Annotated in this window: 56 protein-coding genes, 1 tRNA gene and 1 riboswitch (1 of these 58 cut by a window edge); of the genes, 34 read left to right on the top strand and 23 right to left on the bottom strand. The window is 71.6% G+C overall.

The features are described 5' to 3' along the window. The 9 genes from Dsi01nite_RS14880 to Dsi01nite_RS14840 all read left to right on the top strand — a co-directional run. Positions 1-355, top strand: the 3' portion of a protein-coding gene (locus Dsi01nite_RS14880; protein WP_203846719.1) for a FecCD family ABC transporter permease. It extends 728 nt beyond the left edge of the window; the window shows 355 of its 1083 coding nt (coding positions 729-1083); its start codon lies off the left edge, out of view; it ends in the stop codon at positions 353-355. Continuing rightward, a complete protein-coding gene (locus Dsi01nite_RS14875) occupies positions 352-1149 on the top strand; it encodes an ABC transporter ATP-binding protein (protein WP_203846718.1) in 798 nt (265 codons plus the stop codon). The genes Dsi01nite_RS14880 and Dsi01nite_RS14875 overlap by 4 nt, the downstream gene beginning before the upstream one ends. Continuing rightward, a complete protein-coding gene (locus Dsi01nite_RS14870) occupies positions 1146-1997 on the top strand; it encodes a DJ-1/PfpI family protein (RefSeq protein WP_203846717.1) in 852 nt (283 codons plus the stop codon). Before Dsi01nite_RS14875 ends, Dsi01nite_RS14870 begins: the two co-directional genes overlap by 4 nt. Before the next feature lie 112 nt (positions 1998-2109). Next, positions 2110-2712 (top strand): superoxide dismutase, encoded by a 603-nt coding sequence (locus tag Dsi01nite_RS14865; protein ID WP_203846716.1) that lies wholly within the window; start codon positions 2110-2112, stop codon positions 2710-2712. A gap of 302 nt (positions 2713-3014) precedes the next feature. Then, positions 3015-4595, top strand: a complete 1581-nt coding sequence (locus tag Dsi01nite_RS14860) for an ABC transporter substrate-binding protein (RefSeq protein WP_203846715.1) — start codon at positions 3015-3017, stop codon at positions 4593-4595. Beyond that, positions 4592-5563 (top strand): ABC transporter permease, encoded by a 972-nt coding sequence (locus Dsi01nite_RS14855; RefSeq protein ID WP_239135899.1) that lies wholly within the window; start codon positions 4592-4594, stop codon positions 5561-5563. The genes Dsi01nite_RS14860 and Dsi01nite_RS14855 overlap by 4 nt, the downstream gene beginning before the upstream one ends. Beyond that, a complete protein-coding gene (locus Dsi01nite_RS14850) occupies positions 5556-6434 on the top strand; it encodes an ABC transporter permease (RefSeq protein WP_203846714.1) in 879 nt (292 codons plus the stop codon). The genes Dsi01nite_RS14855 and Dsi01nite_RS14850 overlap by 8 nt, the downstream gene beginning before the upstream one ends. Continuing rightward, positions 6431-7333: an ABC transporter ATP-binding protein gene (locus Dsi01nite_RS14845; protein WP_203846713.1), complete on the top strand. Its 903-nt coding sequence runs from the start codon at positions 6431-6433 to the stop codon at positions 7331-7333. The genes Dsi01nite_RS14850 and Dsi01nite_RS14845 overlap by 4 nt, the downstream gene beginning before the upstream one ends. Next, on the top strand, positions 7330-8022 hold the full coding sequence (locus tag Dsi01nite_RS14840) for an ABC transporter ATP-binding protein (protein ID WP_239135898.1): 693 nt from the start codon (positions 7330-7332) through the stop codon (positions 8020-8022). Before Dsi01nite_RS14845 ends, Dsi01nite_RS14840 begins: the two co-directional genes overlap by 4 nt. Before the next feature lie 37 nt (positions 8023-8059). Here Dsi01nite_RS14840 and Dsi01nite_RS14835 read toward each other — a convergent pair whose 3' ends face one another. Further along, positions 8060-9280, bottom strand: coding sequence for an MFS transporter (locus Dsi01nite_RS14835; protein WP_203846712.1), 1221 nt, complete (start codon positions 9278-9280; stop codon positions 8060-8062). Between the two features lie 73 nt (positions 9281-9353). After that, positions 9354-9509, top strand: a riboswitch (cobalamin riboswitch). Positions 9510-9613: 104 nt separating this feature from the next. On the opposite strand from Dsi01nite_RS14835, the gene Dsi01nite_RS14830 reads away from it, so the two are divergent. The 7 genes from Dsi01nite_RS14830 (at position 9614) to Dsi01nite_RS14800 (ending at position 16845) form a co-directional block, all read left to right on the top strand. Then, positions 9614-10660, top strand: coding sequence for a prenyltransferase/squalene oxidase repeat-containing protein (locus Dsi01nite_RS14830; protein ID WP_203846711.1), 1047 nt, complete (start codon positions 9614-9616; stop codon positions 10658-10660). A gap of 20 nt (positions 10661-10680) precedes the next feature. Then, positions 10681-11151 (top strand): SCO2322-related protein, encoded by a 471-nt coding sequence (locus tag Dsi01nite_RS14825; protein ID WP_203846710.1) that lies wholly within the window; start codon positions 10681-10683, stop codon positions 11149-11151. Positions 11152-11212: 61 nt separating this feature from the next. Continuing rightward, on the top strand, positions 11213-12547 hold the full coding sequence (locus Dsi01nite_RS14820; protein WP_203846709.1) for a cell wall anchor protein: 1335 nt from the start codon (positions 11213-11215) through the stop codon (positions 12545-12547). Further along, positions 12544-13359 (top strand): SCO2322-related protein, encoded by an 816-nt coding sequence (locus Dsi01nite_RS14815; protein ID WP_373318776.1) that lies wholly within the window; start codon positions 12544-12546, stop codon positions 13357-13359. The genes Dsi01nite_RS14820 and Dsi01nite_RS14815 overlap by 4 nt, the downstream gene beginning before the upstream one ends. Next, positions 13356-14438: a CbiQ family ECF transporter T component gene (locus Dsi01nite_RS14810; protein WP_203846708.1), complete on the top strand. Its 1083-nt coding sequence runs from the start codon at positions 13356-13358 to the stop codon at positions 14436-14438. Before Dsi01nite_RS14815 ends, Dsi01nite_RS14810 begins: the two co-directional genes overlap by 4 nt. Beyond that, entirely contained in the window at positions 14435-16027 is a 1593-nt protein-coding gene (locus Dsi01nite_RS14805; protein ID WP_203846707.1) for an ABC transporter ATP-binding protein, read from the top strand. The genes Dsi01nite_RS14810 and Dsi01nite_RS14805 overlap by 4 nt, the downstream gene beginning before the upstream one ends. Further along, on the top strand, positions 16024-16845 hold the full coding sequence (locus tag Dsi01nite_RS14800; protein ID WP_203846706.1) for an ECF transporter S component: 822 nt from the start codon (positions 16024-16026) through the stop codon (positions 16843-16845). Before Dsi01nite_RS14805 ends, Dsi01nite_RS14800 begins: the two co-directional genes overlap by 4 nt. A 168-nt stretch (positions 16846-17013) precedes the next feature. Here Dsi01nite_RS14800 and Dsi01nite_RS14795 read toward each other — a convergent pair whose 3' ends face one another. From Dsi01nite_RS14795 to Dsi01nite_RS14775, 5 genes are all read right to left on the bottom strand, one after another. Further along, positions 17014-18042 (bottom strand): tyrosine-type recombinase/integrase, encoded by a 1029-nt coding sequence (locus Dsi01nite_RS14795; protein ID WP_203846705.1) that lies wholly within the window; start codon positions 18040-18042, stop codon positions 17014-17016. Then, positions 18032-18496, bottom strand: coding sequence for an AbrB/MazE/SpoVT family DNA-binding domain-containing protein (locus tag Dsi01nite_RS14790; RefSeq protein WP_203846704.1), 465 nt, complete (start codon positions 18494-18496; stop codon positions 18032-18034). Before Dsi01nite_RS14790 ends, Dsi01nite_RS14795 begins: the two co-directional genes overlap by 11 nt. Positions 18497-18622: 126 nt before the next feature. Then, positions 18623-18705: transfer RNA gene (locus Dsi01nite_RS14785), tRNA-Leu, on the bottom strand. 183 nt (positions 18706-18888) lie between these two features. Then, positions 18889-19035, bottom strand: a complete 147-nt coding sequence (locus Dsi01nite_RS14780; protein WP_203846703.1) for a GPGG-motif small membrane protein — start codon at positions 19033-19035, stop codon at positions 18889-18891. A 39-nt stretch (positions 19036-19074) separates the two neighbouring features. Beyond that, positions 19075-19716 carry a hemerythrin domain-containing protein gene (locus tag Dsi01nite_RS14775; RefSeq protein ID WP_239135897.1) on the bottom strand — a complete coding sequence of 214 codons (642 nt, stop codon included), beginning with the start codon at positions 19714-19716 and terminating at the stop codon, positions 19075-19077. Positions 19717-19842: 126 nt separating this feature from the next. Here Dsi01nite_RS14775 and Dsi01nite_RS14770 point away from each other — a divergent pair, with 126 nt between their 5' ends. From Dsi01nite_RS14770 to Dsi01nite_RS14760, 3 genes are all read left to right on the top strand, one after another. Beyond that, on the top strand, positions 19843-20667 hold the full coding sequence (locus tag Dsi01nite_RS14770) for an SGNH/GDSL hydrolase family protein (protein ID WP_203846702.1): 825 nt from the start codon (positions 19843-19845) through the stop codon (positions 20665-20667). A gap of 83 nt (positions 20668-20750) precedes the next feature. Continuing rightward, the gene (locus Dsi01nite_RS14765) at positions 20751-22052 is read left to right on the top strand and encodes a M20/M25/M40 family metallo-hydrolase (protein ID WP_203846701.1); all 1302 of its coding nucleotides are present in this window, start codon (positions 20751-20753) and stop codon (positions 22050-22052) included. A 64-nt stretch (positions 22053-22116) separates the two neighbouring features. Continuing rightward, positions 22117-22842, top strand: a complete 726-nt coding sequence (locus Dsi01nite_RS14760; protein ID WP_239135896.1) for a hypothetical protein — start codon at positions 22117-22119, stop codon at positions 22840-22842. A 909-nt stretch (positions 22843-23751) separates the two neighbouring features. Here Dsi01nite_RS14760 and Dsi01nite_RS14755 read toward each other — a convergent pair. The 3 genes from Dsi01nite_RS14755 to Dsi01nite_RS14745 are packed head-to-tail and all read right to left on the bottom strand — an operon-like array spanning position 23752 to position 26029. Next, positions 23752-23943: a DUF5703 family protein gene (locus tag Dsi01nite_RS14755; RefSeq protein WP_203846700.1), complete on the bottom strand. Its 192-nt coding sequence runs from the start codon at positions 23941-23943 to the stop codon at positions 23752-23754. Positions 23944-23955: 12 nt separating this feature from the next. Further along, positions 23956-25047, bottom strand: coding sequence for a YncE family protein (locus tag Dsi01nite_RS14750; RefSeq protein ID WP_203846699.1), 1092 nt, complete (start codon positions 25045-25047; stop codon positions 23956-23958). Positions 25048-25057: 10 nt separating this feature from the next. Then, positions 25058-26029 carry an aldo/keto reductase gene (locus Dsi01nite_RS14745; protein WP_203846698.1) on the bottom strand — a complete coding sequence of 324 codons (972 nt, stop codon included), beginning with the start codon at positions 26027-26029 and terminating at the stop codon, positions 25058-25060. Between the two features lie 107 nt (positions 26030-26136). Between Dsi01nite_RS14745 and Dsi01nite_RS14740 the strand changes: the two genes are divergently transcribed. The 8 genes from Dsi01nite_RS14740 (at position 26137) to Dsi01nite_RS14705 (ending at position 32227) form a co-directional block, all read left to right on the top strand. Further along, entirely contained in the window at positions 26137-27186 is a 1050-nt protein-coding gene (locus Dsi01nite_RS14740; RefSeq protein ID WP_203846697.1) for an LLM class F420-dependent oxidoreductase, read from the top strand. Beyond that, positions 27183-27881 carry an MSMEG_4193 family putative phosphomutase gene (locus tag Dsi01nite_RS14735; RefSeq protein WP_203846696.1) on the top strand — a complete coding sequence of 233 codons (699 nt, stop codon included), beginning with the start codon at positions 27183-27185 and terminating at the stop codon, positions 27879-27881. The genes Dsi01nite_RS14740 and Dsi01nite_RS14735 overlap by 4 nt, the downstream gene beginning before the upstream one ends. A gap of 52 nt (positions 27882-27933) precedes the next feature. Then, the gene (locus Dsi01nite_RS14730) at positions 27934-28497 is read left to right on the top strand and encodes a DUF3090 domain-containing protein (protein WP_203846695.1); all 564 of its coding nucleotides are present in this window, start codon (positions 27934-27936) and stop codon (positions 28495-28497) included. Positions 28498-28502: 5 nt separating this feature from the next. Continuing rightward, positions 28503-29306, top strand: coding sequence for an SCO1664 family protein (locus Dsi01nite_RS14725; RefSeq protein WP_275423368.1), 804 nt, complete (start codon positions 28503-28505; stop codon positions 29304-29306). 74 nt (positions 29307-29380) lie between these two features. Then, positions 29381-30631 carry a cysteine--1-D-myo-inosityl 2-amino-2-deoxy-alpha-D-glucopyranoside ligase gene (gene mshC, locus Dsi01nite_RS14720; protein ID WP_203846694.1) on the top strand — a complete coding sequence of 417 codons (1251 nt, stop codon included), beginning with the start codon at positions 29381-29383 and terminating at the stop codon, positions 30629-30631. 164 nt (positions 30632-30795) lie between these two features. After that, positions 30796-31131, top strand: coding sequence for an ArsR/SmtB family transcription factor (locus Dsi01nite_RS14715; RefSeq protein ID WP_203846693.1), 336 nt, complete (start codon positions 30796-30798; stop codon positions 31129-31131). Next, complete coding sequence (locus tag Dsi01nite_RS14710; RefSeq protein WP_203846692.1) at positions 31128-31598, top strand: SRPBCC domain-containing protein; 471 nt, start codon at positions 31128-31130, stop codon at positions 31596-31598. Before Dsi01nite_RS14715 ends, Dsi01nite_RS14710 begins: the two co-directional genes overlap by 4 nt. Next, positions 31595-32227 (top strand): dihydrofolate reductase family protein, encoded by a 633-nt coding sequence (locus Dsi01nite_RS14705; RefSeq protein ID WP_203846691.1) that lies wholly within the window; start codon positions 31595-31597, stop codon positions 32225-32227. The genes Dsi01nite_RS14710 and Dsi01nite_RS14705 overlap by 4 nt, the downstream gene beginning before the upstream one ends. Here the strand turns inward: Dsi01nite_RS14705 and Dsi01nite_RS14700 are convergent. Then, a complete protein-coding gene (locus Dsi01nite_RS14700; protein ID WP_203846690.1) occupies positions 32201-33058 on the bottom strand; it encodes a LysR family transcriptional regulator in 858 nt (285 codons plus the stop codon). The genes Dsi01nite_RS14705 and Dsi01nite_RS14700 overlap by 27 nt on opposite strands. Positions 33059-33129: 71 nt before the next feature. Here Dsi01nite_RS14700 and Dsi01nite_RS14695 point away from each other — a divergent pair, with 71 nt between their 5' ends. The 3 genes from Dsi01nite_RS14695 to mctP all read left to right on the top strand — a co-directional run bounded on the left by Dsi01nite_RS14695 (position 33130) and on the right by mctP (position 36137). Then, the gene (locus tag Dsi01nite_RS14695) at positions 33130-34041 is read left to right on the top strand and encodes a threonine ammonia-lyase (protein ID WP_203846689.1); all 912 of its coding nucleotides are present in this window, start codon (positions 33130-33132) and stop codon (positions 34039-34041) included. A gap of 209 nt (positions 34042-34250) precedes the next feature. Continuing rightward, positions 34251-34472, top strand: coding sequence for a DUF3311 domain-containing protein (locus Dsi01nite_RS14690; protein WP_033357190.1), 222 nt, complete (start codon positions 34251-34253; stop codon positions 34470-34472). A 6-nt stretch (positions 34473-34478) separates the two neighbouring features. Next, entirely contained in the window at positions 34479-36137 is a 1659-nt protein-coding gene (gene mctP, locus Dsi01nite_RS14685; protein WP_203846688.1) for a monocarboxylate uptake permease MctP, read from the top strand. 131 nt (positions 36138-36268) lie between these two features. Here the strand turns inward: mctP and Dsi01nite_RS14680 are convergent, their stop codons facing one another. The 3 genes from Dsi01nite_RS14680 to Dsi01nite_RS14670 all read right to left on the bottom strand — a co-directional run bounded on the left by Dsi01nite_RS14680 (position 36269) and on the right by Dsi01nite_RS14670 (position 39571). Next, a complete protein-coding gene (locus Dsi01nite_RS14680) occupies positions 36269-37363 on the bottom strand; it encodes a hypothetical protein (RefSeq protein ID WP_203846687.1) in 1095 nt (364 codons plus the stop codon). Next, the gene (locus Dsi01nite_RS14675; RefSeq protein ID WP_203846686.1) at positions 37299-38009 is read right to left on the bottom strand and encodes a sigma-70 family RNA polymerase sigma factor; all 711 of its coding nucleotides are present in this window, start codon (positions 38007-38009) and stop codon (positions 37299-37301) included. Before Dsi01nite_RS14675 ends, Dsi01nite_RS14680 begins: the two co-directional genes overlap by 65 nt. 767 nt (positions 38010-38776) lie before the next feature. Then, the gene (locus Dsi01nite_RS14670) at positions 38777-39571 is read right to left on the bottom strand and encodes a GntR family transcriptional regulator (RefSeq protein ID WP_203846685.1); all 795 of its coding nucleotides are present in this window, start codon (positions 39569-39571) and stop codon (positions 38777-38779) included. A 118-nt stretch (positions 39572-39689) separates the two neighbouring features. On the opposite strand from Dsi01nite_RS14670, the gene Dsi01nite_RS14665 reads away from it, so the two are divergent. Beyond that, complete coding sequence (locus Dsi01nite_RS14665; protein WP_203846684.1) at positions 39690-40904, top strand: pyridoxal phosphate-dependent aminotransferase; 1215 nt, start codon at positions 39690-39692, stop codon at positions 40902-40904. Between the two features lie 8 nt (positions 40905-40912). Here Dsi01nite_RS14665 and Dsi01nite_RS58305 read toward each other — a convergent pair whose 3' ends face one another. From Dsi01nite_RS58305 to Dsi01nite_RS14645, 4 genes are all read right to left on the bottom strand, one after another. Then, positions 40913-41365 (bottom strand): hypothetical protein, encoded by a 453-nt coding sequence (locus Dsi01nite_RS58305; RefSeq protein WP_275423367.1) that lies wholly within the window; start codon positions 41363-41365, stop codon positions 40913-40915. 16 nt (positions 41366-41381) lie between these two features. Beyond that, on the bottom strand, positions 41382-41693 hold the full coding sequence (locus Dsi01nite_RS58300; RefSeq protein ID WP_275423369.1) for an IS110 family transposase: 312 nt from the start codon (positions 41691-41693) through the stop codon (positions 41382-41384). Positions 41694-42012: 319 nt separating this feature from the next. Beyond that, positions 42013-42897: a PAC2 family protein gene (locus Dsi01nite_RS14650; RefSeq protein ID WP_203846681.1), complete on the bottom strand. Its 885-nt coding sequence runs from the start codon at positions 42895-42897 to the stop codon at positions 42013-42015. Between the two features lie 68 nt (positions 42898-42965). After that, positions 42966-43286, bottom strand: a complete 321-nt coding sequence (locus Dsi01nite_RS14645; RefSeq protein ID WP_203846680.1) for a hypothetical protein — start codon at positions 43284-43286, stop codon at positions 42966-42968. Between the two features lie 56 nt (positions 43287-43342). Here Dsi01nite_RS14645 and Dsi01nite_RS14640 point away from each other — a divergent pair, with 56 nt between their 5' ends. Together Dsi01nite_RS14640 and Dsi01nite_RS14635 are read left to right on the top strand one after the other, a co-directional pair. Further along, positions 43343-44302 carry a ketopantoate reductase family protein gene (locus Dsi01nite_RS14640; RefSeq protein WP_239135895.1) on the top strand — a complete coding sequence of 320 codons (960 nt, stop codon included), beginning with the start codon at positions 43343-43345 and terminating at the stop codon, positions 44300-44302. Positions 44303-44405: 103 nt separating this feature from the next. After that, complete coding sequence (locus Dsi01nite_RS14635) at positions 44406-45041, top strand: HAD family hydrolase (protein ID WP_203846782.1); 636 nt, start codon at positions 44406-44408, stop codon at positions 45039-45041. Positions 45042-45084: 43 nt separating this feature from the next. On the opposite strand, the gene Dsi01nite_RS14630 is transcribed toward Dsi01nite_RS14635, so the two are convergent. The 6 genes from Dsi01nite_RS14630 to Dsi01nite_RS14605 form a co-directional block, all read right to left on the bottom strand. Further along, positions 45085-47643: an ABC transporter permease gene (locus Dsi01nite_RS14630; RefSeq protein WP_203846679.1), complete on the bottom strand. Its 2559-nt coding sequence runs from the start codon at positions 47641-47643 to the stop codon at positions 45085-45087. Positions 47644-47645: 2 nt separating this feature from the next. Next, a complete protein-coding gene (locus Dsi01nite_RS14625) occupies positions 47646-48401 on the bottom strand; it encodes an ABC transporter ATP-binding protein (protein WP_203846678.1) in 756 nt (251 codons plus the stop codon). 223 nt (positions 48402-48624) lie between these two features. Beyond that, the gene (locus Dsi01nite_RS14620) at positions 48625-51174 is read right to left on the bottom strand and encodes an ABC transporter permease (RefSeq protein WP_203846677.1); all 2550 of its coding nucleotides are present in this window, start codon (positions 51172-51174) and stop codon (positions 48625-48627) included. Positions 51175-51177: 3 nt separating this feature from the next. Then, a complete protein-coding gene (locus tag Dsi01nite_RS14615; protein ID WP_203846676.1) occupies positions 51178-51963 on the bottom strand; it encodes an ABC transporter ATP-binding protein in 786 nt (261 codons plus the stop codon). A 104-nt stretch (positions 51964-52067) separates the two neighbouring features. Next, on the bottom strand, positions 52068-52739 hold the full coding sequence (locus tag Dsi01nite_RS14610) for a response regulator (protein ID WP_275423366.1): 672 nt from the start codon (positions 52737-52739) through the stop codon (positions 52068-52070). Next, positions 52736-53959 (bottom strand): sensor histidine kinase, encoded by a 1224-nt coding sequence (locus tag Dsi01nite_RS14605; protein ID WP_239135894.1) that lies wholly within the window; start codon positions 53957-53959, stop codon positions 52736-52738. Before Dsi01nite_RS14605 ends, Dsi01nite_RS14610 begins: the two co-directional genes overlap by 4 nt. A 776-nt stretch (positions 53960-54735) precedes the next feature. Between Dsi01nite_RS14605 and Dsi01nite_RS14600 the strand changes: the two genes are divergently transcribed. Further along, positions 54736-54930, top strand: a complete 195-nt coding sequence (locus Dsi01nite_RS14600; RefSeq protein WP_203846674.1) for a hypothetical protein — start codon at positions 54736-54738, stop codon at positions 54928-54930. The last annotated feature ends 325 nt before the right edge of the window (positions 54931-55255 follow it).

The following is a 55255-nucleotide window of genomic DNA, read 5'->3' as shown; positions in this document are numbered from 1 at the left end:
CGCGCTGACGATGGGGGAGACGTCCGCCGCGGGGCTGGGGATCGACGTCAACCGGCTGCGGCTCGGGCTGCTCGCCGCCGCGTCGCTGCTGACCGCCACGATCGTCAGCGTCGCCGGGGGGATCGGCTTCGTCGGTCTGCTGGTCCCGCACGCGGTACGGCTGCTCGTCGGCCCTGACCACCGGCGGGTCGTGCCGGTGTCGCTGCTCGTCGGCGCGATCTTCCTGATCCTGGTCGACCTGCTGTCCCGCACGCTGGACCGGCCCAACGAGATGCCGATCGGTATCTTCACCGCCGCGTTGGGTGCGCCGTTCTTCCTGTGGCTGTTGCGCAGCCGGTCCGGGGCGGTGCGATGAAGGTCAGTGCGGCTGGCGTCTCGGTGAGCATCGACGGCACGCCGATCCTGGACGGTGTCACGCTGACCGCCGCCGCTGGTTCGGTGACCGGCCTGATCGGCCCGAACGGGTCCGGCAAGAGCACCCTGCTGCGCTGCCTGTACCGGATCATCCGCCCGCAGCAGGGTGCCGTGCTCATCGGCGAGCACGACGTCTGGCAGGTCCCGGCGCGCCGGGCCGGACTGTTGCGGGCGGTGGTGGCGCAGGATCAGGAGCTGGACAACGACTACACCGTCCGGGACATCGTCGCCATGGGCCGGATCCCGCACCAGCGGCTCCTCGAACGGGAAAGCGCCACCGACCGGGCCGTCGTGGACGAAGCGCTGGCCCGGGTCGGCATCGAATGGGCGCAGACCCGGCGGTTCGCCACGCTGTCGGGCGGTGAACGGCAACGCGTCCTGCTCGCCCGTGCGCTCGCGCAGGGCGCCCCGGTCCTGCTGCTCGACGAGCCGACCAACCACCTCGACATCGGCGCGCAACTGGAGCTGCTCGACCTGATCCGCGACCTCGGGCTCACCACCATCGCCGCCCTGCACGACCTCGACCACGCGATCGCCTACTGCGACGCGGTCGTGCTGCTGCAGCACGGCCGGGTCGTCGCGGCCGGGGAACCCGCCGCGGTCCTCACCCCGCAGCACCTCGCCGATGTCTTCGGTGTGCGTGCGGCCGTGACCACCCATCCGCTGACCGGCCGGCCGCACCTGGTGTTCGCCGCGGCCGCAGCGGTCCTGCTTGCTGAGGAGCACGCATCATGACCACCGACACGACGCTCGACCAGCCGGTCCCCGATGCCCGTCTCACCGCACCGCTCGACCCTCCCACGACCGGTGACATCACCGTCGCGTTCCTCATCTCCGCCGACGCGGAACTCGTCGACTTCGCCGGACCGTGGGGCGTGTTCGAGTACGTCCACCTCGACGACGGCCGCAACCCGTTCACGCTGCACACGGTGGCGGCCACGACCGAACCCGTCCGGATCTCCGGCGGCATGGTCATCGTCCCCGGGCACGACCTCCACAGCGCGCCCGCACCGGACATCGTGGTCGTCCCCGCCATGGACACCAGGAAGCTCGCCCCGGAGGTCCTCGACTGGCTGCGGCGGGTGCATCACGGCACCGCGGTGACCATGTCCGTGTGCAACGGCTCCTTCGTCCTCGGACAGGCCGGCCTCCTCGACGGCAGGACCGCGACCGCCCACCACGGCGGCTACCGGGCACTTCGCGCGACCTTCCCCGAGGTCACCGTCGTCCGCGGGGTCCGCTACGTCGAAGACGGCAGGATCGCCACCGCCGGCGGTCTCACCTCCGGCACCGACCTCGCCCTGCGGATCGTCGAGCGGTACTTCGGACGGACGGTCGCGCGGCGGACCGCCACTCAGCTCGAATACCAGGGCACCGGCTGGATGCACCCCGACAGCAACAGCGAGTTCGCCGCGGAGGCGGCGAACGCATCGGATCAGCCGGCATGCCCGGTCTGCGGGATGCCGGTCCCGCCCGACGACCCGCTCACCCTCGAACACGACGGCAGCACCTGGCACTTCTGCTGCACGTGGTGCCAGGAACAGTTCGCGGCCGCACCGCAACGGTTCGTCGACGCCGGGTGAGCCGAGCGGCGATCGCTGTCACGTCGGTCACTCCCAGACCCGCCCCGCAGCCATGCTTATTGCAACATACTGGCAGGAGCCACTCCATGGCATATTGCTGAGAGGTTCGCGCATGGCTGTCTACACGCTGCCCGACATGCCCTACGACTACGGCGCCCTGGAGCCCGCGATGTCAGGGCAGATCCTGGAGCTGCACCACAGCAAGCACCACGCCGCGTACGTGAAGGGCTCCAACGACGCCCTCGACCAGCTCGCCGAGCTGCGCGAGAAGGGTGACTTCGGCGCCCTGGTCGGCCTCGAAAAGACCCTGGCGTTCAACCTGTCCGGGCACGTCCTGCACTCGATCTTCTGGAACAACCTGTCGCCCGAGGGCGGCGACCGGCCCGACGGTGAGCTCGCCACGGCGATCGACGAGCACTTCGGGTCCTTCGAAGGGTTCGCCGGTCAGCTGTCCACCGCGACCAAGGGCGTTCAAGGCTCCGGCTGGGGCGTCCTCGCGTGGGAGCCGCTCGGCCGGCGGCTGCTGGTCGAGCAGGTCTACGACCACCACGGCAACGTCGGGCAGGGCACCACACCGCTGCTCGTCTTCGACGCCTGGGAGCACGCCTACTACCTGCAGTACAAGAACGTCCGGCCGGACTACGTCGACCGGCTGTGGGACCTGGTGAACTGGTCGGACGTCACCGCCCGCTTCACCGCCGCCACGGCCGGCTGACCGGACCGACCCGGAGTGCCGCCGCGAAGCCTGCGGCGGCACAATCGGCTGTGGTGGCGGCGCCCAGACCAGGTTGAGGACCATCGCGCTGGGCGCCGCCTCGCCTGATCGCACCCTGACGACCGCGGCGTGGACGAAGAGTCCGCCCGGCATCGGCGACCACTCCACGGACCGCACCAGGCCAAACCCTTCTGCTGTCAGTCTCCGGTATTTGCCATAAGCTTGCAACAGCTATTGCACCTAACTTGCAACAACAGATAACTTGCATCAGATTCGGTCGCCCGACATCTGGAGCAGCCTCGATGCGTGTCACCTTCCACCGGCTCACCGCCGCGGCGGCGCTCGTACTGGCCGTCACGGCCTGCTCCGCGACACCACAAGCGCAGGACAGCAACGGCGGCACGATCGTCGTCGCGACCGCCGGGGAGCCGGACACCCTGAACCCGGTGCTGAACTACGGGGTCGACGGTGCCTCGCTGATCTTCGATGGGCTCGTCGCCCGCGACGGCCGCAACGAACTCACGCCCGCCCTCGCCGCGGCGCTGCCGGACGTGTCCGCCGACGGGCGCACCGTCACCGTGAAGCTCCGCGACGGGGTCGTCTTCCACGACGGCACGCCGTTCACGTCCGCCGACGTCGTCTTCACCTACCGGGCGGTCCTGGACCCGAAGGTCGACTCGACGCTGCGCTCCGACCTGGACATGCTCGACGCGGTCGAGGCGCCCGACGCGTCGACGGTGGTGTTCCGGCTCAGGTACGCCTACGCGCCGTTCCTGCAGCGCCTCACCCTCGGCATCGTGCCGGCAACGGCATTGCAGGGTCAGGACATCAACAAGTCCGGGTTCAACCGCAAGCCCATCGGCACCGGCCCGTACCAGGTGGAGTCCTGGACGGCGGGGGACCGGCTCGTGCTGACCGCGAACGACCGGTACTTCGCCGGGAAACCCGCGAACCGCCGCGTCGTGGTCGCGTTCGTCGCCGACGACAACATCCGCGCTCAGCGGACCCGCGCCGGCGAGTTCGACGCCGCCGAGCTGGCGCCAAAGCTCGCCGCAGGGCTCGGCACCGTCACCGGGTTCACGGTGCACAAGGTCCCGACCGCCGACTATCGCGGCGTGATGCTCCCCTTCGGTAATCCGGTCACCGGTGACCTCGCGGTGCGCAAGGCGCTCAACACCGGCGTCGACCGCAAGGCGATGGTCGACGGTGTCCTCGGCGGCGCCGGCGAGCCCGCGTACAGCCCGATCCCGCCGACATCGGCCTTCGCCGACGCGACAGTGACCGGCAAACCGGGTGCCGACACAGCGACCGCAACAGGGCTGCTCGACGCCGTCGGCTGGGTGCCGGGCGCCGACGGGATCCGGGTCAAGGGCGGGCAGAAGGCGGCGTTCACGATCATGTACCCAGCCAGCGACAGCCTCCGCAAGGAGCTCGCCCTCGCCGTCACCGCGGACGCGAAGAAGCTCGGCATCCAGGTCACCCCGGAGGGACTCACCTGGGACGCGATCACCCCGCGGATGAAGACCGACGCGCTCGTCATGGGCTGGGGCAGCCCGTACGACCCGGACTTCGTCTCCTACAAGCTGTTCGGCTCGAAGTTCGCCGGCGAAGGCTACTTCAACCTCGGCCTGTACAAGTCCGCGGAGACCGACAAGGCGCTGCAGGACGGCCGCGACCAGGCCGACCCGGCGAAACGCAAGGACGCGTACAGCCGGTTCCAGCGGCAGCTCGCCGCCGACGTGCCGTGGGTGTTCCTCACGTACCTGCAGCACACCTACGTCGTGCGGAGCACCGTCAAGGGCGTGCAGCCGCGGGTGGAGGCGCACGAGCACGACGTCGCCAACAGCCTCTGGTGGAACCTGCACACCTGGACCAAGGGGTGAGTGCCCGCCGGACCGTCGGGCGGCGGCTGCTGGTCGCCGTCCCGGTCCTCGCCGCGACCAGCATGGGCATGTTCGCGCTGGGCGCGGCGTCGCCGTACGACCCGGCCGAGCAGTACGCCGGCGCGGCCGCGTTCACCGCCACCGATGAGAACCTTGCCCAGCTGCGGGCGAACTGGGGCGTCGACGACCCGCTGCCGGTGCAGTACTGGCGGTGGATCACCAACCTCGTCCAGGGCGACCTCGGCTGGTCGATCACCCGCCACGAGCCCGTCACCTCCGTCATCGCTGCCCGCGCCGGATGGACCCTGCTGCTCGTCGGTGCAGCATTGGCCTTGGTACTGGTGGCGAGCCTGCTCCTGGGGACGGTCGCGGCGTACCGGCGCGGCGGCTGGCTCGACCGCGGCCTGCGCGCGGCCGCGTACGCGGTGGAGGCGATGCCGGTGTTCTGGCTCGCCCTCGCCGCGATCACCGTCTTCGCCCTCGTGCTGGGCTGGTTCCCGGCCGGCGGGCTCACCGACATCGCCGCGGACGGGGTTCACGCCGGCGACGTCGCGCACCACCTGATCCTGCCGATCACCGTCCTGGCGGTCTCGCAGGCGCCGTGGTTCCTGCTGTTCGTCCGCGACTCGGTCGCCGACAGCCTCCGCGACGACCACGTCCTCGCCGCTCGCGGCCGTGGCCTACCCGGCAGGACCGTCCTGTTCGGACACGCGCTGCGCACCGCGCTGCTGCCGTTCCTCACACTCATCGGCACCCACCTGCCCGAACTCGTCGGCGGCGCCGTGCTCGTGGAGACCGTGTTCTCGCTGCCCGGGCTCGGCGCGGTCACCGTCCAGGCCGCGCTCGGCAGCGACTTCCCGCTGCTGGCCGCGATCACCCTCGTCACCACCGCCGTGGTCCTGACCGCGAACCTGCTCACCGACCTCGCCTACACCGCCGCCGACCCCCGGGTGCGCCTCGATGGCTGAGCTGACCATGCCCAGGAAGCGCCGGCTGCGGCCGCTGTCCTGGCTGCGGCCCGGCACCCGAGGTGCCGCGCTCGCCGCGGTCGTGCTCGCCACCGCGATCCTGGCATGCCTGCTGGTGCCGCTGCTGTGGCCGCTCGACCAGAGCGCCGTCGCCCTCGACCGGATCAACCAGCCACCCACCTGGACACATCCGGCCGGCACCGACGACCTCGGCCGCGACGTCGCCCACCGCACCCTCTACGGCCTGCGGGTGTCGCTGCTCATCGGCGCCGTCGCCGCGCTCGTCGCCACCCTCATCGGCGGGGCCGTCGGCGCCGTCGCCGGTACCGTCGGCGGCTGGACCGACCGGATCCTCATGCGGATCGTCGACACCGTCGCCGCGCTGCCGCACCTGCTGCTCGGCATCTTCATCGTCGCCATGCTCCGGCCCAGCCTCGGCGCCGTCATCCTGTCCATCGGCCTGACCCACTGGCTGTCCACCGCCCGGATCGTCCGCGCCGAACTGCTCTCCCTGCGCACCCGCCCGTTCATCGACGCCGCCATCTCCGGCGGCGCCAGCCGCGTACGGGTGCTGACCCGGCACCTGCTGCCGCACGTCCTGCCCCGGATGGCGCTGGCCACAACGCTCATGGTCCCGCACGCCGTCTGGCACGAGACCGCCCTGTCGTTCCTCGGCCTCGGCCTCCCGCCGCACCTCGCCTCCCTCGGCAACATGATCAACGACGGGCAGCGGTCGCTGCTCACCGGCGCCTGGTGGGCCAGCCTCACCCCCGGCCTCGCCATCGTCGTGGTCACCCTCGCCATCGCCGCCGTCGCCGCCCACTGGCGCGACCGCCTCGACCCCCGCGTCCGAGCGGAGCTGCAACTGTGACCGCTGCCCTCACCATCGACGGCCTCAACGTGCGGTTCCGGCTCCGCGACGCCACCGTCCACGCCGTCACCGACCTGTCACTCACCCTGCACCGCGGCGAACTCCTCGCCGTCGTCGGCGAATCCGGCTGCGGCAAATCCGTCCTCGCCCACGCCGTCCTCGATCTCCTTCCCGCGAACGCTGCAACGACCGGGACCGTCCAGTTCGGAGCAGGCAGTCGGCCGGTGCGCGAGTTACGCGGGCGCCACATCGGGCTCATCCCACAAAGCCCGGCCACCGCGCTCACCCCCGTCCGCACCGGCCGCTCCCTGCTCGCCGAAACGCTGCGCGTCCACGGCCGCGCCACCACCGACGCCGACACCGTCGCCGCCGAGGCCGGACTCGACCCGGCCGACCTGGACCGCTACCCGTTCCAGCTGTCCGGCGGCATGGCCCAACGCCTCGCCACCGCACTCGCCATCGCCCCCGACCCGGCCGTCCTGCTCGCCGACGAACCCACCGCCGGACTCGACCGGCCCCTCGTCGACCACACCCTCGACCTGCTCCGCCGCCGCTGCGCCGCCGGCACCGCCGTCATGCTCATCACCCACGACCTCACCGCCGCCCAACGCGTCGCCGACACCGTCGCCGTCATGTACGCCAGCCGCATCGTCGAACACCGCCCCGCCGACGAGTTCTTCACCGCACCACACCACCCGTACGCCGCCGCGCTCCTCGACTCCCTGCCCGACCGAGCCTTCCAACCCATCCCGGGACACCCGCCGATGCTCACCGACCTGCCCGCCGGCTGCGCGTTCGCGCCTCGCTGCCCGCACGCCTCCCCTGACTGCGCCGCGCAACCGGCCATCAGCGACGGCGCGGCCTGCCACCACCCGCTCAGCGTCGTAGGTGCACCGTGAACGGCCTCGCCGCGCACGAGGTCACCGTCGCGTACGGGCGGCAAACGGTCCTCGACCGTGCCAGCATCCACATCGGACCGGGCGAAACCGTCGGGCTGCGCGGACCCTCCGGCTGCGGCAAGTCAACCCTCGTGCGGGTCCTCGCTCTGCTGCACCGCCCCGACGACGGCCACGTCAGCATCGACGGCAACCCCGTCACCGGCGCCCGCTACCGCGTTGCGGCTGCCGTCCGGACCCGCATCGGCGTGCTCTTCCAAAGCCCGCGCAGCGCCGCCGACCCCCGCCTCAGCCTCGCCGACATCATCGCCGAACCCCTCCGAGCCACGAAGGCGGAACGGATCCAGGACCGGGTCGTCGAACTCGCCTACACCGCCGGCCTCACCACCGACCTGCTGCGCCGGCAACCGCACGCGGTCAGCGACGGGCAACTCCAGCGCGCGTGCCTCGCCCGCGCCCTCGCACACCGGCCCGACTACCTGCTCTGCGACGAAGCCACCACCATGCTCGACGCCTCCACCCAGGCCCACGTCGCCGCCGTCATCACCGACCACCAGCACCGCCACGGCACCGGCGTCCTGCTCATCACCCACGACCCAGCACTCATGCACCGCTGGGCCCACCGCGTCATCGACTGGCCTCCCGACCAGGCGGCCCCTGCCACGGCGGTCGAACACGCGGACCATCACTGAGCGCTCACCGTACGGGGCGTTGTGCCTGTCCGCTTTGTCAGACGGCCATGACGGGTTCGGTCGCGGTGGCCGCCTTGCGGTGGGCGAGCCGGACGGCAGCGGGCATGACCAGGCCGGTGACCAGGAACAGCGCCCCGACGACGTACCAGCCGGGCCGGCCCCACGTGATGCACAGCCAGATCAGCAGTCCCGGCCCGACCGCCTCGGCGATCCCGGCGCCGAGGCCGAAGACGCCCAGGTACTGGCCGGTGGCCCAGTCCGGTGCGAGCGCGAACGACAGCTCGAACCCGCCGGCGGCGTGCCACAGCTCGCCGACGGTGTGCACCACCGCGGCCGCGACGAGCATGACCGCCGCGGCCCATCCAGGCAGTTTGGCGGTCAGTGAGATGAGCGCGCACGCGGCGAGGAACGCGACCCCGGCCCGCCGGTACGCGGCCGCTCCGGCCGTCGGTGAGTCGATGCCGCGACTCGCACGTACCTGGAACGCGACGACGATCAGGGTGCAGGTGAGCATGGTGGCGGCGATGGTCCAGTGCGGTGCCCGGGTTGCGCCGAGCACCCAGAGCGGCATCGCCACCGTGAGCACCTTGAACTGGATCGCCATGATCCCGTCGAGGCCGGTGAGCAGCAGGTACGGCCCGTCCCGTAGCGCCAGCCAGCGCGGTCCCGCCGCGGCGGGCAGTGGTTGCACGCGCGGTACGAACGCCAGGAACACCGCGGACCCGGCTGTGGCGACCGCCATCCCGGCTGCCATCAGGTCGTAGGCGGTGTGGGTGCCGGTCTGCACCGCCCACCCGGCCAGCAGCGCACCGAACGAGACGCCGACGTTGGTGACCGCCCGCAGGTAGGCACGGAACTGCTGGGGCCGGTCTCCGCCGAATCGGCGGATCATCGGGCTGCGCGCCGCGACCCCGGCTGCCTTCGCCGCCGTGGCCGCACTCACGACCACGACGAATGCCCAGAACCCGTCCACGACCAGGAACCCGGCCGTTGCCGCGGCCTGCGCGCCGAGGGTGGCGGCGTAGACCTTCCGCGCGTCGCGCCGGTCGGCGAGGTGGCCGACCGCGACACCGAGCGCGAGCGCCAGGACCCCCGCGACGCCGAGCCCGACGCCGACCTGCGCCGCCGGCAGCGCCACCGCCTCGGTGAAATACAGCACGCCGGCGGTGAGGTACATGCCGCTGCCGACGGTGAACACGAAGTTGGACAGCGCCAGCAAACGCTGTGGTCCCGGCGCCGGGAGCAGGGACAACGCCATGAGCACCGACCCTAGACCTTATTGCATATTACTTGCAATAAGGGTTGGCGGCGGGATGGTCGGGATTGACGGCGCGGTGGTTCGCCCGACAGACTGGACGTCACAACTGCATAGCCGTGTGTTGATGGGGGAAGTCCGGTCGAATTCCGGCGCTGGCCCGCAACGGTAGGCGACGAGCGCGTTTGTGCTTGTCGCGAGCCCGAATACCTGTCTGACGCGCGTTGGTTTCTGCACCTCCCTACCCGTCGTGGCCCACGGGTCGGAGCCACCGGGCGTCTCGGTTGTCTCGTCCCCGGTTTCTCTCGACTGTCAGGGCCGGAAAGGCACCGCCTGATGGCAGTCCACCGGCACCGCGCCCGCACCCTCCTCGCTGGGGTGCTCACCGCGCTCGCCCTGTCCACCACCCTGATCGCCGCCGCGCCTGCCGCCGCGAGCGCACCGACCGTCAACCGGCCCGACGCCGCCGCCGGGTGGCTGGCCCGGCAGCTCGTGGACGGTGAACGCTTCGAGGTCGTCTTCGACGGCGTCGCCTACCCTGACCAGGGCCTCACCATCGACGCGATCCTCGCGTTCGCCGCGGCGAAAGCCTCCGGGACGAACGCGGGCAAGGCGACCGCATGGCTGGCCCGCCCGGAGATCCTCACCGGCTACATCGGCGACGGCACCGAGGCGTACGCCGGCGCCACCGCCAAACTCGCCCTCGCCGTCCAGGTCCGCGGCGGCAGCCCGGCCGCGTTCGGCGGCGTCGACCTGATCACCCGGCTGCGCGGGCTGCAGGCGCCGTCGGGGCGGTTCAATGACCGGTCCGCGTTCGGTGACTACAGCAACCAGTTCACCCAGGCGTTCGCGCTGCTCGCGCTGAGCCGCACCCCGGCCGGCGCACCGGCGACCGGCGCGACCTACCTGGCCGGCACCCGCTGCGCGGACGGCGGCTACCCGCTCTACTACGACCAGCCGGCCTGCGTCAGCGACGTCGACGCGACCGCCCTGGCCGTGCAGGCGCTCCTCGCCGTGCACCGGCCCGCCGACGCCGCACCGGCGATCGCGTGGCTGGTGTCGCGGCAGGCCGGCGACGGCTCGTACACCGACGGCGCCGGCGTCGTGAACGCCAACAGCACCGGCCTCGCCGCGCAGGCCCTCGCCGTCGCCGGACGGCCGGTCGCCTGGCTGAAGGCCCGCGGGTTCCTGCTCACACTGCAGGTGCGGTGCACCGGCCCGGCCGCCGACCGTGGCGCGATCGCCTACACCCCGGCCGGGTTCGACCCGGCGACCGCCGTCCGTGCCACCGCGCAGGCCGTGCCCGGGCTCACCGGACAGGGCCTGGCGGCGCTGACCTCGGCCGGCTCGAAGGCCGCCGCTCCCGTGCTGGCCTGCCCGTGACCGTCCACTTCGGAGGAACGATGACGTCCACCCTGCGCCGCACCGTGTCCACCGTCGTCGCCGCGATCGCGGCCACCGGCGCCCTCGTCCTGGCGTCTCCGTCGGCCGCGCATGCCGCCGCCTGCTCTGCGGGATCCGGCGTGACCGTCGTGGTCGACTTCGGGTCGCTCGGCGGCGGCGTGGTCACGAACTGCTACCCAGGCGACCCGGCCACCGGCCTGGCCGCGCTGACCGGCTCCGGGTTCACCGTGACCGGCACCCAGCGGTGGGGGCTGGCGTTCGTGTGCCGGATCAACGGCAAGCCGACCGCGGCGACCGAGCCATGCGTCAACACCCCGCCCGCGTCGGCGTACTGGTCGTACTGGCACGCCGCCCCCGGCGGCGCCTGGACGTACAGCTCCAGCGGCGCGTCCTCGTTCAACCCGGCGATCGGCACCGTCGAAGGCTGGCGCTTCGGCTCCGGCCAGCAGCCGTCGATCACCGCCCCCTGACAGACCCGGTACGGCGCCGCCACGACGGCGGCGCCGTACCGCTGCACCCGGAAGGCTCCACATGCGTCCGCACCGCAGGGCCGTCGCCGCCCTCGCCGCCACCGTCGCGACCGGCCTCGCCGCCGTCAGCACCGTCGCCGCCGCCGAGGGCCCGGCACCGCAAACGGCCGGCGTCTGGCTCACCACCCAGCTCGAGGACGGGCTGCTGACCAACTTCGGCATGCCCGACATCGGCCTCACCATCGACGCCCTGCTCGCCCTCAAGGCCACCGGCGTCGCCCCCGCCGCCGCGGCGGCCGTCGCCGACCAGGTCGCCGCGAACGCCGCCACCTTCAGCTACTACGAGATCGACTACGACGAGGACGGCGACCTGGACCGGATCACCGACGCCGGGTCCACCGCGAAGCTCCTCCTGGCCGCCGTCGTCGCCGGCCGCGACCCGAAACACTTCGGCGGTCTGGATCTCGACGCGCAGACCCGCGCCCTCATCGCCACCTCCGGTCCGCACCGGGGCCGGGTCCGCGACACCACCCCCGACGTGTACGGCGGCGACGCGTCCAACACCTTCGACCAGTCCCTCGCCGTGCTCGGCCTGACCCGCAGCGGGGGAGCGCCCGCCGACACCGTCGCCTACCTGGTCCGGCAGCAGTGCCCCGCCGGCGGTTTCCGGCTCAACCCCGATCCGGCCGGCGCAACCTGTACCAGCGACGCCGCCGCCGACGTCGACGCCACCGCGATGGCCGTCCAGGCCGTCCTCGCCACGGATCCCGGGTCCGCCGCGGCCGCGAAGGCCGTCGCCTGGCTGAAGGCGAAACAGGCCGCGGACGGGTCGTTCGTCAACGGGCCGCAGCAGCCGGACCCGAACCTGCCCTCGGTCGCCAACAGCAACAGCACCGGCCTCGCCGGGCAGGCCCTCGCCGCCGCCGGCGCAACCGCCGAAGCCGGCAAGGCCGCCACGTGGATCACCGGGCTGCAGCTGACCACCGGCGCGGACCAGGGCGCGATCGCCTACTCCGCGGAGGCGCACGCCACCGGCGCGATCGACGACATGCTGCGCGATCAGTGGCGCCGCGCCACCGCCCAGGCCGTCCTCGCCCTGGCCCAGGTTCCCCTCGGCGACATCGGCAAGCCCGTGACCGGATCTCCGTCAGCCTCCGTATCGGCATCGGCATCGGCATCGCCGTCCGCATCCGTGTCGCTGTCACCGTCGCCGTCACGATCCGCGTCCGCCAGCCCGTCGGTGAGTGCCTCCGTCAGCGGGTCAGCGAGCACGACGCCCGGCGGGGCGCTGCCCGTCACCGGCGACCCGATCATGCGCATCGCCGCCGTCGCCGTCGGGCTGATCATCGCCGGTGCCGTCCTGGTCCTCGCCGCCCGCCGGCGTCGCACACCGTGACGTCCGTTCCCGCCAACCTGATCCGAGCGGCGGCGCTGCTGATCGCGGCCACCGCCGGACTGGTGCTGCCCGCCGGGACCGCCCACGCGGCCGGCACGGCCGGGTACTGCCCGGACAGCACGGGCGTCACCGTCGTCGTAGACTTCCACGAGCTCGGCGGCGGCGTCGTCATCCGCTGCGCACCGGGCAACCAGTCCTCGGGGCTGACCGCTCTGCAGAACGCGGGATTCACGGTCGCCGGCACCAACCGGTGGGGCCTCGCGTTCGTCTGCCGCATCGACGGCAAACCCGGCCCTGCCACCGAACCGTGCGTCGACACCCCGCCGGCCACCGCCTACTGGTCCTACTGGCACGCGTCGAACGGCGGCGCCTGGACCTACAGCGACAAGGGCGTCAAGAACCGCACCCCACCACCCGGCAGCTTCGACGGCTGGTCCTTCTCCAAGAACCACACCGAAGGCACCGCCCCCAAGCCCGGCGCCACCCCCGCCCGCCCCGCCGCATCACCACCCCCGCCGCCGACCACCGGCCCGCCCACCCCGGCAGCGCCCCGCACCACCGGCGCGGTGCCGGTCACCAGCGGCCCGCCGGTCATCAGCGCCCCACCCTCGACGGTCACGTCCGCACCCCCATCGCCTGCGGTGACCACGACAACGTCAAGTACAGCCCCGGAGGCTGCGGCGGACGCCGAGGCGACCAGGACCGCATCCGGGGTTCCCGTCGGCACCCTCGCCGGCGCCGGGCTCCTCGCCGCGCTGGCCGTCGCCGCCGGGGTCGTCGCGTGGCGGCGCCGCAGGACCCGCGACACATGACCCGGCCGCTGCACCCGGCCGCGTGGTGGCTGTGGGCGATCGGGCTGGCGACCGCGGCCAGCCGCACCACCAACCCGATCGTCCTCGCCCTCATCGTGGCCGCCGCAGGCTGTGTCGTCGCCCGCCGCCGTACCGACGCCCCGTGGGCCCTCGCGTTCCGGCTGTACCTGTACCTCGGCGCGCTGATCGTCGCCAGCCGGCTGCTGTTCCGGGTCCTGTTCGGCGGCGGAGGCGGCACCCACGTGCTGTTCACCCTGCCCGAGGTCCCGCTGCCCGCGTGGGCGGCCGGCATCCGGCTGTTCGGCCCGGTCGCCGCCGAGGAACTGCTCGGCGGCCTCTACGACGGGCTCCGGCTCGCCGCGATGCTCATCTGCCTCGGCGCCGCCAACGCCCTCGCCAACCCCAAACGCCTGCTCAAACTCGTCCCCGCCGCCCTGTACGAGGCCGGCACCGCAGTGATCGTCGCACTGTCCGTCGCCCCGCAGCTCGCCGAGAGCGTCCTGCGGGTGCGCCGCGCCCGCCGGCTCCGCGGCGGCGCCGGCAAGGGCGTGCACGCGCTGCGGGCGATCCTGCTGCCCGTCCTCGCCGACGCCCTCGACCGGTCCCTCACCCTCGCCGCCGCCATGGACTCCCGCGGCTACGCCCGCGCCGGCACCACCCCACGACCCGTCCGCCTCGCCACCGCGGCGCTCGTCGTCGGCGGCCTCCTCGGTGTCTGCGCCGGCGTGTACGGGCTCCTCGACGCCACCACACCCCGCGCGCTCGGCCTGCCCATGCTCGCCGCCGGCGGGGCCGTCGCCGCGGCCGGCATGCTGCTCGGCGGGCGCCGGGTGACCCGCAGCCGGTACCGGCCGGACCCGTGGCGCCTGCCCGAAACCCTGACCGCGCTCGCCGGCATCGGCGCCGGCGCGCTGCTGTTCGCCACGGCCACCGTCGACCCCGCCAATCTGTACCCGTCGCTGAGCCCGCTCACCTGGCCGCAGCTCACGCTGCTGCCCGCCCTCGCCGTCGCGCTCGCGGTGGCACCGGCCTGGCTCACCCCACCGGTCCCCACGGAAACCGCCGAGGCACCAGCATGATCGAGTTCGACCGGGTCACCGTCACCTACGCCGGCGCCGCGACACCCACCATCCGCGACGTCACCCTCAGCATCGGCGAAGGCGAGCTGTGCCTCGTCGCCGGCCACACCGGCACCGGCAAGTCCACACTGCTGCGTGCGGTCAACGGGCTCGTGCCGCACTTCACCGGTGGCACCCTCGCCGGCCGCGTCACCGTCGCCGGCCGCGACACCCGCACCCACCCACCCCGCGAGCTCGCCGACGTCGTCGGGTACGTCGGCCAGGACCCGCTGCACGGCTTCGTCACCGACACCGTCGAGGAGGAGCTCGCCTACGCCCTCGAACAGCTCGCCGTGCCCGCCCCGGCCATGCGCAAACGCGTCGAGGAAACCCTCGACCTGCTCGGCATCGCCGACCTGCGGCACCGGCCGCTGCGCACCCTGTCCGGCGGGCAGCAGCAACGCGTCGCCATCGGCGCCGTCCTCACTGCCCACCCCCGCGTCGTCGTCCTCGACGAGCCCACCTCCGCCCTCGACCCCACCGCGGCCGAGGACGTCCTCGCCGCCGTCACCAGGCTCGTCCACGACCTCGGCATCACCATCCTCATCGCCGAACACCGCCTCGAACGCGTCGCCCACTACGCCGACCGCCTCCTCCACCTCCCCGGCGACGGAACCGTCATCGACGGCCCACCTGCCCGGATCCTCGCCACCGCCGCCGTCGCCCCGCCGATCGTCGAGCTCGGCCGCCTCGCCGGCTGGCACCCACTGCCCCTGTCCGTCCGCGACGCCCGCCGCGCCGCCGCCCCGCTGCGCGCCCGCCTCGAAGACCACGAGCCACCATGTCGCGGCTTCGGCGTCGGTACCGTCGAGCTCCTGGCCCACGACGTCGTCGTGCGGTACGGACGGCACACCGCCGTCGCGGGCGTCGACCTGCAGCTGCGCACCGGCGAGGTCGTCGCCCTGATGGGCCGCAACGGATCCGGCAAGTCGTCACTGCTCTGGGCGTTGCAGGGCTCGGGCCCCCGGCAGCGCGGCACGGTCACGACCGGCGGCACCGACCCGGCGAAACTGTCCCCGACCGACGCCCGCCGCCGCGTCGGACTCGTCCCGCAGACCCCCGCCGACCTGCTGTACCTCGACACCGTCGACGCCGAATGCGCCGCCGCGGACGCCGACGGTGTTCCCGGGGCCTGCCGGGCGCTGCTCGACGACCTCGCCCCGGGCATCCCCGGCGACCTGCACCCCCGCGACCTGTCCGAAGGCCAACGCCTCGCCCTCGTCCTCGCGATCCAGCTCACCGCCGCACCACCGGTCGTCCTGCTCGACGAACCCACCCGCGGCCTCGACTACACCGCCAAACGCCACTTCACCCGCATCGTGCGCGGCCTCGCCCGGAACGGCACCGCCGTCGTCGTCGCCACCCACGACGTCGAACTCGTCGCCGCCCTCGCCGACCGCGTCGTCGTCATGGCCCAGGGCGAGATCGTCGCCGACGGCCCCACCGCCGACATCATCGCCGCGTCACCGGCGTTCGCCCCGCAGGTCGCCAAGATCCTGCACCCGCAGCCGTGGCTCACCGTCGCCGACGTCGCCGAGGCCCTGCGATGACCCACCCCGTCCGCGTCCGCCCCCGCGCTGCGCTCGTGCTGACCCTCGCCTCCACCGCCGGCCTCGCGGCGTTCTTCTGGCCGCTGTTCGTCCCCGCCGATCCAGCGGCTGTCGCGCGAACCGCTGAAGCACCACTGATCTTCGTCGTGCTGCTGCCGGTCCTCGTCGCCGTCATGCTCGCCGAACTCACCAGCGGAGGCATGGACACCAAGGCCGTCGCGATGCTCGGTGTGCTGTCCGCGATCAACGCCGCCCTCCGCCCGCTCGGCGCCGGCACCGCCGGCATCGAAACGGTCTTCTTCCTCCTTGTCCTGGCCGGCCGCGTCTTCGGACCCGGGTTCGGCTTCCTCCTCGGCTCCACGTCGCTGTTCGCGTCCGCGCTGCTCACCGCCGGCGTCGGGCCGTGGCTGCCGTTCCAGATGCTCGCCGCCTCCTGGGTCGGGCTCGGCGCCGGCCTCCTCCCGCGCCGCCTCACCGGCCGCGCCGAGATCGCGATGCTCGCCGCCTACGCCGCCGTCAGCGCCTACGCCTACGGCTTCTGCATGAACATGTGGTTCTGGCCCTTCAGCCCCGCCGCCGACACCCAGCTCTCCTACCTCGCCGGCGCCCCGCTGCTCGACAACCTCCACCGCTTCGTCCTCTTCACCGTCACCACGTCCTCCCTCGGCTGGGACACCGGCCGGGCCATCACCAACAGCGTCGCCGTCGCCGTCCTCGGCACCGCCGTCCTCACCACCCTCCGCCGCGCCAGCCGCCGAGCCGCCTTCGACGCCGCCGCCGACTTCACCAGCGCGGAGGGCAATCGACTGGCTTCGTGATGGTTGACCCAACAATTGGCAACGTCCGTGACCGGCTCTCTACTCGAGAGCAACGGCCGTCGCCAGGCCGCAACCGTTCATAACCAGCTACGACGACAGGACCTGGTCCCACAAGAATGCCTTCCACCAGCTCCGCAACGGCGCAGCGCAGACGTGTTGAAGTGTCCGCTAGACCACCCGACTGTCATCGATCAGTTGCGCGAGCGGGTGTGGCTGCCCGGTCATCGCGGCGAGGGCTGTCGCGACGGCTTGCAGGTCGGCGCGGATGTAGGTGGTGGTCGCCGGTCCGGTGGTGTCGGTGTGCCCGGCGTAGGCGCGGGCGGTGCCGTACCCGAAGTGCCGCTCGACCCAGGTGAGCGTGGTGTGGCGCAGCCAGTGGGCGGTGATGCCCTGAGCCGCGACCCACGGCAGGTGCCGGCCGACGCGGCGCCAGAGCTCGTCGTAGCGGCGGCCGGTCAAGGCACGACCGTTGCGGTACCGCAGCAGCGGATCTGCGGGCAGGACTGCGCCGCGAACGGCGGCATGCTGGGCGAGGCTGGCAGCGAGGTCGAGGCTGATTGGCTGCCAGCGCAACGTGCCGCCCTTCTCACGCAGCTGTAGGAGGCCCCGCTCGGCGTCCAGGTCCTGTAGGCGCAGCCCGAGGGCACCGGCGCGCCGGCATGCGGTCTCGGTGTGCAGTCGCAGTAGCAGTGCGTCGAGGATGGTGTCGTTGCCGGTGGTGCGGGCGACCTGGTTGATGTCGGTCAGTTCGGCCGGGGTGAGCGCTCGTCGGGTGGTGGGGAGCCGCCGGGGTTTGCGGACCCGGTGGGCTGGGCTGTCCGTGGCGTCGATGAGACCGTCGGCGATGGCGACGTTGTAGAAGGCGCGGGCGGCGGCGATGAGCAGTTCGCCGGCGTGGCGGCCGCCGCGGCTGTTGCGCCGGGCCCGTGCGTTGGCGACGACGCGTCGCTGGAGTGCCTGGATGTCGCTGGCGGTGATGGCGTCGATGGTGAGGTTGCCCCAGGCTGTGGTCATGCGTTGCCAGTAGCTGTGGTAGGCGCGCAGCGCGCCGGGTCCGGCCGCGGCGAGCACCTGCGGAAGGTACTCGTCGAAGGTCGGCACTGCCGGTCGGGCATCGCGTTGCAGGTCTGCGAGGGTGATGCCGAGTTCGGCCAGGGCTGTCCAGGCGGCGGCGAGCCGCTCGCGGTCAGGCGTCATCGTCCGTGGCGAAGCGCTCGGCGAGGAACTGTGCGACGGTTCGGGCTGGGTGGATGAGGAGCAGGTCACGACCGGGGTTGGCAAGGAGGACGACTACGTCGCCAGCGGTGAGGTGACACAGCTGCCGGATGGCCGAAGGGATGGCGAGGAGACCGGTGGCGCCGACGGTGTGGCGTGCGGTCGGGCTGGAGGTCGCGGTGATGGCGTCGTGCGCGATGTCGAACTGGATGCGGTGCCCCGGTGGCCAGCCGAGCCGGTGCAGCAGCGGGCGGGCCGAGATCCGGCCGGACGGGTCGAGCCGACCGACGTCGAGCTGCGCGTCGGCCAGGTCAGGGCCGGTGCGCGGTGCCGGCAGCCGGGGCAATGGTGGCCGTGGCGGGCTGGCGCGGGGGAGTGGTGCGGGGATGAGCGCCGCGATCATCTGCTCGGCCGGGGCCGGAACGTTGCTCGGCACGCGGCTCATCGTCGCCGCCGGAGCGTTGCCCGCACATGCCGAAACCCGACCGGGTGCTCACCCGCTCGGGTCAGCTGCTGGGATGCTTTGGTCCCCACGATCTTGGTAAACATTCACCAAGACCAGTGTCGAAGGGGGGACTTGAACCCCCACGCCCTTGCGGGCACTAGCACCTCAAGCTAGCGCGTCTGCCATTCCGCCACTTCGACCTGCTGTGAACATCCTACCCGGTGACTTCCGCACCGCCCGGATGGCCGTCGGAGACATTACACGGTCCTGGAAGATCTTGGCGAATCGGGGGGTGTGACACGCGAAGGGCCCCGGCGGAGGGGGGATCGCCGGGGCCCTGTTTCGCTGGGGTGGCCGGTGGGGGAGCCGGTCACCCGTGCAGGTCATACGTTGAAGATGCTCACGCCGCCGGGGCCGACGAGCAGCGCGACGACGATGAGGATGATGCCCCACAGGATCTGGCGGCGCAGGAGGGCGGCGACGCCGGCGATGCCGATGAGCACAGCGATGATCCACAGAACGGTTGCCATGATGGTGTAGTACCTCCGGGGTGAGATCGATAAACCTGATCAGCTGGCGAGGTCCTCCGGCCAGGTGGTGCGGCGGGTGAGGACGTCGCGGACCTTGTCGACGACGGCCACGGCCGGGTCGACGAGCTTGTTGAGCGGTGGTGCCGACGGGGTGTTCGGGTGGGGGCGGGTGGGTGCCGCGCCGCGGGCGATCAGGACCCGGTTGCCGAGCCGGACGAGCTCGGTGTCGGTGCACTGTTCGCGGAGGCGGGGGAACACCTCCTCGCCGGTGCGGTGGGTGTGGTCGCGCACGTGCGCCGCGACCGCGTCCAGGGCGTTGCGGTACGCCTCGTCCGCTGCCGACGTCACGTGCAGCCGCTGCAGCGCGATGAGCAGCTCCGCGTCGGCCGCGATCTCCTGTTCGGCGATCGGGGCGCCGTCGGGCAGGACGGCCTTGACCGTCGGATAGAGGTACTGCTCCTCCGCGGACAGGTGCCGGGCGAGCGTGGCGACGAGGACGTCCTCGATGTCCTGCGACTTCGCCCGCTCCTGCGAGGAGGGAGCGGCCAGTCGCTCGCACAGCGACGTGAGCTGGCGGTGGTCCTCGTCGAGGAGGTCGAGCATGTTGTCACCGCCGAAGTCGACGTCGTCGTCCTCGATGCCCGGCACCGGTGGCAGCGGCGGCAAAGGTGCGGCGCTCACGAGACCTCCATCGATCGGTTTTGCTGGTGCCGCATCGGTACCCGACGTGCAAGTTCTTGAAACAGACGGTTACCGGCCAGTACGCTTTCATACACAACTATGAATGCGACACCGAAAGGGGCCGCCATGTCCGTCACCAGGCGGGGGCTGACCGTCCTCGCCGCCACCCTGGTCGTGCTGCTCGGGACCGCCATCCCGGCACACGCCGCCGCCGGGCCGCCACCCGGTTCGATCGCCAGCATGGGCGACTCCATCACTCGCGGGTTCAACGCGTGCGGATGGTTCGTCGATTGCCCGACCCGCTCGTTCAGCACGGGCAACAACTCCGCCGTCAACAGCCACTACCTGCGGATCCGGGCCCAGAACCCGGCCGTTGTGGCATACAACGACGCCAGATCCGGGGCGAAGGTCGCCGACATGCCCGGCCAGGCGTCGACGGCCGTCTCGCAGCATGTCGCGTACGTCACGATCCTCATCGGCGCGAACGACGCCTGCACCTCCTCGGAGGCGTCGATGACCAGCGTGGCGGCGTTCCGGGCGGCGCTGGACAGCGCGCTCGGCACGCTCAAGGCCGGCCTGCCCGACGCGAAGGTGCTGCTCGTCAGCGTGCCCGACCTGAAGCGGCTGTGGCAGGTGGGCAAGGACAGCTCCGGCGCGCGGACGGCCTGGGGGCTGTTCGGCATCTGCCAGTCGATGCTGGCCAACCCGACGTCCACCGCCGCGGCCGACACCGCCCGGCGTGATCGCGTCCGCCAGCGGGTGGTCGACTTCAACGGTCAGCTGGCCTCCGCGTGCACGGCGTACGGCGCGAACTGCAAGTACGACGGCGGAGCCGTGTTCGGCTACGCGTTCCAGCTGTCCCAGATCTCGACGTGGGACTACTTCCACCCCAACGCGTCGGGGCAGGCGGTGCTCGCCTCGGTGACCTATGCGGCCGGCTTCGGCTGGTGAGTGTGTGACGGTCCGGTGACGTCTCGGGGTACGTCGCCGGACCACCCGCCGGAATTGTCACAGCGGCCTGGTATGACTTCTCCATGGACGCCACCGACGAGGTCATCGAGCTCTGCCGCGACCTGCTGCGCATCGACACCACCAACACCGGCGACCTGGAGACCAGTGCTGGGGAGCGGCTCGCCGCGGAATACGTCGCCGAGAAGCTCGCCGAGGTCGGCCTGGAGCCGCAGATCCACGAGAGCGCGCCGGGCCGGGCCAGCGTCGTCGCCCGGTTCGAGGGCAGCGACCCCGGCCGTGACGCGCTGCTGATCCACGGCCACCTCGACGTGGTGCCGGCCGACGCGTCCGAGTGGTCCGTCGACCCGTTCGGGGGCGAGATCAAGGACGGCTACCTGTGGGGCCGCGGCGCCGTCGACATGAAGGACTTCGACGCGATGGTCCTGGCCCTCGTGCGGCAGATGCGCCGAGAGGGCCGCAAGCCGCCGCGCGACGTGGTGCTCGCGTTCGTCGCCGACGAGGAGGCGGGCAGCACCTACGGCGCGCAGTATCTGGTGGAGAAGCACGCGCACCACTTCGACGGGGTGACCGAGGCGATCGGCGAGGTCGGCGGCTTCTCCGTGAGCGTCGGCGGCGACCAGCGGCTCTACCTCATCGAGACCGCGCAGAAGGGCATCGACTGGCTGCGCCTGCACGCCAAGGGCCGGCCCGGGCACGGCTCGATGATCAACGACGACAACGCGGTGACCGCGGTCGCCGAGGCCGTCGCCAGGGTCGGCCGGCACCGGTTCCCGGTGATCATGACGCCGACCGTGCGCACGTTCCTCGAGCAGGTCTCGGAGATCCTCCAGATCGAGCTCGACCTCGACAACCCTGAGCAGGCCGTCGAGAAGATCGGCCCGATCGCGATGATCATCGGCGCGACGCTGCGCAACACGGCCAACCCGACCCGCCTCGCCGCGGGGTACAAGGACAACGTGATCCCGGGGCGTGCGTCGGCCACCATCGACTGCCGCACCCTGCCGGGGCAGTCGGAGCTGTTCGAGCAGCAGCTGCGCGACCTGGTCGGCCCCGACATCGAGCTGGAGTACATCCACCGCCAGGCCGCCCTGGAGACCACCTTCGACGGCGCCCTGGTCGAGGCGATGACGGCCGCGCTCAAGGCCGAGGATCCGGGTGCGCTGCCGGTGCCCTACATGCTCAGCGGCGGCACCGACGCCAAGCAGTTCGACAAGCTCGGCATCCGGTGCTTCGGCTTCTCGCCCGTGCGCCTGCCCGCCGACCTGAACTTCGGCGCGTTGTTCCACGGCATTGACGAGCGCATTCCCGTGGAGGGACTACAGTTCGGCGTGCGAGTCCTCGACAGGTTCCTCCAGCAGTCCTGATCAACCCGATCAGTCCCGACCCGACACCCGACACCGACAGCCACCAATCAGGGGGAGTCCCATCATGACCGACCGGCACGCGGAGCTTGACGCCGCGCTCGAGCGCGTGATCACGGCGGCCCGCGACCACCTTGCCGCGGTCAAGGCCGCCGACGGGCGGGCCGACGACGACGAGGTCTGGCGTGCCTACGTCGAGCTCAACAACGCCTCCAACGGCTATGACGAGCTCCTGCTCGACGCCTACGGCGAGGTCACCCCGTGGGACGTCGAGGCCATCGACCCGGATGAGGCCGACCGCCAGTTCGGCGTCGGCATCGGCGGCGTCGACGGCACCGAGGCCGAAGACCCGCACCCGCAGATCATCTCCGTCCGCCAGCGCCGCGACTACCGCGTCCCCAGCGTGGCCGCGCTGCTGCGCCTCGCCGACGCCGCCCGCCGCACCAACCCGGGCGACGGCGACACCGCCGCGGTCGAGACCGTCGGCGAAGCCGTCCTCGAGCTGATGCAGGCCGGCGACGGTTCGCTCGGCGCCCTCGACATCCCCGAGCTCGAGTCCCTCGACGGCGTGGTCGTCGTCGCTGAGGTCGCCACCCCGCTCGACCCCGAGGCCTACGAGGACAACGACGGCACCGGCCCCTTCGCCGTCGGCGCCGAGGACCGGGTGGTCGACCGCCTCGACGAGCACGCGTTCGTCGACCTGGACGAGGACGAGGACGAGGAGGGCGTCGGCATCGACGCCGGCCTGGACGAGGCCTCCGACCAGAGCTCCGCACCCGCCGACCGCCGCTGACCCACCGCCCACCCGGCCGGCCACTGCACGTTGGCCGGCCGGTGTGGTGCCCACAGGGTGGCGCGCCGGCCGTGCCCCCGTTCGCGCTGCGGGCCGTGCGCTCCGAGCCTCGAGCACGTCCACCTGTGGGCCGTGCGGTCCGGCCCGAGCACGTCCACCTGTGAGTCGTGCGGTCCGGGCCTTGAGCACGTCTGCCTGTGGGCCGTGCGGTCCGGCCCGAGCACGTCTGCCTGTGAGTCGTGCGGTCCGGGCCTTGAGCACGTCTGCCTGTGAGCCGTGCACTCCGGCCCGAGCACGTCTGCCTGTGGGCCGTGCGGTCCGCGCCTCAAGCACGTCCGCATGCGAGCCGTGCACTCTGGGCCGAGCACGTCTGCCTGTGAGCCGTGTGGTGGGGGCCTCGAGCACGTCCCCCGTGGGCCGTGCGTTTCCGGCCTTGAGCACGTTCGCCTGTGGGCCGTGCACTCCGGGCCTCGGGCACGTCCGCTGGATCGCGATGGCCCAGGCGTTCTGTCGTTTTCTGGCGACCGGGACCGCCTGCGTTCGATCATGGACGGTTGATCAAAGTCGTCCCGGAACTGGCAGCTGCCTGGGTGGCCGCTGCGCGCCTTCGATCACGAGCGGTGCGCCGCGTGACGCCCAGGGCGGCTGTCCGCAAGCGGCGCCAGGGTATCGCGGCCGTGATCAAAGCATCGGTCACCGGGATCCGTCGTTCGATCACGGGGCGCAAGATCGGAAGCTGGAGAGCGAACGGCGGCAGGCCAAGACCACGAGTGCCGCGGGTCGGAGCAGGGACAGTGGGCCCTTCGGGGAACAGAGCACCGAAGAGTTCACCGGATGTGTGCGTGCCCGTGGCTGGTCCCCGTGCGGCCGTGGCGCGCACGATCGGGAGAAGTGGACGGGGGGAGGACCCTACGTGCTGAGGCCGGGCATGGTGTCGTTGGTGACTCTGCGGCGGAGCATGACCTGTCGGGTGCCGTCGGCGTAGAGGCGGACCCGGGCCAGCTCCCAGCCGCCGTACTCGGCCTGGATCGTCAGCTGTGCGTTGGCGGTGAGCCGGTCCACGTTCGACGGCAGCCGCAACGGCACGTATTCGTAGTCCATGAACCGATATTGCTACGGCGAAATCCGCTGCACCAGCCCCTCGGCTGACCCGGCGACCACGACCGCGCCGGTCGACGGGTCCACCGCGACCGCGATCGGCAGGCGCGGCGTGGGGTGGCGGGCGACTTCGCGGGGGGTGCCGCCGGTCAGGTTGTAGCCCACAACCTCGTTACGTTCGGTGACCGCCACCCAGAGGGTGTTGCGGGTCTGGTCGTAGGCGGCGGCGTACGGGGAGCCGGGCACCGGAAAGCGTTGCCGCAGGATCAGCGGGCCGGTCTCGAAGGCGAGCAGCTCGCCGTCGCGGGCGTCGATCACCAGGAAGCGGCCGGTGCCGTCGCTGGTCACGGCCACGGCGCCGTCGCCGGCGCGGAGGCCTTCCTTGCGGGCGCCGGTCGTGGTGTCGAACACGGTGAGTGACGTCTCGGCGGGGTCGAGCACGGCGACGAGTTCGGTGACGACGGCGACGCCGCCGGGCCGGCCGCCCACGTGCAGGGTGCGGGTCACGGAGCCGGTGTCGGAGAGGATGATCACGTCGCCGAGGGACGGGACGGCGACCGCGGTCCACCCGGACGGGTGCACGGCCAGCGCGGCACCGGCCCCGGGAATCGACCACCGCGCCACCACCGCCGACGAAGCAGAAGAAGGCGAAGCAGAAGAAGCCGAAGCCGGCAACGAAGCAGCCGAAGACGGAGCAGCAGCAGAAGAAGACGACGGAGAAGACGAAGGAGACGAGGCAGCGGAAGAGGACGCCGAAACCGGGGACACGGTCAGCACGGTGCTACCGGACACGGCCCGGAACCGGCCGCCCGGCAGCGCCACCACCGCCCGCACCGGATCCGGGACCGGCACGGACGCGACCCGCGCCCCCGACGAGTCCAGCACGACGAGCGAGGACGCCAGACCGACCGCGGTCAGCGACGAGCCGACCGCCACCGCGAGCGGCGGACCACCCACCGGGACGACCGTCCCGGCAGGGGAGACCGACGGCTCCGGCGCCCAGGTGGGAGTGGGCACGGTCGCGTCAGGGCGGGAGACCGGAGCGCCGGCGTCGCACCCGGCCAGGAGTGCTACCAGTACCAACGACAACAACGAGACACGGCGCATGATGCGGCAATTATGTCTGGCGCTCCGGATAGCCCGACGTCGGCGCCGACACGTCGTCCAGGGCGGCCCGGATCTCCCGGGGCAGGTCGATCTCCTCGGTCTGCAGCGCGCCGAGGAGCTGGCCGACGGTGCGGGCGCCGAGGACGGGCGCGACCACGCCGGGGCGGTCGCGGACCCACGCGAGCGCGACCTCGAGGGGCGACACGCCGAGGCCGCCGGCGGCGGTGGCGACCGCCTCGACGATGCCGGCGCAACGGTCGTCGAGATACGGGGCGACGAACCGCTCGAAGTGCGGCGAGGCGGCGCGGGAGTCGGCGGGGACGCCGCCGCGGTACTTGCCGGTGAGCACTCCCCGGCCGAGGGGCGACCAGGGCAGCAGGCCGATGCCGAGCGCGGAGCAGGCGGGCACGACCTCGCGCTCGATGCCGCGTTCGAGGAGCGAGTATTCGACCTGGGTGGAGACCAGCGGGGCGCGGCCCGGCCAGGCGGCCTGCCAGGTCGCGGCGCGGGCGGTCTGCCAGCCGGAGAAGTTCGACACACCGGCGTAGCGGGCCCGGCCGGTCGAGACGGCCGTGTCGAGGGCGCTGAGCGTCTCTTCGAGGGGGGTGTCGGGGTCATACCCGTGGACCTGCCAGAGGTCGACGTGGTCGGTGCCGAGCCGCTCGAGGGACGTGTCGAGGGCGCGCAGCAGGTGGCTGCGGGAGCCGTCGCGGCGGCGTGCCATGCCTGGTCGCAGGCCCGCCTTGGTGGCGATGACCAGCTCGTCGCGGGGCACGAGCCGGCCGACGAGGGCGCCGATCACCGACTCCGCCTCGCCGTCGGCGTAGACGTCGGCCGTGTCCAGCAGCGTGCCGCCCGCGTCGCGGAACGTCTTGAGCTGGGCGGCCGCATCGTCGGCGTCGGTGTCACGGCCCCAGGTCATGGTGCCGAGGGCCAGCCGGGATACCGCCAGCCCGCTACGGCCGAGCGGTCGCTGTTGCATAGCTGGCAACGATACGGCCGGATCCCACCGAAGGCGGGTAGGTGGGCCCCCGGCTACCCTTGGTGCCGCCCCGTGCAGGGTCGCACGGGGGACCCTGGGAGGCAGTTGTGCGACTCGCGTTGAACCTCGGCTATCTGGCCGCGTGGAATGATCCGGCCAGCCACCTGGCCCTCGCACAGGAAGCCGACCGCCTCGGTTTCTCCTGCGTGTGGGTGGCGGAGGCGTACGGGTCGGACGCCCCTTCGATGCTCGCCTGGTTCGCGGGGCAGACCGAGCGCATCGAGCTGGGCTCCGCGGTGTTCCAGATCCCGGCCCGCACGCCGGCGATGGCGGCCATGACCGCGGCCACGATCGACAAGCTGTCCGGCGGCCGGTTCCGGCTGGGTCTCGGCGTGTCGGGGCCGCAGGTGTCCGAAGGGTGGCACGGTGTCCGGTTCGGCAAGCCGCTGCAGCGCACGCGCGAGTACATCGACATCGTCAACCTGGCGCTGACCCGCAAGACCGTCGCCTACGACGGCCAGCACTACCAGCTGCCGCTGCCCGACGGCCCGGGCAAGGCCCTGAAGCTGACGCTGCACCCGACGCGCGACCACGTGCCGGTGTACCTCGCCGCGGTCGGCCCGAAGAACCTCGAGCTCGCCGGTGAGGTCGCCGACGGCTGGCTGGCGATCTTCTTCTCCCCGGAGTTCGCGCCGGAGTCGCTCAAGCCGATCGAGGCCGGCCGGGCCAAGGCGGGCAAGACCATGGACGGGTTCGAGATCTGCGCCGGGGTGCCGGTGGTCTTCGGCGACGACCCGCAGATGTGCGCCGAGCTGGTGCGGCAGTACGCGGCGCTGTACGTCGGGGGCATGGGCAGCCGCGAGCAGAACTTCTACAACGCCCTCGCCACCCGGATGGGGTACGGCGACGCCGCCCGCGAGGTGCAGGACCTGTACCTGGCGAAGAAGCACCGCGAGGCCGCGGCGGCGATCCCGTTCGAGTTCATCGACCAGACCTCGCTGCTCGGGCCCGTGGAGCGCGTCGCCGAGCGGCTCAAGGCCTACAAGGAAGCCGGCGTCACCGAGCTCGCGACGCTGATCTTCGGTGACCAGGAGTACGGCACCCAGACGCTGCGGCAGCTGAAGCAGGCGTACGACATGGCAGGGTTGTCCGCGTGACGACAGTTCTCCTGCTCCGGCACGGCCGCACCACCACCAACGCCACCGGGGTCCTTGCCGGTCACCAGCCGGTCGGGCTCGACGACGTCGGGCAGGCCCAGGCCCGGGCGGTCGGCGACCGGCTCGCCGCGGCGAAGCTCCCCCTGGCGGCGGTGGTGTCGTCGCCGTTGCCGCGCTGCCGGGAGACGCTGTCGATCGCGCTACCCGACTTTTCCGACATCTCGGTAGATGACGGCATCGTCGAGTGCCGCTACGGCGACTGGACCGGCCGGCCGCTGAAGGAGCTCGCCAAGGAGCCCCTCTGGGCCACCGTGCAGGCGCACCCCTCGGCGGCCGTGTTCCCTGGCGCCGAGGGCGAGTCGATGGCCGTCATGTCGGCACGGGCGATCGCCGCGATCCGGGGCTGGGACGCCCGGCTCACCGAGTCGCACGGTGCCGACGCCGTGTGGCTCGCGTGCAGCCACGGCGACATCATCAAGGCGATCGTCGCCGACGCCCTCGGCATGCACCTGGACCTGTTCCAGCGCATCGCCGTCGAACCGGCGTCGGTGACGGTCATCCGTTACACCCCGTTGCGGTCGTTCGTCCTCAGGCTGAACGACACCGGGGGAGATCTCGCCCCGTTTGTACCAAAAGTCGATGAGGAGCCGACGTCGGATGCTGCCGTCGGGGGCGGTTCGGGCGGTTCTGTGTGATCTTGGCGCCCGCCCTCGGCGGTCACCCTCGGGTGCGGATAGAGTTTTGAGCATGAGCCACCAGGTGTACGCATTCGAGCCGCCGGAGCGGTTCGTCGCGGGAACCGTGGGCGCGCCGGGGGAGCGGACCTTCTTCCTGCAGGCGCGCGGTGGGGGGCGCCTGGTCAGCGTCGCCCTCGAAAAGGTCCAGGTGACGCTCCTCGCCGAGAAGCTCGAGGAGCTCCTGCTGGAGGCGCAGCGCCGCTTCGGCGTCGACCTGCCCGAGACCGCCACCGTCGACACCAGCGACAACGAGCCGCTCGACACGCCCCTCGACGAGGAGTTCCGGGTCGGCACGCTCGGCCTGGCCTTCGACGTCGACACCGCGACCGTCGTCATCGAGGCCATCGCCGTCGGTGACGACGAGGCGGAGGAGGTCGAGGAGGAGGACGACGACGAGCTCAGCACCGCCGACCGGGACCGGCTGCGGGTCCGGCTGACCCCGCAGGCGACCCGCGCGTTCATCGACCGGGCCAAGCGGGTCGTCGCGTCCGGCCGGCCGCCGTGCCCGCTGTGCGGTCAGCCGCTCGACGCCCGCGGGCACCTCTGCCCGCGCCACAACGGCTACCGCCGGTAGTCGCCGTGCCGGCACTGCCCCAGGACGAGGCGCTGGAGTTGCTCCGCCACGGCACCATGGAGCTCGAGGGCCGGCTGATGGACGCGTCCAACGCGACGCTGCGCGCCGTGATCACGCACGGTTCGACCGTCGCCCGGTGCGTGTACAAGCCCGTGAGCGGCGAGCGCCCGCTGTGGGACTTCCCCGACGGCACCCTCGCCGGCCGTGAGTATGCGGCCTGGCTGCTGTCCGAGGCCACCGGCTGGTCGGTGGTCCCGCCGACCGTCCTGCGCGACGGGCCCCTCGGCGCCGGCATGGTGCAGCTGTGGATCGACGACGAGCTGCAGTGCGACGACGCGATCCTCGGGTTCGTCCCGGCGGGCAAGGTCCCCCGCGCCTGGAAGCGGGTCCTGACCGCACGCGACGAGCGTGGCCGCCCGTTCGTCCTCGCCCACGACGACGACCCGCGACTGGCCCGGATGGCGGTCTTCGACGCCGTCGCCAACAACGCCGACCGCAAGGGCGGGCACATCATCGACACCGTCGACGGCCGCGTCCACGGCGTCGACCACGGCATCTGCTTCCACGCCGAGGACAAGCTGCGCACCATCCTGTGGGGCTGGGCCAATGACCCGCTGCCCGACGAGGCCGTCGAGGTCCTGGAGAAGCTGCGCGCCCAGTACACGGCCGGGCTCGCCGAGGCGATGTCGGAGCACCTGACCGCCGCCGAGGTCGGCACCGTCGCGCTGCGGATCAACCAGCTGCTGCAGGCCAGGCGCTTCCCGGCGCCCGACGAGGACCGGCACGCCATCCCCTGGCCGCCGATGTGAAGGTCTGTCTACGCTAGGTTCGTCACACCTGTTTCCCACGTGTTTCAGCACGTCCGCGCGGATAGTCTTGGCGGATGGATTCATGGTCGGCACCGGCGGTGCCCACGCTGCCCCGCACCGCTGCCGGTGCGACCACACTCGCCCTGTTCGACTCGGCCCGCCGCGAGATCGCGCCGGTCCTGGTCGAGGGCAGGCCCGCCACCATGTATGTCTGCGGCATCACCCCGTATGACGCCACCCACCTCGGGCACGCCGCCACCATGATCGCCTTCGATCTGGCCAACCGGGTCTGGCGCGACGCCCGCCTCGAGGTCGACTACGTGCAGAACGTCACCGACGTCGACGACCCGCTGCTGGAGCGGGCCGCCCGCGACGGCGAGGACTGGGTCGTCCTGGCGATGCGCGAGACCGCCCTGTTCCGCGAGGACATGGAGGCGCTGCGGATCATCCCGCCGAAGCGGTATGTCGGCGCCGTCGAGTCGATCCCGCAGATCGCCCGCCAGGTGTCCGCCCTGCTGGCCGGCGGCCACGCGTATGTGCTGGAGGACGGCACCGGCGACGTCTACTTCAGCGTCGCCACGGCTCCCGGCTTCGGCGGCGAGTCCAACCTGTCCCGCACCGAGATGCTCCGCCTCGCCGCGGAGCGCGGCGGCGACCCGCAGCGCCCCGGCAAGCGCGACCCGCTCGACCCGCTGCTGTGGCGCGGCCTGCGCGAGGGCGAGCCCGCCTGGGACGGTGGCGACCTCGGCCCCGGCCGCCCCGGCTGGCACATCGAGTGCACCGTCATCGCCCAGAGCCTCCTCGGCGACACCATCGACGTGCAGGGCGGCGGCAACGACCTGCTGTTCCCGCACCACGAGTGCTCCGCCGCGCACGGCGAGGCGCTCAGCGGCAAGACCCCGTTCGCCACGCACTACGTGCACGCCGGCATGATCGGCCTCGACGGCGACAAGATGTCCAAGAGCAAGGGCAATCTCGTCTTCGTGTCCCGCCTCCGCGGCGACGGCGTCGACCCGATGGCGGTGCGCCTGGCCCTGCTGGCCGACCACTACCGCAACGACCGGCAGTGGACCGACGACGTCCTCAAGACCGGCCAGCAGCGGCTGTCGCGCTGGCGGCAGGCGGTGAAGGCCGGCGTCGGCCCGGCCGGGATCGAGCTGCTCGAGCAGCTGCGGGAGCGCCTCGCCGACGACCTCGACACACCCGGCGCCCTCGCCATCGTCGACAACTGGGTCGACGCCACCCTCGCCGACGCCGGTGAGGACCGTGACGCCCCGGCGGTGGTGCGCCTGGCCGTCGACGCGCTGCTGGGCATCAAGCTGTAGCTCACGTCGTTGAAGGATTGCGTGGGTGGGCCGGCCTGATCGCCGCGCCGGAGCTGTCGGACGCTCCAGGCCGCCACGGCGGAGGCCCGCCCACCCACGCTCACGGCGCCACCGCCAATACTTAGCCCTTGCGCTAACTGTTTCAGGAGCGAATACTTAGCCGCATGGCTCAGTATTCGGCCCAACTCGACGAGGTGTTCATCGCCCTCGCCGATCAGACCCGGCGGTCTGTGATCCGCCGGCTCGGGCGCGGGCCGGCGAGCGTCGGCGACCTCGCCCGCGAGTTCCCGATGGCACTGCCGTCGTTCATGAAGCACGTGCGGACCCTCGAAGGCAGCGGCCTGATCCACACGGCCAAGTCCGGCCGGGTGCGCACCTGCACGCTCAACCGGGAGCGCCTCGCCCTGCTCGACGACTGGCTCGCCGAGCAGCGCGGGATCTGGCAGGAGCGCACCGACCGGCTCGAACGGTTCGTCACCGACACCACGGAGGACCAGTGAACCCCGACCTCGACCTCGCCCTGACCCGGGTCATCCGGGCCCCCCGCGCCACGGTGTGGCGCGCGTGGACCGACCCGGAACGCCTCGCGCGGTGGTGGGTGCCGGCGCCCGCCCGGTCCCGCGTCGAGCGGCTCGACGTGCGCCCCGGCGGCGGGTTCGTGACCCGTCTCAGCGAGGACGGCGTCCACTACGGTCCGCACGTCGACGCCTGCTTCATCGTCGTGGAGGACCTCAGCCGGATCGTGTTCACCAACGCGGTCGACAGCGCGTGGCGCCCCACCAACCCCGACCCGGTGGCCATGACCGCCGAGATCTCGTTCGGCGACCACCCGGACGGCACCGACTACCGGATCGTCGTCCGGCACGGCGACCCCGCGGCGAAGAAGCGCCACGAGACGCTGGGATTCATCGACGGCTGGGGCACGGTCACCGAACAACTCGCGCGGCTGGCGGAGGGCGCAGCATGAAGATCACACTCGTTCAGTTCGTCTCGCTGGACGGCGTCAGTCAGGGGCCGGGCTCGCCGGACGAGGACACCAGCGACGGCTTCACCGGCGGCGGCTGGCTCGTGCCGCACATCGACGCGCGGTTCATCGGGCAGGCGTCCGACTGGCTCGACCACGCCGACGGCCTCCTGCTCGGCCGGCGCACCTACGAGGCCTTCGCCCGCGACTGGCCGAAGATCACCGACCCGGACGACCCGTTCACCGAGCGGATGAACTCGCTGCCCAAGCACGTCTTGTCGAACACCCTGCGCGACCCGGCCTGGCGGCCCGTGACGGTGCTGCGGGGCGACCCCGCGACAGCGATCAACGCATTGAGACGGCAGCCCGGCCGCGAACTGCAGATCCACGGCAGCGCCCGGCTCGGCGCCGCGCTGCTGTCGGCGGGCCTGGTCGACACGCTGCGGCTGGTCGTCGCCCCGGTCGTGGTCGGGTCCGGCCGCCGGCTTCTCACGCACCCGGCCGAGAGCGCCGGGATGCGCCTCACCCACCACGACGTCACGCCGAAGGGCCTGCTCCTGCTCGAGTACGAGACCACCGGCGCCGCCCCGGTCGGCACCTACGGCCTAGACGACGCGGAGGGCGTCCAGTAGCGCGGCCGCCCCGGGCGGATCGGGCGGGGCACCGTACAGCGCCGCGCTCACGTGCCGGCCGTCACCGGGGAGCGGCACCGTCCGTACACCTGCCGAACGATGGGCACGCAGCGCCAGATCGGGCAGGATGGTGACGCCGAGGCCGGCCGCGACCAGGGCCTGCACGGCGACATAGTCGTCGGTCGTGAACGCGATCTCCGGCGCGAATCCGGCCGCCGCGCACCGGCGGACCAGGCTGGTGCGGCACCGTTCGCAGCCGCCGATCCAGCGCTCCCCGGCCAGGCCCGCCAGGTCCCGGGTCTCGGCCGGGCCGGTGACGAGGTGCAGCGGCTCGTCGAACAGCGGCGTCAGCCGCACCCCCTCGTCCGCGGCCGGCTCGTCGAACGAGAAGATCACGGCCAGGTCGACCTCGCCGGCCTTGAGCAGCCGCAGCGCCTCCGGCGGCTCGGCCTCCACCAGGCTCAGCGCGACACCCGGATGCGTCGCGGCGAACCGGGCCGCGGCGAGCGGCACGAACGACCCCAGCGCCGACGGGAACGCGGCGAGGCGCACCCGCCCGGCCGTCAGGCCGCTCAGCGACTGCAGCTCCGCCTCGGCCGCGTCGAGCCGCCCGAGGATCTCCTCCGCGCGCTCCGCGAGCAGCAGCCCGGCGGGGGTGAGGCGCACGCCGCGGCCGACCCGCTGCACGAGCCGCGCGCCCGTCTCCGCCTCGAGCCGGGCGAGGTGGTGGCTGACCGACGGCTGCGCGTAGTGCAGCGCCTCGGCGGCCGCGGTGACCGACCCGTGCCGGGCGACGGCCAGCAACACCCGCAGCCGGGTCAGGTCAAGCATCGATGCCGCCTATGGTTTTCCAAGAAATCAGGCATTGGATTTATATATGGTACGGGGAGCAGGCTGATCACATGCTCACCCTCAACGATGTGCTGCGCGCGCGGCGCCTGCTCGACGCGCACCTGCCGGCCACGCCCTCCTGGTCCTACCCGCTGCTGGACGAGGCCGCGGGCCGCAGCGTCGTGGTCAAGCACGAGAACGCCCAGCCGACCGGGGCGTTCAAGGTCCGTGGCGCGCTGAACCTCCTCTCCGGCCTGGACCGGCAGCCCGTCGTCACCTACTCGACCGGCAACCACGCCCGGTCCGTCGCGTACGCGGCCCGGACCTTCGGGCTCCCCGCGCACATCGTGATGCCGGCCGGCGCCGCCGAGTTCAAGGTCCGCGCGGTGCGGGCCCTCGGCGCCACCGTGACGTTGCACGGCAGGGACATGTCCGAGGCCGAGGCCTTCGCGGCGACCCTCGACGGCCGGCTGATCAGCCCCGGTGACGAGCCCGCCGTCATCGCCGGGGTCGGCACCGCATACCTGGAGCTGTTCGAGCGCCACCCCGACCTGGACACGGTCGTCGTGCCGGTCGGCAGCGGCACCGGCGCCGCCGCGGCCTGCCTGGTCGCCGCGGCCGTCGCGCCCGGCTGCCGGGTGATCGGCGTGCAGTCCACCGCCGCACCCGCCGCGCACGACTCGTGGCGGGCCGGTGCCTGCGTCCGCCGGGACAACCGCACCCGGGTCGACGGCCTCGCCACCGGGCGCGGGTTCGACCTGCCGCAGTCGATGCTGCGGGACCGGCTCGCCGACTTCGTCCTCGTCGACGACGACGCCATCGACGCCGCGCGGGGCGTCCTCGCCAGGGCCGCGCACACCCAGGCGGAGGGCGCCGGCGCGGCGGCGCTCGCCGCGGTCCTGGCCCGGCCCGACCTGATGGGGTCGGCGGTCGCGGTGATCCTCACCGGCGGCAACGCCGAACTGGCGGGCCCTCACGGGTGAGGCGGGACGCCGGGTTGGCGGCCCTCACGGGTGACGTGGGACGCCGGGCTGGCGGGCACTCAGGTGTGATCTGGGACACCGTCCGGCGCGCGAAACCGACCGTTCGCCGATCCGTGCCCCCGCCGGTCAGCGGCCGGGCATTTGATCAGGTTACGTCGATCTGCCGGGCCGCCCGCCAGGCCCGCACACCCCCGTGAAGGAGGTCTGCCGTGACCGGTCCCGAAAGGCCCGACACCCCCCGGGCCGCGGACAAAAGCCCGTGGAACTGGCTGCTGTTCATACCGATCGTGCTGCCGCTGGTCACCGTCTGGTACAACGCCGACAGCCCCAGGCTGCTGGGGTTCCCGCGGTTCTACTGGATGCAGCTGGCCATCATCGCCGTCGGCGTCGGCACCACGACGCTCGTCTACCAGATGACGAAGCGGCGGTGACCGGCGATGTGGCGTGACCATCAGCTCGAGATCGCGATCTTCGTCATCCTGTTCCTCGGCGTCAGCGCCGTCGGGTTCGTCGCCGCCCGGTGGCGCCGCCCCGACAACCTCAACCACCTCGACGAGTGGGGACTCGGCGGCCGCAACTTCGGCGGCTGGATCACCTGGTTCCTCATCGGCGGCGACCTGTACACCGCCTACACCTTCGTCGCCGTCCCCGCCCTGCTCTTCGCGGCCGGTGCGGCCGGCTTCTTCGCCGTGCCGTACACCGTCATCATCTACCCGCTGGTGTTCCTGGTCCTGGTGCGGATGTGGTCGGTCTCGCACCGGCACGGGTTCGTCACGCCGGCCGACTTCGTGCGGGCGCGGTTCCAGTCCCCGACGCTCGCCCTGCTCATCGCGATCACCGGCATCGTGGCGACGATGCCGTACATCGCGCTGCAGCTCGTCGGCATCGAGTCGGTCCTCAAGACGATGGGCGTCACCGGCTCCGGCGCCATCGCCCGGCACCTGCCGATCATCATCGCGTTCGCGATCCTCGCCGCGTACACGTACTCCAGCGGGCTGCGCGCACCGGCGCTCATCGCGTTCGTCAAGGACACCCTGATCTACATCGTCATCCTCGTCGCGGTGTTCTACCTGCCCTACAAGCTCGGCGGCTGGGGCGCCATCTTCGACGCCGCCGACGCGAAGTTCGACAAGTCACCGGCTGCGACGGACGGCATCCTGCTCAACGCCAACAACCAGCTCCAGTACATCACCCTCGCCCTGGGATCCGCCCTGGCGCTGTTCCTCTACCCGCACAGCCTCACCGGCGTCCTGGCGAGCAAGAACCGCGACGTGATCAAGCGCAACATGTCGGCGCTGCCGGCCTACTCGCTGCTGCTCGGCCTCATCGCCCTGCTGGGGTACGCCGCGATCGCCGCCAACGTCACCCCGCTGAAGAACCCGAACGGCACCAACGACAACAACACCGTCGTCCCGCTGCTGTTCGACAAGCTCTTCCCCGACTGGTTCGCCGGCGTCGCCTACGCCGCGATCGGCATCGGCGCCCTCGTGCCGGCCGCCATCATGTCGATCGCCGCGGCGAACCTGTTCACCCGCAACGTGTACCGCGAATACCTGCGCCGCGACGCCACCCCCGCCCAGGAGGCCACCGTCTCGAAGGTGACCTCGCTCCTGGTCAAGGTCGGCGCGCTGGTCTTCGTCGTCTTCGTCGACCCGCAGTTCTCCATCGACCTGCAGCTCATCGGCGGCGTCATCATCCTGCAGACCCTGCCGGCGGTCGCGCTGGGCCTGTTCACCCGCTGGTTCCACCGCGGCGCGCTCATCGGCGGCTGGGTCGCCGGCATGGGCCTCGGCATGTGGATGCTGTACCAGATCCCCAACGCCGCCACGAAACGCGCCCACTTCGGCGGCTCCGCGTTCCCGCTGAAGGAGTTCGGCTTCGACTCCACGAAGACGATCTACGTCGGCTTCGTCGCGGTCGCGGTCAACCTGCTCGTCGCGGCGCTGCTCACCCTGATCCTGCGGGCCACCTCGGTCGCCGACGGCGGGGATGACACCAGCCGCTCGGACTACTTCGCCGACGAGGGCGACCCGCGCGCCGACACCGCCCACCCTGTCTCCAAGGCGCCGGAGGTCGCCCCCGACCCGATCGCGTGACTCTTCGATTCGCGTGACTCTTCGATTCGCGTGACTCTTCGATTCGCGTGACTCTTCGATTCGCGTGACTTTTCGATCGCGTGACGGCCGCCCACCGGATCCGGTGGGCGGCCATCGTTCGGCGACCGCCGTCAGGGGGTTGCGGCGGTCACGTCCGTCCAGGTGCTGTCGTCCTTCACGTTGCCGAGCCGGACGCCGTCGAGGATCTGCTTCATCTCCGTGTCCGTCAGCCGGCCCCCGCTGCTGACCTGGATGTTCACGCCGTCGACCCACCGGTTGCAGAACCCGGTGCCACAGCTCAGCCCGGGCGACGCGTGCTGGTTGGAGTTCGCCGCCGGCACCACGAAGATCTGGAAACTGCCGGGCGGGTCGTCGCCCTCGACACCGCCGAACGGCTCGCTCAGCCCGGTCGTCGGCAGCCCCGGGTTGCTGAACAGCAGCCCCGCGTAGTCCCCGTCACGCGCGGCCGCGATCCCGTTCAGCCCGGGCATGGCGTGCATCGCGACCTCGGCCAGCTGATACCCGGCCGGCACGTAGCTCAACGTGACCGGCACCTTCGCCACCGACGGGGCGCTGCCGCGCAGCCCGGCGGCCAGGTCGCGCAGGTCCTTCGCCGACGGGAACGCCGCGTCGTCGGAGCTGGCGTTGATCACCGCCCACGCATCCGTGTTGTACTGCCAGGCGAGGGTCCGCCGGGCCGCCCAGCCGTGCTCCTGGTCGTTGACCTCGAGCCCCGGCCGCCCGTCGACGGTCACCTGCTGCGCCCCGGCGAGCTTCGACGGGTCGTACGCCCCGGCCCGGTACACGGTCAGGTACGCGTACAGGTCCGGTCCCTGCACGGTCTTGTCCTTGGGGTCCACTGCCTTGTCATTGGTGGTGAGCCCGTCCGCGTACACCGAGGCCAGCTGATACGCCGTCGACACGTCGACCGGCTTCTCCACCCGCAGCTTCCCGACCCGGTACCCGCCGAACGTGAACGTGAACGGCTCCGCCGTCGCCGGCACCGGCCCGCTCACCGCCGGCACCTGCACCGGGTCGTCCTGCCGCCCGAGCGCCGGCACCGCGACGGCCGCGGCGATCACCCCGAGCACGACCACGGCGGCCGCACCCATCGCGGCCCGCCGCCGGCGCCGGAAGCGCCGTCCCGACGCCAGGATCTGGTCAGCGTCGTGCCGCAGCGGCGGTGGCTCTGACGTCGCCAGCTCCACCAGGTCCTGCATGCGCATGGGTCCACTCTCCGAGTTCAGACGGTTCACCGTCGGCCGGTTCGTTGCCGGCCGGTCCTTCGTGGGCTGGTTCTTCGTGGGACGGTTCTTCGTGGGCTGGTTCGTCGTGGGACGGTTCGTCCTGGGACGGTTCGTCCTGGGACGGTTCGTCCAGGACCACGCCTCCGGCGGCGAGGGCCGCCCGGAGATTTGCCAGACCTCTGGTCGTCTGGCTCCTGACCGATGCGCCCCGGATGCCGAGCACCTCGGCGGCCTCCTCGGCCGTCATGCCCAGGTAGTACCGCAGCACCAGCACCGCCCGCTGCCGCACCGGCACCGCCTGCAGCGCCTTCCGCACGGTCAGCCGTTCGTCGGCGGCACCGCTGTGGTCGCCCAGCTCGACGTCGGGCACCTTGTCCCCGGCCGCCCGCTCCCGCCGCCACCAGGGCCGGCGGGTCTCGTCGATCGCCGCCCGGACCACCATGGTCTGCGCGTACAGGTCGGGCCGGTCGAGCTTCGCCCAGCGCGGATACAGCTTCGTCAGGACGTTGGCGACCGCGTCCTCCGCGGCGTGCCAGTCCCCGCATGTGACGTACGCCAGGTTCCGCAGCGCCGCCATCCGCGACGCCACGAACTCCCGGAACCCGTCCGGATCCTCTGCCTTCACAAGGGCCGCTCCCTCCGCCGCGGATAGAACGGTCCCCGCCCACCCGAACGCTGCACGCCCGGCGGAAGTTTTTCCACCAGGCGTCCGGCAAGTGTGCCGCGCGTTCCTGACCTGGGCGAACACTCAGCGCGCCGGCACCGCGGCGGAGCCCGATCCACCAGCTCGCGGCACCAGTGGCAGGCCATGCCGACACGGTCCACGGGCCGCTCGGAGCTCAGCTACTCCGGCCGGCCGCCGCACTCACCGAACCGGGCACCGAACAGCAACCCGTCGCCATGGCTCTGGCTCTCTGGCCTCCGCCTCTATCCCTGGCCTCTGCCCCCCCGACCGGTCGGACCGCGGTCAGCCCGGCGGGCACGGTGTCACGTCGTCGAGCAGGAGCCGGTGGCGCGGGTGAAGCCCAGGTCGAACTGCTCCTCGGTCAGGTCGATCAGCTCCGGTCCCTGGTTGGCGGCCAGCTAGAACCGGCCGCGCAGGGCCACGGTCCAGGCCTGCCGAGCGGCGTCCAGGATCTGCCGCCGGTGCCGCGCAGCTCGATGGAGCACGTCGCCGTGCGGGACCGCATGCGCGCCTGGACGTTGAAGATCTCGGCACCACCGGCCGCACCGTGCAGCACACCGGCGCAGCCGACAACCGCCCGCAGGCGCAACGGTCCGTCGGCGCAACGGTCCGCCGGCCAGCGCATCGGCGAGGATCTGCCCGGCCGCGACCCGGGTCCGCGTCCAGCGGCAAACCCGGTCACCAGCGCCACCTTGACCAGCCGGGCCTCAGCCCAGCGCCAGGTCGGGCTCGTCGGTGGGCAGGCCGGGCCGGACGGCCGGGATCTTGTACTCCTCCGTCAGCGACGTCATCGGCCCCGGCCACGCGGCCTGGGCGACCTCGATCGGCCGGTGCTCGGCGTCATACGCGATGTGCAGCAGCACCAGCACCGGCGTGTCGGGCCGGATCTGCAGCAGCTCGGCCTCCTCGCGGGTCGGTAACCGGGCGCTGACCTGGTCCTTGGCGCTCGTATACCGCCGCCCCAGCTCGGCCTCGACCTCCTGGTAGAGCGGGCGGTCGAACACGTCGGGTCGCTCGATCGAGGTGCCGCGGACGTCGGCGGGGCGGAACCACGAGGCGCCCACCTCGACCGGTGCGTCGCCGGTGCGCACCAGGTGCCGGCGGACCAGCAGCGGCACGCCGACGTCGATGCCGAACCCCTCGGCGACGTCGGCGGGGCAGGGCATGACGCCGACCTGCATCAGATGCTGGCGATATCGCGCGGCGAGCTCGGCGTGGTAGCCGCGCTCGGCGCCGTAGCGCCCGCGGGACAACCGGTTCATGCGGCGCTTCGTGCCGCGGACGAACGTCCCCGAACCCGGACGGGTGATCAGCAGGCCCTCGATCCGCAGCTGGTCGATGGTCCGCTGGACGGTCTGCTTGGCGACGCCGAACTGGGTGGCGAGGGAGGGGATCGACGGCAGCCGCTCGCCGGGCGCCCAGTCTCCGCGATGGATGCGGGCCCGGAGCTGCGCGGCGATCTGCCGGTGCGGGAACTCCGCGGCTCCAGGGTTGATGGTCATGGGTCAAAGCCTAGCCTCCTAGGAAGCTCTACGCAAGCGGATCGGCGTCACGGTGGAAACCGCCACATGATGGGAACTGGCTACTGAGGCATGGGAGAAAGGCTCGTACTGTGACTCCATGCAGGTGACTCAGTCCGCGAAGCTGGCCAACGTCTGTTACGACATCCGCGGACCGGTCATGGCCGCCGCCAAGCAGATGGAAGCCGAAGGCCATCACATCCTGAAGCTCAACATCGGCAACCCGGCCCCGTTCGGATTCGAGGCGCCGGAGGAGATCCTCCAGGACGTCATCCTGAACCTGCCGTCAGCCCACGGCTACGGTGACTCCAAGGGCCTGCTGTCGGCCCGGCGCGCCGTGGTGCAGTACTACCAGCAGAAGCAGGTGTACGGCGTTGACATCGAGGACGTGTACCTCGGCAACGGCGTCTCCGAGCTCATCGTCATGGCGTTGCAGGCGCTGCTCGACAACGGCGACGAGGTGCTCATCCCCTCGCCGGACTATCCGCTGTGGACCGCCTCCGTCAGCCTCTGCGGCGGCCGCGCCGTGCACTACATCTGCGACGAGACCAACGACTGGATGCCCGACGTCGACGACATCGCCGCGAAGGTCACCCCGCGCACCAAAGCGATCGTCATCATCAACCCCAACAACCCGACGGGCGCCGTCTACTCGCGGGAGATGATCGAGCGGATCGCCGAGGTGGCCCGCCGCCACAACCTGCTGGTCTTCTCCGACGAGATCTACGACAAGATCCTCTACGACGACACGAAGCACGTCTCGACCGCCGCCGTCGCCCCGGACCTGTTCACGCTGACGTTCAACGGGCTGTCGAAGGCGTACCGGGTGGCCGGCTTCCGCACCGGCTGGCTCGTGCTGTCGGGCCCGAAGTGGCACGCGACCAGCTACATCGAGGGTCTCGACATCCTCGCCAACATGCGCCTGTGCCCCAACGTGCCGACGCAGCACGCCGTGCAGACCGCGCTCGGTGGGTATCAGAGCATCAACGATCTGATCCTGCCCGGCGGCCGGCTGCTCGCCCAGCGTGACACCGCCTGGCGGATGCTCAACGACATCCCGGGCGTGTCGTGCACGAAGCCGCAGGGCGCGCTCTACATGTTCCCGCGCATCGACCCCGAGGTGCACCCGATCAAGGACGACCTGCAGTTCGCGCTCGACCTGCTCCGCAAGGAGAAGCTGATGGTCGTGCAGGGGACGGGCTTCAACTGGCACAATCCGGACCATTTCCGCATCGTGACCCTCCCGCGCGTGGCAGACCTCGAGGACGCGATCGGGCGCATCGGCCGGTTCCTGTCCACGTATCGCCAGGTGTGATCGTCACTTCAAGACCGGTATGAAGAGACCGGGATGGCTCGGGTCCGCCGTGGTGCGGACCGATGCTCCCGCCAGGCACCGGGCCGGGGCCCAGCTTCGCTGGCCCTGGCCCTGCCACCTCCGCGGACGGTCGCGCAGCCACGACCTGCGGTCGTGACCAAGCCCGCGGCCGTGGACGGCCGCGACGAGACCCGCGGCCGTGGACGGCCGCGACGAGACCTGCGGCCGCGGCCAAGCCCCGCACCTCGGACCGCTGCCCGAAAACACCACTTTGCGCAGATCGTCCCCCGCCAAAGTGGATCTTCTCCATGATCGAAGGAGCGTCCGGGTCGTGTGGACGGCCAGCGTTGTCCTTTGATCACGGGTGCAAGCACCAACGACCGCAACGCCACCGTCGCCGCACCATCCGGCGCCAAGGGAGTCAACCGACGCCGATCCGTGCGCACCGCGTCCGCCAACACGAACGCGTCGAACCGGTCATCCTTGTTCCCCGCCGACCCATACCGCCCCCGCAAACGACTTAACCTGCGACGGCGGGATCACGAACACCACAACACCAGCCGCCAGCAACGCCGCCACAACAGGCCCGTCCGGCCGTTCGATCCCTACCCCGACAACCTCAAACCGCTCCAGAACCGCCAGCAGCCGGCTGATCCCCGGCCGCGAATGCGCGACCACCAGCCGCTGGACGGGCTCGCCGTCAGCGTCCAGCACGCACACCGCATGGTTGTCCTTCGACCAGTCGACACCGACCGTGACCGGTCGCGCCGACCCCACCATCTCCGCCACACTCAAAGCTGCTCCATTCCGCTGCTCATCCCAGTGGAAAGGCGCACCTGGAGGTTCGGGCATCACTGCCGGACGCTCATTGACGGGCGCTCAACGGCGCACAATCCTGTGGCCAGTCGGGATGCCCCGGACCGCCAGACCCCGCAACAACTCCCGCAAGCCCTCAAACCGGGGACACGACGGTTGGCAGTGACCTGACGGCCCAGGTGCCACCCAACCCCACCCAGGAGCCGGGCAACACCAGCATTCCCCCAATGAGCGACGGGCCGCGCCCACGACGGACCGGAGCCATGCGGATGATCTATCAGTTGGACCGTGGCTACCAGGCGCCGGTCGCGGACGGGCCGGCCTGGCCGCCGCGGCGGCGGAGGTACTTCTCGAACTCCTGCGCGATCTCGTCGCCGGACAGGGGCTGCAGGCCGGCGTCGCCGGAGCGTTCCTCCAGCTCGCGGACATACTCGGCGAGCTCGGCGTCCTGCTCGGCGGCCAGCTTGAGCCGCTCCTCCCACTCCGAGGACTCCTTGGCGAGGTCGCCGGTCGGGACGGGCAGGTCGAGGACCTCCTCGACGCGGTGCAGCAGCGCAAGGGTGGCCTTCGGGCAGGGCGGGTTGTTCGCGTAGTGGGGGACGTGCACCCAGAAGGAGACGGCCTCGAGGTCGGCGCGCACGCAGGCGTCGTGCAGGACGCCGACGATGCCGGTCGGGCCCTCGTAGCGGGTCGGGGTGAGGCCGAGGCGCTCGGTGGCGTCGGTGGAGGCGATCCCGCGCGGCGCGGAGCCGCTGACCGGCAGCGGCCGGGTGTACGGCACGTCCGCCAGCAGCGCGCCCAGCAGCACGATCCGGCTCACTTCGAGGCTGTGGCAGACCTCGAGGACCTGCTCGCAGAAGGTGCGCCAGCGCATGCTCGGCTCGATGCCGCGGATGAGGACGATGTCGCGCTCCGCGTCGGGCGGGGTGGCCACCGAGAAGCGGGTGGTGGGCCACTCGATGCGGCGGGTCTCGCCCTCGGACATCGTCACCGTCGGGCGGTTGACCTGGAAGTCGTAGAAGTCCTCGGGGTCGAGCGCGGCGATGGGCTCGGCGCCCCACTCCTGTTCGAGATGCTCGACGACGGCGGTCGACGCGTCGGCAGCGTCGTTCCACCCTTCGAACGCGGCAATCGCGACAGGGGAGCGCAGCACGGGCAGGCCGTCGAACTCGGTCACGGTCCCAGCCTACGTGGGTGACCGCCGGATGGCTTGCCGGCCGCGCCCGGGGGTGTCAGTTTCCAAGATCACCTCGCGCTGTTGAGCAGGCCGCGCAGCGACTCCTCGATGGTCGCGCCGAGCGGCACCGGCCGGGGCCGCCGGGACAGCCGGATCAGGTCCGCCCCGAGCCCGAGGAACACGGCCGTCGCGACCACGAAGCCGGCGACCACGTACACCCACCGCGGCAGGTCGAACATCCACGTGCCGGTGGCGGCGAGCCCGGCGAGGGCGCCGCCGAGCAGCGTGCACCGCCACCCGCTGACCACGCCGACCCGGCCGACGGCGGCGGTGACCGCGACGAGCGTGAACAGGACGGCCCCGTCGACCACGAGAAGAACCCCGATCATCCGGTCACGATAGCGAAGTTCGTTGATCAAAGGGTCACCCGATTTACGATGGGCCGATGCGATGGATGATCTACGGCGCCGGCGCTGTCGGGGGAGTGGTCGCGGCCCGGCTCGCGATCGCCGGGCACGACGTGGCGGTCGTCGCCCGCGGCCCGCACCTCGAGGCGATCCAGAAGGACGGGCTGACCCTGCGCCGGCCGGACGGGGACACGGTCGTCAAGGTCGACGTCTACCGGCATCCCGCCGACACCGAGCAGGACGTCGTGGTGCTCGCGATGAAGGGCCAGGACACCGGCGCCGCACTGGTTGCCCTCGAGGGCTTCCGGGGCCCGGTGGTCTGCCTGCAGAACGGTGTCGCCAACGAGCGCGCGGCGTTGCGGCACTTCGCCGACGTGTACGGGGTCCACGTCATCCTGCCGGCCAGCCATCTGGAGCCGGGCGTCGTCGTCGAGCACTGCGACCCGGTCCCCGGCATCCTCGACCTGGGCCGTTACCCGTCGGGGAGTGATGCGACCGCTCTACGACTAGCGCAGGGCCTGGAGGAGGCCGGGTTCGTGTCGCAGCCGCGCGCGGACATCATGCGCTGGAAGCACCGCAAACTCGTGCTGAACCTCGGCAACGCGGTCGAGGCGCTGTGCGGGCGGGTCGACGGGCTCGACGCGGCGGTCGGACCCGTGCAGGCCGAGGGGGAGGAGGTGCTGCGCCGCGCCGGCATCGACGTCGCGTCGGCGGCCGAGGACCGGGAGCGCCGCGGCGACATCATGCGGTGGCCGCAGGGCATCAACCGGGCCGGCGGGTCGTCGTGGCAGAGCCTGGCGCGCGGCGCCGGCACCGTCGAGGCCGACTACCTCAACGGCGAGATCGTGCTGCTCGGCCGGCTGCACGGCGTGCCGACCCCGGCGAACGAGACCGCCCGCCGGCTGGTCCAGCGCGCCGTCCGGGAGGGCCGCACACCGGGCAGCCTGACGCCCGCGGAGTTCCTGGAGGCCGTGACGTTGAGCACGACGAGGCCGTGACGTTGAGCACGACGAGGCCGTGACGTTGAGCACGACCGCGCCGTGAAACCACGGGCGGCAGGGCAGGATCCGTCAGGTGGCTTCTGACGACCGGCTCGCGGCCGTGCTCTTCGACATGGACGGCACCCTCGTGGACAGCGAGAAGGTCTGGTCCGTCGGCCTGACCGAGCTCGCCACCCACTACGGCGGTGAGCTGTCCGCGCAGGCCAGGCACGCGATGGTCGGCAGCAACATGACCGAGTCGATGCGGCTGCTGCACGCCGACCTCGGCCTGCCCGCCAGCGTCAGCACCCACGCGAGCCTCGTGTGGCTGGAGTCCAGGGTCAAGGAGCTGTTCCACGGCGGCGTCGAGTGGCGTCCCGGCGCCAAGGAGCTGCTCGCCGCGTTGCGTTCGGAAGGTGTACCCCTGGCGCTGGTCACCGCCACGCACCGGCACCTGGTCGACGTGGCGCTGCTGACGATCGGCGCGGACAACTTCGACGCGGTCGTCGCCGGGGACGAGGTCGACCGGACGAAGCCGCACCCGATGCCGTATCTGACCGCCGCCCGGCTCGTCGGGGCGACCGCACCGCAGTGCGTCGCCGTGGAGGACTCGCCCAACGGCGTCCGCAGCGCCCGCGCCGCCGGCTGCGCGGTCCTGGCCGTGCCGTGCGAGGTGGCGCTGGACCCGGAGGGGGTCACGCTGGTCGACTCGCTGCTGGACGTCGACGTGGCGTATCTCCGGAAGCTCATCGCATAGCGAAGGGGGCGCCCCCGTGGGACGCCCCCTTCGCCGGGGGAAATCAGTCGTGTGAGATCGCCTGCAGGACGTTGACCCGGGAGGCCCGGATCGACGGCAGGACCGCCGCGATGACCCCGACCAGCGCCGCGAGGAGCAGATACGTCGCCATCTGGCTCCACGGGAACGCCAGCTTCGTGAAGCCGTCGTCCTTCAGCGCCCGGACCACCGCCGCGCCGAGGCCGGTGCCGACGGCGAGGCCGAGCAGCGCACCGAAGGTGGAGATGACGACCGCCTCGACGGTCACCATCCGCATCGTCTGGGCCCGGCGCATCCCGATCGCGCGGAGCAGCCCCAGCTCGCGGGTCCGTTCCAGCACCGACAGGGCGAGGGTGTTGACGATGCCGAGGACCGCGATGAGGATCGCCAGCGCGAGGAGCACCTGGATCATCACCAGGAGCTGGTCGAACTGCGCGGACTGGGCGTCGACGTACTCGGCCCGGTTCGCGACCGACACCTCGGGGTTGTCGACGAGGAGCTGGTCGACCTGCTTCTGGATCGCGTCGACCGAGGCGCCGTCGCTGACCCGCAGGTAGCCCCAGGACGGCTGCGCGGAGCGGTAGTCCTTCACCACGTCACCGGAGACGATGGTGCCGCCCATGACGTCGCTGCGCTGGTACAGGCCGACGATCTTCACCTGGTGCGGCTCGCCGCGGGTGAACTGCATGGTCATCGTCGAGCCGAGCGTGAGGTTGCGCTTCTTCGCGTTCTCGGTGTCGATGACGGCCTGGTCCGGGCCGGTCCACTGCAGGGTGCCCTCGGTCGCCGTGAGCTTGAACATGCTCGCGTAGGCGGCCATGTCCGGCGTCGCGGAGATGCCCGTGCCGTTCCCGTCGACCTGGGCGAAGTCCCAGTACTCGCTGGCGGCGCTGGACACGCCCGGCAGCTTCGCCGCGGCGTCCATGACGGCCGGGTCGAACTTCGCCGGCCCGTTGTCGTCGCCGTCGCCGGAGATGATCAGGTCGACGGTGACCTGGGTCGAGGCCTGCGAGGACAGGCTCTGCTTCGCCGAGGCGAGGATGACGTTGACGCCGGTGATCAGGGCCAGGCCGACCATCAGCGCGGCCGCGGTGATCGCGGTGCGCCGCGGGTTGCGGCCCGAGTTGAGCCGGCCCAGCTTGCCCGGCACCGACCAGGAGAACAGCCGGCCGAGCAGCGACACCACCGGGCGGGCCAGCAGCGGCGTGAGCAGCGCGACCCCGATGAAGCTGACCAGGACGCCGCCGAGGATCAGCCACAGCGTGTTGTCGCCCTGACCGGCCAGGCCGAGGCCGAGCATCGTGCCGCCGGCCGCGCCGATGAGCGCGCCGCTGACGGTGAGCTTGGTGAGCGGCCGGTCCGGGGTGGCGACCTCCTGCAGCGCCGCGATCGGCGGGATCCGGGAGGCCCGCAGCGCCGGCAGGACCGCGGCGACGACCGTCACCAGCAGGCCGACCACGAACGCGCTGATCACCGCGGCGGCGGGGACGCCGACGCTGGCGAGGGCGACGCCGCTGACGTTGCCGAACACCCAGGCGAGCAGGACACCGACGCCGACGCCGGCGGCCAGGCCGAGGACCGAGGCGATGAGCCCGATCGCGACGGCCTCGATGATGACCGAGCCGAGCGTCTGCCCGCGGCTGCCGCCGAGGGCCCGCATCAGCGCCAGCTCACGGGTCCGCTGCGCGACGATGATCGAGAACGTGTTCAGGATCAGGAAGGTGCCCACGAACAACGCGACACCCGCGAACCCGATGAGCACGTTGTTGAAGAACGCGAGGCCCTCCCGGAACGACTTGGTCGTCTCGTCCGTCAGCTGCTTGCCGGTCTTGACCTGGAACCCGCCGGCCTCGCCGCCGAGCGCGGCCGCGACGTCGTCGCGGAGCTTCTCGTTCGTCACACCCGCGGCGGCCGTCACGTTGATCCCGCTGTACACGTCCTTCTCGCCGAGCATCAGCTCCTGCGCGACCGGCGTGGTGAACAGGACCTCCAGGGACCCGCCGAGGGAGTCGCGGTCGCCGCTGTAGCCGAAGATGCCGACGAGTTTGAAGACCTTCTTGCCCGGCTGGAGGGTGAGGACGCCGACGTCGTCGCCGACCTTGAGCCCGCCGGCGCTCTTGGCCGTGGTCACGTTGACGACGATCTCGTTGTCAGCGGCCGGCGCGCGGCCCTCGCGCAGCTGCAGCAGGTCCGACGTGCCGACCCAGTTGCCGCCGAGGCGCGGCGGGCCGAACGTGGTGACGACCTTGCCGTTCTTGCCAATGACCCGGGCGCCGTCGGCGGTCGCGTCGCCGGTGACGCTCGCGACGCCCGGCACCGCGCGGACCTTGTCGAGGGTCGCGGCCGGGATGTTGCCCTGCTGGGAGGGGCCGACGTCCTGGTCGCCGCCGACTTTCGGCTTCTGCGTGACGTTGACGTCGATGCCCTGGTACACGGACGAGAACAGGCTGTCGAAGGAACGGCCCATCGTGTCGGTGAGCACGAACGCCCCCGACACGAACATCACGCCCAGCACCACTGCCAGGCCCGACAGGACCAGCCGCAGCTTGCGTGACAGCAGGCTCTTGAGGGTGGCGCGCAGCATCGTCAGACCGCCTTGTCGAGGCGCTTGAGGCGGTCGAGGACGGCGTCGGCGGTCGGCGCGTGCAGCTCGTCGACGATGTGCCCGTCGGCGAGGAAGATGACCCGGTCCGCGTACGACGCCGCGTTCGGGTCGTGGGTGACCATGACGATCGTCTGGCCGAAGTCGCGGACCGAGTTGCGCAGGAACGACAGCACCTCCGCGCCGGAGCGCGAGTCGAGGTTGCCGGTCGGCTCGTCGGCGAAGATGACCTCGGGCCGCGACACGAGGGCTCGCGCGCACGCGACCCGCTGCTGCTGGCCGCCGGACAGCTGGCTCGGCCGGTGCTTGAGCCGGTCCCGCAGCCCCACGGTCTCGATGACCGTGTCGAACCAGGCCTGGTCCGGCTTCCGGCCCGAGATCGACAGCGGCAGCAGGATGTTCTCCTCCGCGGTCAGCGTCGGCAGCAGGTTGAACTGCTGGAAGATGAACCCGACCTTGGTGCGGCGCAGGTTCGTCAGCCCCCGGTCCGACAGGCCGGTGATCTTCGAGTCGCCGATGTAGACCTCACCGCGCGACACGGCGTCCAGGCCCGCGAGGCAGTGCATGAGCGTCGACTTGCCGGAGCCGGACGGGCCCATGATCGCGGTGAAGTGGCCCTTCTCGAGCTCGACCGACACCCCGCCGAGCGCGTGGACCTGCGCCTCGCCCGTGCCGTAGATCTTCCAGACGTCGACCGCCTTCGCGGCCACCTCGGTGCGTGTCGCAACCGATGCAGTCATGATTCCCCCTGGTGAATGGTGTGCCTTCATCCTCGGGGCGGGCCGTGCTCGTCTCGTCCGCCCGCAGGGCGAGCTGACCACGGGTTTTTCGCCGGGGAATGGCCCCGATCTCCTATCAGGGTGAACCCCTAGCCTTTGTTGCTCAGCCTTCTCAGAAATGGCCTCGGAAATGCGGAAAGCCGGCCGGGGGAGACCCCCGACCGGCTTTTGTCAGCCTCGGTGCTTATTCGTACGCGATGGCGTTGAGCACGTTGAGCCGCACGGCCCGGATCGCGGGGATGAGCCCGGCGACCGCGCCGACGATGACCGCGCCGATGATGTAGGCGATCATGTACCCCCACGGCAGGGTGACCGCGCCGAAACCGATCACCGACTTCAGCGCCGTGACCGTCGCCGCGCCGAGCCCGGCGCCCACGACGAGCCCGAGCACCGTGCCGAACAGCGTGATCACCACGGACTCGATCGTCACCATCGACCACGTCTGCCGGCGCCGCAGGCCGATCGCCCGCAGCATGCCCAACTCCCGGGTCCGCTCGATCACCGACAGCAGCAGCGTGTTGATGACCCCGAGCACCGAGATGCCCAGCGCGATGAACAGCAGCACCTGCACGATGACCAGCGCCACGTCGAACTGTTGCTGGCTGGAGCCGACGAGTTCCTTCTTGGTCTGCACGCTGACCTCGGGGTTGTTCTTCAGCACCCCCTCGACCGCGGCCTTCGCGTCGTCGACCGCGACCCCGTCCTTCGCCTTCACCAGTGCCTGGATGGGCTGCGGGAACGTGAACCCGGCCTGCGCGTCGGTGTTGGAGACCACGACGCCGTTGCCGTTGCTGGTCGAGTTGGTGATGCCGACCAGCGTCAGCGTCTTCGTCTGGCCTTTGGCGAACGTCACCTGGATGGTGCTGCCCACCGTGTACTTGCGTTCCTTCGCCGTCTTCTCGTCGACCGTGAACTCGCCGCTGTCGATGTGGTCGATACGACCCGCCACCGGGTGGAGCTTCAGCACCGTGATCACGGCCGGCACGTCGTCGTAGGCGAGCACGAAGTCCTGCTTGCCGTTGAGCGACACGACGTCGTAGGTGACCGACGCGACCGTCTGCAGCTGCGGCAGCGCCTTGATCTGCTTCAGCTCGTCGGGCTGGATGATCGGCGGCACGTCGGACGTCTGCTGGCCGTAGACGATCAGGTCGGCCTGCAGGTCCTTCTCCACCGACTCGCCGATCGCGGTCGACAGCGACGAGAAGATCGTGGAGATCATCGTGATGATCGCGATGCCGACCATGACCGCGCCCGCCGTGATGGCCGTGCGGCGCGGGTTGCGCGAGGAGTTGCGCCGGCCCAGCTTGCCCGGCACCGACCAGGAGAACACCGAGCCGAGCCCGGCGACCAGCGGCCGGCTGATCAGCGGAGCGAGCAGCGCCACCCCGATCAGCGTCAGCAGCACCCCGCCGAACACCAGCAGGAGTGTCGCGTCGCCGGCCCCCGCCAGACCCCACGACAGCGAGCCGACACCGACCGCGGTGACGACCCCGCCGCCGATGGTGATCCCGGTCAGCGGCTTGTCGGTGGTCGCCGCGTCCCGCATCGCCGCGATCGGCGCGACCCGGGCCGCCTTGATCGCCGGCAGGACCGCCGAGATCATCGTGACCAGGATGCCGATCGTGAACGACGTCACGATCGCCGCGACCGGCAACCCGAGCCCGGCCGAGTCCATCTTCGCCAGGGACGTGAACGCGCTCGCCCCGGCCGCGCCGAGCCCCATGCCGACCAGGAACCCGAACAGCGACCCGACGGTGCCGATGAGCAGCGCCTCGATCAGCACCGACCGGATGATCTGCCAGCGGCTCGCGCCCATCGCCCGCAGCAGCGCCAGCTCCTGCGTGCGCTGCGACACGATGATGGAGAACGTGTTCAGGATCAGGAACACGCCGACGAGCAGCGCGATCGTGCCGAAGCCGAGGAAGAAGTAGTTGAAGTACTTCAGCAGGCCACGGATCGCCTCGCTGGACGCCTTCGACAGCTCGTCACCCGTCTGCACCGTGTACTTGGGGCCCAGCGCCGCCTTGATGTTGTCGCGCAGCTGGTTGTCGGTGACGCCGTCCTTGCCCTTCACGTCGATGACGTTGAACACGTCGGTCTCGCCCAGCATCACCTGCTGCGCGGTCGCCTCGGTGAACAGCACCGTCGTCTCGCCGGCCATGGAGTCGCGGTTGCCCGCATACTGCATGATCCCGACGACCTTGTAGGTCTTGCGGGCCTCGGCCCGGGCGATGATGTCGACCGGGTCACCGACGGCGAACTTGGCCTGCTTCGCCAGCCCGTTGTTGATGACGATCTCGTCCGGCGCCGACGGCGCCCGCCCGGAGATCAGCTTGGTGAGCTCGTCCTCGCCGGTCCAGCTGCCGCCGAACTGCCCGGACTGGCTGATCACCACCTTACCGTTCTTGCCGATGACCCGGGCGCCGGAGACGAACACCGAGCCCGTCGCCTTGCGCACCCCGTCGATCTTCTCGATCCGGGCCACGTCGGAGGCCGGCACCGGCAGGATCGCCGAGCTGTTGCCGGACGCCGCGTCGGCGGTCTCGGACTTCGCCGACACCTGCACGTCGGTGTAGCTGTAGATGTTGGAGAACACGTTGTCGAACGTGCGGCCCAGCGTGTCGGTGAGCACCAGCGACCCCGACACGAACATCACCGACAACACGACGGCGAGGGTCGACAGGATCAGCCGGAGCTTGCGCGCCAGCAGGCTCTTGAGCGTCGCGCGCAGCACGGCTCAGCCCGCCTGCGACGCGTCGGCGGCGCTCTCGACCTTGGCGTCCAGCCCCTTGAGCTTGTCCAGCACCGCGTCCGCGGACGGCGCCAGCAGCTCGTCGACGACCTGGCCGTCGGCGAGGAAGATGACCCGGTCCGCATACGAGGCCGCGTTCGGGTCGTGGGTCACCATGACGATCGTCTGCCCGTACTCCCGCACCGAGTTGCGCAGGAACGACAGCACCTCCGCCCCCGACCGCGAGTCGAGGTTGCCGGTCGGCTCGTCGGCGAAGATGACCTCGGGCCGCGACACCAGGGCCCGCGCGCACGCGACCCGCTGCTGCTGGCCACCGGACAGCTGGCTCGGCCGGTGCTTGAGCCGGTCCCGCAGCCCCACCGTGTCGATCACCGTCTCATACCACTTCGGGTCCGCCTTACGGCCGGCGATCGACAGCGGCAGCAGGATGTTCTCCTCCGCCGTCAGCGTCGGCAGCAGGTTGAACTGCTGGAAGATGAACCCGACCTTGGTCCTGCGCAGGTTCGTCAGGTCCCCGTCGGACATCCCCGTCAACCGGGTGTCACCGATGAAGATCTCACCGCGCGTCACCGAGTCCAGCCCGGCGAGCGTGTGCATCAACGTCGACTTGCCGGACCCCGAGGGGCCCATGATCGCGGTGAACTGCCCGCGCTCAAGCTCGACGCTCACCCCGTGCAGCGCGATGACCTGGGCCTCGCCGCTGCCGTACACCTTCCACACATCCACCGCGCGGGCGGCGACCGCCTGCCCGGTCGTGACTGTCGTGGTCACGCTCGATCCCCCTCTGGTTTCGTGAATGTCCTCACGCTACGGGGTGATCTCGGTCGTGCCGTCCTCCCGGGGTGCCGGTCGGGACTACTCCCTGCGAAGGAGACCTATGAGCCCGGACGGACCAGGCCGGTCTCGTACGCGAGGACGACGGCCTGCACGCGGTCGCGGAGACCGAGCTTCGTCAACACGTGCCCGACGTGCGTCTTCACCGTCGTCTCGCTCACCGACAGCGCCTTGGCGATCTCCGAGTTGGACAACCCCCGCGCCAGATGGACGAGGACCTCCCGCTCCCGGTCCGTCAGCACCCGCAGGTCCCGCGGCGGCGCCGCGTCCGGGTCCGGCAGCGCGTCGGCGAACTTGTCCAGCAACCGCTTGAGGATCCGCGGCGCCACCACGGCCTCACCGGCCGCCACCGTCCGGATCGCGGTGACCAGGTCGTCGGCGGGCACGTCCTTCGCCAGGAACCCGCTCGCGCCGGCCCGCAGCGCGCCCACCACGTACTCGTCCAGGTCGAACGTGGTCAGGATCAGCACCCTGACCGGCAGTTTCGCCTCGACGATCGCCCGGGTCGCGGCGACCCCGTCCATCCGCGGCATCCGGATGTCCATCAGCACCACGTCGGGCAGCAGGCGCCGGGCCAGCTCGACCGCCTCGACCCCGTCACCCGCCTCGGCCACGATGTCGAGGTCCGTCTCGCCGCCGAGCACCATCCGGAACCCGGTGCGCAACAGCGGCTGGTCGTCCACGAGCAGGAGCCGGATCGGCTTCGGGTTCAAGCTGGCTGCCTTTCCGTCGTCGACGGTGACGCGGTGTCGACGTGCTGTTCGATCGGGATCCTCGCGTGCACACGGTAGCCGCCGCCGGGCCGTGGACCGGTGCGCAGTGTCCCCCCGTACAACATCACGCGCTCCCGCATGCCGAGCAGCCCGTGCCCGATCGCGGCCGTCCCCAGCTGTGGCCCGCGGCCCGTGTCGCACACCTCGACGACCACGTCCTGCCGGCTGAACACCATCCTGACCTCGACCGCCGCCGCGCCGGCGTGCTTCAACGCGTTCGTCAGCGCCTCCTGCACGATCCGGTAGATCGTCAACGCGATGCCCGAGTCGAGCGGCCCCGGCACCCCCTCGACCTTGAGCACGGCGTGCAGCCCAGCCTCGCGGATCTGCTCGACGAGCCCTTCCAGCCCCGCCAGCCCCGGCTGCGGCGCGAGCTCACCGGCCGGCTCGGCCTCCGTGCGCAGCACCGTCAGCAACCGCCGCATCTCCCGCAACGCCGTGCGCCCCGTCTCCTCGATCGTCGCCAGGGCCTCGTCGGCCGCCCGCGGGTCCCGTTGCAGCATCCGCCGCGACCCGGTCGCCAGGACCCCCATCACGCTCACGTGGTGCGCGACGACGTCGTGCAGCTCCCGCGCGATCCGCCGCCGCTCGTCGGCCACCGCCTGCTCCGTCAACGCCCGCTGGCTCGTCTCCGCGGTCCTGGCCCGGTCTTCGAGGGCCGCCACGTACGCCCGCCGCGTCGCCATCGTCCGCCCCACCGTGAAGCACACCAGGGCGCTCATCGCGTTGAACAGCAGGAAGATCCGCGGCTCCAGCGAATACGGCTCGTCCTGGGTCCGTCCCATCACGGTCGCGAGCACCATCCCCGGCGCCCAGATCAGCACCCCGGCCGCCACCGCCCGCTTCAACGGCAGGTACGCCGCCGCCGTGTACGTCACGACAATGATCGAGAACCCGCCACTGACCAGCGGGAAAACCCCCAGGAACGGCACCGTGATGTGCACCGCGGTGAACCACACGGCGACCCACAGCCATCGCCGTCGCACCACCACCGCCAGCAACCCCGCGGTGTCGAACGCCAGCTGCCAGCCCAGGTTCCTCGTGCCGAACTCCCGCTGCGCCACCGCGGTCGCCACCGCACTGACCACCGCGAGCCCGACCGCGAGGGCGATGTCCTGCACCAACGGGTCCGCTCGGCGGTCCAGTACGCGCTTCAGCACCCTTCGTACGCTATCCGCTCCGGCCCGCCTCCGATTCATCGTCGCGCCCGACCCGGTCTCATGCTTGAGGATGACCCGGCCGTCGTTCGCGCCGCGCGCCGCGCGGCCTCGGTGGCAGGTCTGTGACCATGCCGTGCATCGAGGCCCGCGGAAACGATGCCGGCCTCCAGTCGGGAACGCGAATCCCGACCCGGAGGCCGAGACGACCTCGGCGGCGATGGTCTCGGCCGAGACGTACCGTTCGTCGAAGATCCAGAAACTGTTGATATTCCCATCGTGCTGCGGCAGGTCATTCGCGAGAGGCAGCGAAGCGCGGGCACATCGACAACACCGAGGCGGGACGCACCGACGACACCGAAGAACGATGGCCCGCGTCGACGACATGCCCGGCGGTGCGGGCCATGACGGCGCCGATTCGGCACGAGGAAACCCCGTGCCGGCAACCCGCCTGGCCTCTCCCACGCGCGGGCGAGGCCGCTGTCGCCACGGCCGCACGGCTTCGCCGCCGCGTCCGAGGTCGACCTCGCGTTCGAGCCATGCCATCGAAGTGGTTTGCGACCTTCGGGCGTGACGTGGCGCCTGCCTGGTGACGGTGATCGCCTGGCCCTCGCCCGGCACCGCGTTTGTCGGTGCCGCCGTGGCCGGCCCGGCGCGAGACGCCCGTGCTGTGGGGACGGTGCGATACGCCCTGCCCGGTCCGGGCGCCTCGATCAGCGCCGCCGGGTGCCGGCCCGCAGGCGTAGGCTCGCGACATCGGAGCCGGAGAGGAGCCGAACGTGATCGAACTGCCAGACGGCCGCACCGAAGTGCGGTTCAGCTACCGGACGCACACCAGCACCCAGAACGCGAAGGGTGTCATCGTCCGGGAGCAGTCACTCCCGGTCGGCATGGCGATCACGAACCCGGACGGCGGCACCTTGTTCATCCCCTGGCCCCAGGTCACGTCCCTGGTGATCTCAGCCGGCGCCTGACCGCCGGAGCCCGACCGATACCGCTGGCCGCCGTCACCGCTGGCCGCCGTCACCGCTGGCCGCCGTCACCGCTGGCCGCCGTCACCGCTGGCCGCCGTCACCGCTGGCCGCCGTTGCCACTGGCCGCCGGAGCCCGACCGATACCGCTGGCCGCCGTCGCCGAACGCGCCGTTGCCGCTGGCCGCCGTTGCCGCCGGAGTCGGCCGTCACCGCTGGCCGCCATCGCCGAACGCGCCGTTGCCGCTGGCCGCCGTTGCCGCCGGAGTCGGGCCGTCACCGCTGGCCGCCGCCGCTGCTGACCACCGTCGCCGAACGCACCGTCGCC

Source organism: Dactylosporangium siamense, assembly GCF_016862795.1.
Classification (GTDB): Bacteria; Actinomycetota; Actinomycetes; order Mycobacteriales; family Micromonosporaceae; genus Dactylosporangium; species Dactylosporangium siamense.
Note: the sequence above shows the minus strand (reverse complement) of the source record. Positions and strands in the feature narration are given on the sequence as shown.

What these genes read in the sequence shown, in the direction of transcription:
- Dsi01nite_RS14760 (WP_239135896.1), top strand. Translation starts at nt 22,117, where the DNA reads ATGACCGACCGGCACGCGGAGCTTGACGCCGCGCTCGAGCGCGTGATC.
- Dsi01nite_RS14705 (WP_203846691.1), top strand. Translation starts at nt 31,595, where the DNA reads ATGAAGATCACACTCGTTCAGTTCGTCTCGCTGGACGGCGTCAGTCAG.
- mctP (WP_203846688.1), top strand. Translation starts at nt 34,479, where the DNA reads ATGTGGCGTGACCATCAGCTCGAGATCGCGATCTTCGTCATCCTGTTC.
- Dsi01nite_RS14630 (WP_203846679.1), bottom strand. Translation starts at nt 47,643, where the DNA reads ATGCTGCGCGCCACCCTCAAGAGCCTGCTGTCACGCAAGCTGCGGCTG.
- Dsi01nite_RS14700 (WP_203846690.1), bottom strand. Translation starts at nt 33,058, where the DNA reads ATGCTTGACCTGACCCGGCTGCGGGTGTTGCTGGCCGTCGCCCGGCAC.
- Dsi01nite_RS14645 (WP_203846680.1), bottom strand. Translation starts at nt 43,286, where the DNA reads ATGATCGGGGTTCTTCTCGTGGTCGACGGGGCCGTCCTGTTCACGCTC.
- Dsi01nite_RS14835 (WP_203846712.1), bottom strand. Translation starts at nt 9,280, where the DNA reads ATGGCGTTGTCCCTGCTCCCGGCGCCGGGACCACAGCGTTTGCTGGCG.
- Dsi01nite_RS14715 (WP_203846693.1), top strand. Translation starts at nt 30,796, where the DNA reads ATGGCTCAGTATTCGGCCCAACTCGACGAGGTGTTCATCGCCCTCGCC.
- Dsi01nite_RS14805 (WP_203846707.1), top strand. Translation starts at nt 14,435, where the DNA reads ATGATCGAGTTCGACCGGGTCACCGTCACCTACGCCGGCGCCGCGACA.
- Dsi01nite_RS14750 (WP_203846699.1), bottom strand. Translation starts at nt 25,047, where the DNA reads ATGCGCCGTGTCTCGTTGTTGTCGTTGGTACTGGTAGCACTCCTGGCC.
- Dsi01nite_RS14665 (WP_203846684.1), top strand. Translation starts at nt 39,690, where the DNA reads ATGCAGGTGACTCAGTCCGCGAAGCTGGCCAACGTCTGTTACGACATC.
- Dsi01nite_RS14830 (WP_203846711.1), top strand. Translation starts at nt 9,614, where the DNA reads ATGGCAGTCCACCGGCACCGCGCCCGCACCCTCCTCGCTGGGGTGCTC.
- Dsi01nite_RS14875 (WP_203846718.1), top strand. Translation starts at nt 352, where the DNA reads ATGAAGGTCAGTGCGGCTGGCGTCTCGGTGAGCATCGACGGCACGCCG.
- Dsi01nite_RS14745 (WP_203846698.1), bottom strand. Translation starts at nt 26,029, where the DNA reads ATGCAACAGCGACCGCTCGGCCGTAGCGGGCTGGCGGTATCCCGGCTG.
- Dsi01nite_RS14870 (WP_203846717.1), top strand. Translation starts at nt 1,146, where the DNA reads ATGACCACCGACACGACGCTCGACCAGCCGGTCCCCGATGCCCGTCTC.
- Dsi01nite_RS14765 (WP_203846701.1), top strand. Translation starts at nt 20,751, where the DNA reads ATGGACGCCACCGACGAGGTCATCGAGCTCTGCCGCGACCTGCTGCGC.
- Dsi01nite_RS14695 (WP_203846689.1), top strand. Translation starts at nt 33,130, where the DNA reads ATGCTCACCCTCAACGATGTGCTGCGCGCGCGGCGCCTGCTCGACGCG.
- Dsi01nite_RS14810 (WP_203846708.1), top strand. Translation starts at nt 13,356, where the DNA reads ATGACCCGGCCGCTGCACCCGGCCGCGTGGTGGCTGTGGGCGATCGGG.
- Dsi01nite_RS14820 (WP_203846709.1), top strand. Translation starts at nt 11,213, where the DNA reads ATGCGTCCGCACCGCAGGGCCGTCGCCGCCCTCGCCGCCACCGTCGCG.
- Dsi01nite_RS14780 (WP_203846703.1), bottom strand. Translation starts at nt 19,035, where the DNA reads ATGGCAACCGTTCTGTGGATCATCGCTGTGCTCATCGGCATCGCCGGC.
- mshC (WP_203846694.1), top strand. Translation starts at nt 29,381, where the DNA reads ATGGATTCATGGTCGGCACCGGCGGTGCCCACGCTGCCCCGCACCGCT.
- Dsi01nite_RS14755 (WP_203846700.1), bottom strand. Translation starts at nt 23,943, where the DNA reads ATGGACTACGAATACGTGCCGTTGCGGCTGCCGTCGAACGTGGACCGG.
- Dsi01nite_RS14680 (WP_203846687.1), bottom strand. Translation starts at nt 37,363, where the DNA reads ATGCGCATGCAGGACCTGGTGGAGCTGGCGACGTCAGAGCCACCGCCG.
- Dsi01nite_RS14625 (WP_203846678.1), bottom strand. Translation starts at nt 48,401, where the DNA reads ATGACTGCATCGGTTGCGACACGCACCGAGGTGGCCGCGAAGGCGGTC.
- Dsi01nite_RS14795 (WP_203846705.1), bottom strand. Translation starts at nt 18,042, where the DNA reads ATGACGCCTGACCGCGAGCGGCTCGCCGCCGCCTGGACAGCCCTGGCC.
- Dsi01nite_RS14640 (WP_239135895.1), top strand. Translation starts at nt 43,343, where the DNA reads ATGCGATGGATGATCTACGGCGCCGGCGCTGTCGGGGGAGTGGTCGCG.
- Dsi01nite_RS14770 (WP_203846702.1), top strand. Translation starts at nt 19,843, where the DNA reads ATGTCCGTCACCAGGCGGGGGCTGACCGTCCTCGCCGCCACCCTGGTC.
- Dsi01nite_RS14800 (WP_203846706.1), top strand. Translation starts at nt 16,024, where the DNA reads ATGACCCACCCCGTCCGCGTCCGCCCCCGCGCTGCGCTCGTGCTGACC.
- Dsi01nite_RS14865 (WP_203846716.1), top strand. Translation starts at nt 2,110, where the DNA reads ATGGCTGTCTACACGCTGCCCGACATGCCCTACGACTACGGCGCCCTG.
- Dsi01nite_RS14670 (WP_203846685.1), bottom strand. Translation starts at nt 39,571, where the DNA reads ATGACCATCAACCCTGGAGCCGCGGAGTTCCCGCACCGGCAGATCGCC.
- Dsi01nite_RS14860 (WP_203846715.1), top strand. Translation starts at nt 3,015, where the DNA reads ATGCGTGTCACCTTCCACCGGCTCACCGCCGCGGCGGCGCTCGTACTG.
- Dsi01nite_RS14730 (WP_203846695.1), top strand. Translation starts at nt 27,934, where the DNA reads ATGAGCCACCAGGTGTACGCATTCGAGCCGCCGGAGCGGTTCGTCGCG.
- Dsi01nite_RS14825 (WP_203846710.1), top strand. Translation starts at nt 10,681, where the DNA reads ATGACGTCCACCCTGCGCCGCACCGTGTCCACCGTCGTCGCCGCGATC.
- Dsi01nite_RS14850 (WP_203846714.1), top strand. Translation starts at nt 5,556, where the DNA reads ATGGCTGAGCTGACCATGCCCAGGAAGCGCCGGCTGCGGCCGCTGTCC.